This window comes from Pantoea sp. SIMBA_079 (assembly GCF_046940275.1).
GTDB classification, from domain to species: Bacteria; Pseudomonadota; Gammaproteobacteria; order Enterobacterales; family Enterobacteriaceae; genus Pantoea; species Pantoea borealis.
The window spans coordinates 172,118-228,999 of record NZ_JAWRYR010000003.1 but is presented as its reverse complement, the minus strand read 5'-3'; the positions used below and the strand labels follow the sequence as shown (position 1 = coordinate 228,999).

52 protein-coding genes, 1 tRNA gene, 1 pseudogene and 1 riboswitch (1 of these 55 cut by a window edge) are annotated in these 56,882 nt (G+C 55.5%); of the genes and pseudogenes, 26 read left to right on the top strand and 28 right to left on the bottom strand.

Features of this window, described 5'->3' with window-relative positions:
* Window positions 1–636 carry the end of a P-loop NTPase fold protein gene (locus tag SB719_RS06820; protein WP_412159064.1) on the top strand. 1,704 nt of this gene lie to the left of the window's left edge, so 636 of the gene's 2,340 nt are visible here — the last part of the coding sequence; its start codon lies off the left edge, out of view; it ends in the stop codon at window positions 634–636.
* A 137-nt stretch (window positions 637–773) separates the two neighbouring features.
* A protein-coding gene (locus SB719_RS06815; protein WP_412159063.1) for an IS3 family transposase occupies window positions 774–1,894 on the top strand; the annotation gives its coding sequence in 2 pieces (ribosomal slippage) (window positions 774–1,032 and window positions 1,032–1,894; 1,122 coding nt in all).
* Window positions 1,895–2,117: 223 nt separating this feature from the next.
* Here SB719_RS06815 and SB719_RS06810 read toward each other — a convergent pair.
* Window positions 2,118–3,434, bottom strand: a complete 1,317-nt coding sequence (locus tag SB719_RS06810; protein ID WP_412159062.1) for a hypothetical protein — start codon at window positions 3,432–3,434, stop codon at window positions 2,118–2,120.
* Window positions 3,427–4,488, bottom strand: a complete 1,062-nt coding sequence (locus SB719_RS06805; RefSeq protein ID WP_412159061.1) for a hypothetical protein — start codon at window positions 4,486–4,488, stop codon at window positions 3,427–3,429. The genes SB719_RS06810 and SB719_RS06805 overlap by 8 nt, the downstream gene beginning before the upstream one ends.
* 410 nt (window positions 4,489–4,898) lie before the next feature.
* On the opposite strand from SB719_RS06805, the pseudogene SB719_RS06800 reads away from it, so the two are divergent.
* Window positions 4,899–5,104: pseudogene (locus SB719_RS06800) on the top strand (transposase); the annotation flags it as partial.
* 475 nt (window positions 5,105–5,579) lie between these two features.
* On the opposite strand, the gene SB719_RS06795 reads toward SB719_RS06800, so the two are convergent.
* From SB719_RS06795 to SB719_RS06775, 5 genes are all read right to left on the bottom strand, one after another.
* A complete protein-coding gene (locus SB719_RS06795) occupies window positions 5,580–6,287 on the bottom strand; it encodes a hypothetical protein (RefSeq protein ID WP_412159060.1) in 708 nt (235 codons plus the stop codon).
* 22 nt (window positions 6,288–6,309) lie between these two features.
* Window positions 6,310–7,404, bottom strand: a complete 1,095-nt coding sequence (locus tag SB719_RS06790; RefSeq protein WP_412159059.1) for an inovirus-type Gp2 protein — start codon at window positions 7,402–7,404, stop codon at window positions 6,310–6,312.
* A gap of 116 nt (window positions 7,405–7,520) precedes the next feature.
* A complete protein-coding gene (locus SB719_RS06785; protein ID WP_412159058.1) occupies window positions 7,521–7,739 on the bottom strand; it encodes a helix-turn-helix transcriptional regulator in 219 nt (72 codons plus the stop codon).
* A gap of 109 nt (window positions 7,740–7,848) precedes the next feature.
* Window positions 7,849–8,679, bottom strand: a complete 831-nt coding sequence (locus SB719_RS06780; RefSeq protein WP_412159057.1) for a hypothetical protein — start codon at window positions 8,677–8,679, stop codon at window positions 7,849–7,851.
* 241 nt (window positions 8,680–8,920) lie between these two features.
* Window positions 8,921–8,996: transfer RNA gene (locus SB719_RS06775), tRNA-Ile, on the bottom strand.
* A gap of 293 nt (window positions 8,997–9,289) precedes the next feature.
* On the opposite strand from SB719_RS06775, the gene mug reads away from it, so the two are divergent.
* Window positions 9,290–9,817, top strand: coding sequence for a G/U mismatch-specific DNA glycosylase (mug, locus tag SB719_RS06770; protein ID WP_304236221.1), 528 nt, complete (start codon window positions 9,290–9,292; stop codon window positions 9,815–9,817).
* A gap of 41 nt (window positions 9,818–9,858) precedes the next feature.
* On the opposite strand, the gene rpoD is transcribed toward mug, so the two are convergent.
* The 3 genes from rpoD to rpsU all read right to left on the bottom strand — a co-directional run bounded on the left by rpoD (window position 9,859) and on the right by rpsU (window position 14,039).
* The gene (gene rpoD, locus SB719_RS06765; protein WP_065648155.1) at window positions 9,859–11,706 is read right to left on the bottom strand and encodes an RNA polymerase sigma factor RpoD; all 1,848 of its coding nucleotides are present in this window, start codon (window positions 11,704–11,706) and stop codon (window positions 9,859–9,861) included.
* A 251-nt stretch (window positions 11,707–11,957) separates the two neighbouring features.
* On the bottom strand, window positions 11,958–13,703 hold the full coding sequence (gene dnaG / locus SB719_RS06760; protein ID WP_304236219.1) for a DNA primase: 1,746 nt from the start codon (window positions 13,701–13,703) through the stop codon (window positions 11,958–11,960).
* Between the two features lie 120 nt (window positions 13,704–13,823).
* The gene (rpsU, locus tag SB719_RS06755) at window positions 13,824–14,039 is read right to left on the bottom strand and encodes a 30S ribosomal protein S21 (RefSeq protein ID WP_001144069.1); all 216 of its coding nucleotides are present in this window, start codon (window positions 14,037–14,039) and stop codon (window positions 13,824–13,826) included.
* Window positions 14,040–14,319: 280 nt separating this feature from the next.
* Here rpsU and tsaD point away from each other — a divergent pair, with 280 nt between their 5' ends.
* Complete coding sequence (gene tsaD, locus SB719_RS06750; protein WP_065648363.1) at window positions 14,320–15,333, top strand: tRNA (adenosine(37)-N6)-threonylcarbamoyltransferase complex transferase subunit TsaD; 1,014 nt, start codon at window positions 14,320–14,322, stop codon at window positions 15,331–15,333.
* A 31-nt stretch (window positions 15,334–15,364) separates the two neighbouring features.
* On the opposite strand, the gene plsY is transcribed toward tsaD, so the two are convergent.
* Complete coding sequence (plsY, locus tag SB719_RS06745) at window positions 15,365–15,967, bottom strand: glycerol-3-phosphate 1-O-acyltransferase PlsY (RefSeq protein ID WP_065648157.1); 603 nt, start codon at window positions 15,965–15,967, stop codon at window positions 15,365–15,367.
* 107 nt (window positions 15,968–16,074) lie between these two features.
* Between plsY and folB the strand changes: the two genes are divergently transcribed.
* Together folB and bacA are read left to right on the top strand one after the other, a co-directional pair.
* Window positions 16,075–16,434 carry a bifunctional dihydroneopterin aldolase/7,8-dihydroneopterin epimerase gene (gene folB / locus SB719_RS06740; RefSeq protein ID WP_065648158.1) on the top strand — a complete coding sequence of 120 codons (360 nt, stop codon included), beginning with the start codon at window positions 16,075–16,077 and terminating at the stop codon, window positions 16,432–16,434.
* A gap of 190 nt (window positions 16,435–16,624) precedes the next feature.
* Entirely contained in the window at window positions 16,625–17,443 is an 819-nt protein-coding gene (gene bacA / locus SB719_RS06735; RefSeq protein ID WP_292977168.1) for an undecaprenyl-diphosphate phosphatase, read from the top strand.
* An 18-nt stretch (window positions 17,444–17,461) separates the two neighbouring features.
* Here the strand turns inward: bacA and SB719_RS06730 are convergent, their stop codons facing one another.
* Together SB719_RS06730 and SB719_RS06725 are read right to left on the bottom strand one after the other, a co-directional pair.
* Window positions 17,462–18,694 (bottom strand): multifunctional CCA addition/repair protein, encoded by a 1,233-nt coding sequence (locus tag SB719_RS06730; protein ID WP_065648160.1) that lies wholly within the window; start codon window positions 18,692–18,694, stop codon window positions 17,462–17,464.
* 138 nt (window positions 18,695–18,832) lie between these two features.
* Complete coding sequence (locus SB719_RS06725) at window positions 18,833–19,456, bottom strand: TIGR04211 family SH3 domain-containing protein (protein WP_065648161.1); 624 nt, start codon at window positions 19,454–19,456, stop codon at window positions 18,833–18,835.
* Between the two features lie 204 nt (window positions 19,457–19,660).
* Here SB719_RS06725 and SB719_RS06720 point away from each other — a divergent pair, with 204 nt between their 5' ends.
* The 3 genes from SB719_RS06720 (at window position 19,661) to hldE (ending at window position 25,356) form a co-directional block, all read left to right on the top strand.
* A complete protein-coding gene (locus SB719_RS06720) occupies window positions 19,661–20,971 on the top strand; it encodes an inorganic triphosphatase (protein WP_292977166.1) in 1,311 nt (436 codons plus the stop codon).
* 29 nt (window positions 20,972–21,000) lie between these two features.
* Window positions 21,001–23,850, top strand: a complete 2,850-nt coding sequence (glnE, locus tag SB719_RS06715; RefSeq protein ID WP_412159056.1) for a bifunctional [glutamate--ammonia ligase]-adenylyl-L-tyrosine phosphorylase/[glutamate--ammonia-ligase] adenylyltransferase — start codon at window positions 21,001–21,003, stop codon at window positions 23,848–23,850.
* 81 nt (window positions 23,851–23,931) lie between these two features.
* On the top strand, window positions 23,932–25,356 hold the full coding sequence (gene hldE / locus SB719_RS06710) for a bifunctional D-glycero-beta-D-manno-heptose-7-phosphate kinase/D-glycero-beta-D-manno-heptose 1-phosphate adenylyltransferase HldE (protein WP_304235371.1): 1,425 nt from the start codon (window positions 23,932–23,934) through the stop codon (window positions 25,354–25,356).
* A gap of 40 nt (window positions 25,357–25,396) precedes the next feature.
* On the opposite strand, the gene ubiK is transcribed toward hldE, so the two are convergent.
* On the bottom strand, window positions 25,397–25,702 hold the full coding sequence (gene ubiK / locus SB719_RS06705; protein ID WP_034828368.1) for a ubiquinone biosynthesis accessory factor UbiK: 306 nt from the start codon (window positions 25,700–25,702) through the stop codon (window positions 25,397–25,399).
* Window positions 25,703–25,873: 171 nt separating this feature from the next.
* Window positions 25,874–26,023, top strand: a riboswitch (FMN riboswitch).
* A gap of 108 nt (window positions 26,024–26,131) precedes the next feature.
* On the opposite strand from ubiK, the gene ribB reads away from it, so the two are divergent.
* Window positions 26,132–26,788: a 3,4-dihydroxy-2-butanone-4-phosphate synthase gene (gene ribB / locus SB719_RS06700; protein ID WP_065648165.1), complete on the top strand. Its 657-nt coding sequence runs from the start codon at window positions 26,132–26,134 to the stop codon at window positions 26,786–26,788.
* A 39-nt stretch (window positions 26,789–26,827) separates the two neighbouring features.
* On the opposite strand, the gene zupT is transcribed toward ribB, so the two are convergent.
* A complete protein-coding gene (zupT, locus tag SB719_RS06695; RefSeq protein ID WP_065648166.1) occupies window positions 26,828–27,595 on the bottom strand; it encodes a zinc transporter ZupT in 768 nt (255 codons plus the stop codon).
* Between the two features lie 196 nt (window positions 27,596–27,791).
* Here zupT and ygiD point away from each other — a divergent pair, with 196 nt between their 5' ends.
* A complete protein-coding gene (ygiD, locus tag SB719_RS06690; RefSeq protein WP_206099888.1) occupies window positions 27,792–28,571 on the top strand; it encodes a 4,5-DOPA dioxygenase extradiol in 780 nt (259 codons plus the stop codon).
* 53 nt (window positions 28,572–28,624) lie between these two features.
* On the opposite strand, the gene SB719_RS06685 is transcribed toward ygiD, so the two are convergent.
* The 3 genes from SB719_RS06685 to tolC all read right to left on the bottom strand — a co-directional run bounded on the left by SB719_RS06685 (window position 28,625) and on the right by tolC (window position 32,079).
* Window positions 28,625–29,788 (bottom strand): glutathionylspermidine synthase family protein, encoded by a 1,164-nt coding sequence (locus SB719_RS06685; RefSeq protein WP_065648167.1) that lies wholly within the window; start codon window positions 29,786–29,788, stop codon window positions 28,625–28,627.
* A gap of 7 nt (window positions 29,789–29,795) precedes the next feature.
* Window positions 29,796–30,470 (bottom strand): DUF1190 family protein, encoded by a 675-nt coding sequence (locus tag SB719_RS06680; protein ID WP_065648168.1) that lies wholly within the window; start codon window positions 30,468–30,470, stop codon window positions 29,796–29,798.
* A 139-nt stretch (window positions 30,471–30,609) separates the two neighbouring features.
* A complete protein-coding gene (gene tolC, locus SB719_RS06675) occupies window positions 30,610–32,079 on the bottom strand; it encodes an outer membrane channel protein TolC (protein ID WP_065648169.1) in 1,470 nt (489 codons plus the stop codon).
* Window positions 32,080–32,292: 213 nt separating this feature from the next.
* Here tolC and nudF point away from each other — a divergent pair, with 213 nt between their 5' ends.
* Genes nudF through SB719_RS06645 form a run of 6 tightly spaced genes read left to right on the top strand, consistent with a single transcriptional unit; the run spans window position 32,293 to window position 37,675 of the window.
* Window positions 32,293–32,928, top strand: coding sequence for an ADP-ribose diphosphatase (gene nudF, locus SB719_RS06670; RefSeq protein ID WP_314686277.1), 636 nt, complete (start codon window positions 32,293–32,295; stop codon window positions 32,926–32,928).
* Entirely contained in the window at window positions 32,925–33,350 is a 426-nt protein-coding gene (locus SB719_RS06665) for a DUF1249 family protein (protein WP_065648171.1), read from the top strand. Before nudF ends, SB719_RS06665 begins: the two co-directional genes overlap by 4 nt.
* A gap of 42 nt (window positions 33,351–33,392) precedes the next feature.
* Window positions 33,393–34,220, top strand: coding sequence for a 3',5'-cyclic-AMP phosphodiesterase (gene cpdA / locus SB719_RS06660; protein WP_292977149.1), 828 nt, complete (start codon window positions 33,393–33,395; stop codon window positions 34,218–34,220).
* 3 nt (window positions 34,221–34,223) lie between these two features.
* On the top strand, window positions 34,224–34,805 hold the full coding sequence (gene yqiA, locus SB719_RS06655; RefSeq protein ID WP_292977147.1) for an esterase YqiA: 582 nt from the start codon (window positions 34,224–34,226) through the stop codon (window positions 34,803–34,805).
* Between the two features lie 45 nt (window positions 34,806–34,850).
* Window positions 34,851–36,746, top strand: coding sequence for a DNA topoisomerase IV subunit B (gene parE / locus SB719_RS06650; protein ID WP_065648174.1), 1,896 nt, complete (start codon window positions 34,851–34,853; stop codon window positions 36,744–36,746).
* A gap of 29 nt (window positions 36,747–36,775) precedes the next feature.
* Entirely contained in the window at window positions 36,776–37,675 is a 900-nt protein-coding gene (locus SB719_RS06645; RefSeq protein ID WP_065648365.1) for a LysR substrate-binding domain-containing protein, read from the top strand.
* 52 nt (window positions 37,676–37,727) lie between these two features.
* Here SB719_RS06645 and SB719_RS06640 read toward each other — a convergent pair whose 3' ends face one another.
* Window positions 37,728–38,036, bottom strand: a complete 309-nt coding sequence (locus SB719_RS06640) for a putative quinol monooxygenase (RefSeq protein ID WP_039380197.1) — start codon at window positions 38,034–38,036, stop codon at window positions 37,728–37,730.
* A gap of 31 nt (window positions 38,037–38,067) precedes the next feature.
* A complete protein-coding gene (locus SB719_RS06635; protein WP_065648175.1) occupies window positions 38,068–38,649 on the bottom strand; it encodes an NAD(P)H-dependent oxidoreductase in 582 nt (193 codons plus the stop codon).
* A 162-nt stretch (window positions 38,650–38,811) separates the two neighbouring features.
* Between SB719_RS06635 and SB719_RS06630 the strand changes: the two genes are divergently transcribed.
* The 4 genes from SB719_RS06630 to ftsP all read left to right on the top strand — a co-directional run bounded on the left by SB719_RS06630 (window position 38,812) and on the right by ftsP (window position 44,367).
* Entirely contained in the window at window positions 38,812–39,576 is a 765-nt protein-coding gene (locus SB719_RS06630; protein ID WP_065648176.1) for a transporter substrate-binding domain-containing protein, read from the top strand.
* Between the two features lie 211 nt (window positions 39,577–39,787).
* Window positions 39,788–42,058: a DNA topoisomerase IV subunit A gene (gene parC / locus SB719_RS06625; protein ID WP_293006122.1), complete on the top strand. Its 2,271-nt coding sequence runs from the start codon at window positions 39,788–39,790 to the stop codon at window positions 42,056–42,058.
* A gap of 38 nt (window positions 42,059–42,096) precedes the next feature.
* Window positions 42,097–42,834 carry a 1-acylglycerol-3-phosphate O-acyltransferase gene (locus SB719_RS06620; RefSeq protein ID WP_065648178.1) on the top strand — a complete coding sequence of 246 codons (738 nt, stop codon included), beginning with the start codon at window positions 42,097–42,099 and terminating at the stop codon, window positions 42,832–42,834.
* 105 nt (window positions 42,835–42,939) lie between these two features.
* Window positions 42,940–44,367 (top strand): cell division protein FtsP, encoded by a 1,428-nt coding sequence (ftsP, locus tag SB719_RS06615; protein WP_065648179.1) that lies wholly within the window; start codon window positions 42,940–42,942, stop codon window positions 44,365–44,367.
* 52 nt (window positions 44,368–44,419) lie between these two features.
* Here the strand turns inward: ftsP and dkgA are convergent, their stop codons facing one another.
* Complete coding sequence (dkgA, locus tag SB719_RS06610; protein WP_292977137.1) at window positions 44,420–45,247, bottom strand: 2,5-didehydrogluconate reductase DkgA; 828 nt, start codon at window positions 45,245–45,247, stop codon at window positions 44,420–44,422.
* Between the two features lie 193 nt (window positions 45,248–45,440).
* On the opposite strand from dkgA, the gene SB719_RS06605 reads away from it, so the two are divergent.
* Window positions 45,441–46,361, top strand: a complete 921-nt coding sequence (locus tag SB719_RS06605; RefSeq protein ID WP_304235355.1) for an AraC family transcriptional regulator — start codon at window positions 45,441–45,443, stop codon at window positions 46,359–46,361.
* Here the strand turns inward: SB719_RS06605 and SB719_RS06600 are convergent, their stop codons facing one another.
* On the bottom strand, window positions 46,362–47,024 hold the full coding sequence (locus tag SB719_RS06600) for a DedA family protein (protein WP_065648182.1): 663 nt from the start codon (window positions 47,022–47,024) through the stop codon (window positions 46,362–46,364).
* A 97-nt stretch (window positions 47,025–47,121) separates the two neighbouring features.
* Window positions 47,122–48,312: a cystathionine beta-lyase gene (gene metC, locus SB719_RS06595; RefSeq protein ID WP_065648183.1), complete on the bottom strand. Its 1,191-nt coding sequence runs from the start codon at window positions 48,310–48,312 to the stop codon at window positions 47,122–47,124.
* A gap of 248 nt (window positions 48,313–48,560) precedes the next feature.
* Between metC and exbB the strand changes: the two genes are divergently transcribed.
* The 3 genes from exbB to SB719_RS06580 all read left to right on the top strand — a co-directional run bounded on the left by exbB (window position 48,561) and on the right by SB719_RS06580 (window position 51,242).
* Window positions 48,561–49,289 carry a tol-pal system-associated acyl-CoA thioesterase gene (exbB, locus tag SB719_RS06590; protein ID WP_412159095.1) on the top strand — a complete coding sequence of 243 codons (729 nt, stop codon included), beginning with the start codon at window positions 48,561–48,563 and terminating at the stop codon, window positions 49,287–49,289.
* Between the two features lie 5 nt (window positions 49,290–49,294).
* Window positions 49,295–49,717, top strand: coding sequence for a TonB system transport protein ExbD (exbD, locus tag SB719_RS06585; protein WP_065648185.1), 423 nt, complete (start codon window positions 49,295–49,297; stop codon window positions 49,715–49,717).
* Window positions 49,718–49,919: 202 nt separating this feature from the next.
* Entirely contained in the window at window positions 49,920–51,242 is a 1,323-nt protein-coding gene (locus tag SB719_RS06580) for an MFS transporter (RefSeq protein ID WP_304235353.1), read from the top strand.
* Window positions 51,243–51,282: 40 nt separating this feature from the next.
* Here the strand turns inward: SB719_RS06580 and SB719_RS06575 are convergent, their stop codons facing one another.
* The 5 genes from SB719_RS06575 to SB719_RS06555 are packed head-to-tail and all read right to left on the bottom strand — an operon-like array spanning window position 51,283 to window position 56,494.
* Entirely contained in the window at window positions 51,283–52,245 is a 963-nt protein-coding gene (locus SB719_RS06575; protein ID WP_304235351.1) for a spore coat protein U domain-containing protein, read from the bottom strand.
* The gene (locus tag SB719_RS06570; RefSeq protein ID WP_304235349.1) at window positions 52,242–54,671 is read right to left on the bottom strand and encodes a fimbria/pilus outer membrane usher protein; all 2,430 of its coding nucleotides are present in this window, start codon (window positions 54,669–54,671) and stop codon (window positions 52,242–52,244) included. The genes SB719_RS06575 and SB719_RS06570 overlap by 4 nt, the downstream gene beginning before the upstream one ends.
* Window positions 54,671–55,372 carry a molecular chaperone gene (locus SB719_RS06565; protein ID WP_412159055.1) on the bottom strand — a complete coding sequence of 234 codons (702 nt, stop codon included), beginning with the start codon at window positions 55,370–55,372 and terminating at the stop codon, window positions 54,671–54,673. Before SB719_RS06565 ends, SB719_RS06570 begins: the two co-directional genes overlap by 1 nt.
* 23 nt (window positions 55,373–55,395) lie before the next feature.
* A complete protein-coding gene (locus SB719_RS06560) occupies window positions 55,396–55,872 on the bottom strand; it encodes a spore coat U domain-containing protein (protein WP_065648366.1) in 477 nt (158 codons plus the stop codon).
* A gap of 52 nt (window positions 55,873–55,924) precedes the next feature.
* Window positions 55,925–56,494, bottom strand: coding sequence for a spore coat protein U domain-containing protein (locus SB719_RS06555; RefSeq protein ID WP_065648190.1), 570 nt, complete (start codon window positions 56,492–56,494; stop codon window positions 55,925–55,927).
* Between the last annotated feature and the right edge of the window lie 388 nt (window positions 56,495–56,882).

The following is a 56,882-nucleotide window of genomic DNA, read 5'->3' as shown; positions in this document are numbered from 1 at the left end:
GGCTCTTTTGATTCGTCATATGTAGCAGCATGGCGAGCGACAAATTGGTACCTGAAGCGCATTCCTGAGGATGTGCGAGGCGCTTTGGCTTTAGAAGCACTCCGTAAAACTGAAGCTCTATCCGTTGCCTCGCTCCTGATCCATCTCAGTGACCCCACTGATCGAAATGAGGGCGAGAGGGGAGTCTTCGATCCATCCTTAGATTACAATACCGTTGTGGCAATGAAGACTGAATGGCTGCGGCTGATAAGGTTACGAGCAGCAGATGGCGATGCGCTGATTGCTGAACCAGATCTCATATCTCTGCTCTATCGCTGGAAAAACTATACCGATTCAATGGATGAACCACGTGAGTGGATGAACAAAGCGATTCAAACGGATCAGGGCTTCGCAACGATGGTTACACGTTTGATGAGTCGTGGCTCGAGCCACACATACGGTGATTGGGTATCCACACAGCATAACAGTTTTAACAAAGAGACAATTAACGACTTTATTGGCATTAACTTGGCGAAAGCCAAATGTGATGCAATTAATCCTGCACAGTTCCCGGAGCACGAAGAGTCTCTGCGAACGCTGCTTTGGTATCTACAAGGATGGCTTGGGCTGAGAGAAAACGATGCTTTCGATTTTTAGAGCGCCGGAACGGCAGAAGCTCAAGCCAGAAGTTATGCAATAGATCTTTGACCTATGTGGTTCATGTGACCTGCTCCCCGTTGATTAATACACCGCGATGTTAGTAATGTCTTCATAAGCCACATGAGGGCATCCCCATGAAGAAGCGTTTTTCCGACGAACAGATCATCAGTATCCTCCGCGAGGCTGAAGCCGGGGTTTCTGCCCGTGAGCTCTGCCGCAAGCACGCTATTTCAGACGCCACCTTTTACACCTGGCGCAAGAAGTTCGGCGGCATGGAAGTCCCCGAAGTGAAGCGGCTCAAGTCGCTTGAAGAGGAGAACACTCGTCTCAAGAAGCTGCTCGCCGAAGCCATGCTGGATAAGGAGGCGCTTCAGGTGGCTCTGCGCCGAAAGCTCTGACGACAGACCAGAAGCGGGAAGCCGTGGAGGTCATGTTTGAGGCAATGGGTCTGTCGCAACGCCGTGCCTGCAGGCTGGCTGGTCTGTCCCTTTCAACCTGCCGTTATTCGGCTCAGCGTCCGGCTGCTGACGCGCAGCTGTCTTTGCGTATCACAGAGCTGGCACTTGAACGTCGCCGGTTTGGTTACCGGCGCATCTGGCAGTTATTACGTCGGGAGGGCCTTCACGTCAACCACAAGCGGGTTTACCGCATCTATCGCCTTAACGGTCTGGGTGTAAAACGCAGGCGACGCCGTAAGGGGCTGGCGACTGAGCGGCTTCCGCTTCTACGCCCGGATGCGCCGAACCTGACATGGTCGATGGATTTTGTCATGGATGCACTTGCCAGCGGCCGCCGGATTAAGTGCCTGACCTGCGTGGATGATTTCACGAAGGAGTGTCTGACGATCACCGCCGCTTTCGGGATTTCAGGTATCCAGGTCGCGCGTATTCTGGACAGCATTACGCTGTTTCGTGGATATCCTGAGACGATAAGAACCGATCAAGGCCCGGAATTTACCTGCCGCGCGCTGGATCAATGGGCCTTTGAACATGGTGTTGAGTTGCGCTTAATCCAGCCGGGCAAGCCAACGCAGAACGGATTTATTGAGAGTTTCAACGGTCGCTTTCGGCATGAATGCCTGAATGAGCACTGGTTCATCGATATTCTACATGCCCGAGAAATCATTAATGACTGGCGGAAGGACTATAACGAGTCCAGACCTCATTCATCGCTGAATTACCAGACGCCATCTGAATTTGCAGCAGGCTGGCGAAACGGGAAGCATGAAGAAATATCAACCGACATTACTAACTGAAGGTTGTATCTGATACAGGGGGCAGGTCATGGGGATTGGATGATTTTGATAGTGTTCTAGATGTCGTATTTACAGCATTAGAGCAAACTGCGAGAAGGTAAATTTGCTAGAAAGTGGGGGTTAGGCTGGAAGATAATGCGGCCATCTAAACATTTGAAGCAGTAAATAACGCCAACAGACCTTACTTACAGGATTTGTTGGCGATTGATCTTAAAAATAAAATCTAATTTCTCATGTTTGTTAACAAATTATCAGCGATTTTTCTTAAAGCGACTTCATCACCTTTAGCACTGGCTTCGAGTAATTTTACTATGTTCCTATTTTTGGCGGTCTTTGATTCAAGTTCAAAGGATGCGACCAGTTTTATCCAACGATTTCCTGGGCCGTTATACCAAGCTAGTTTTTGTAAAATTAGCTCATCACCAGGCAAGCACTCATTTAAATAATACTCCCATTGATTAACAGTCAGGCGTTCTAATAAGTTATTAGCATCTGACTGTGCTGCGTTTGATACGCCGTATTGATTTCCAAGCTTAACAGCTAATATAGCAGACATACTTATTGGAAATGCTGGCCACGGGATTGTTGTTCCAAGCTTCGAAAGTGCAGATATTGCGGCTGGCTCGTTGTAAAAATTATTCATTTCAGTATGAACATTGATTACATTAGAAGCGGCAGCAGAAAATGTTTGTGAGCGAAGAGATTCAGGAACATAATCAAACCCCTTCATCGATGTTAGTGCTTTTTTTAAGGCTGTAACTGCTGGAGCATGACCGGAATTGACAGCTTCTGCGTATGATTGGCCAATGGACCATTTCTCAGCATCTCGTAAACTGTTCCATAAAAATGGTACAAGCACAACAATATTGCCCAATGTATGTTCAAATTGTGCTCCAGATTTAGTCTTAACTCCTGAGAGTAAAATACTTAATGTGGTTTTTTTGAAAAAATACGGTGCTGCTCGTAGAGTCTCAACTTCGGAATCTGATATTTTGAATGTACGACTTTCTAAGGAGGTACGAAAGTCCATAAACTCTGCAGGGGCGATATTGCCATTTCTTCCCAGAACAGCATTTACACAGGTTCTTAAGAAAGATAAAGCTTCCTCTCTAGACATTTCCTCCGCTTCAGAGTCTTCCAGATTGAGACTATCAAAATGTGCTAATAATTCAAGGTGTTGAGTTAAGCGTTTGGCATCTGTAGAATTTATTAATCCTAATTCTCTTGCAAGAGTAATTGCTTCATAATTTGAAATGCTTACTGTTGGAACCGAGTCCTCTGTGAGATCTGCTCGGCCAAGCATTTCACCAACGAAGGCCATTCCGAGTGATGCTAATGCTCTTTTGAGCTGAGAAAGTGCTTTGTTAAGAACAAAACCAGCCATCATTTCGTAAGAGTCGGATTGGAATGCAGTTACAATTTGTTTTTGGTCACGAGAACTTAGATTATTAGCGACTCCCGCAATATCCGAAGCTGTCGATGCTGTTTTCGGTACAACTGAACCTGTAGGTTCTCTCCAAACCACTACCGAATTATTCATTTTTACTACCCTCACTATTAACATGAAGATCTGTTCGTCCATCTTGAGAACGAAAATAAGCAGCTGACAGATCTGAACCTACAAGCTGTTTCATCGAAGCATAAGCACGACTTCTTGCGCCCCCAGAAATACTTGTGGTTTCCTCACTACGAATAAAAGCTCGATATCCTAAAACACAACCTGCATTATTAAAAACAGTAATGCCATCGCTTCCTATAAATCCTGATACTAATTCAGCTGCAGCTTGTAAGCGACTTACTGAAGTTGCAGTTCTTCCTTCATCCAAATGCAATGTTATTTTCTCAAATAAATCGATAACTGGATTGAGTTGTACAGCGTCGTTAAGTGAAGTTGGTAGCACTTTTGCATCAGATGAAATAACAGCGATTAATGTCCCGTGACTATTATTTACAGCAGATCCAAGTAGTCGGCCAACAAAGCTAGAAAACATTTCCGAATTTTCACCTAGGTTCGAAGAAATAGATTTAGCTAAGCCTTGAATGTGTTCTTCACCGTTCAGTTCAGTTACGTCCGCATCATTATTAAAACGAAACTCAACACCACTTCCTGCGTTCGTTTTAACTTCTACCTTATTAATTGCACTTTGAGATATTTTAATTACCGGGAAACCATCGGGAGTGCCATCTAATATCGCTTCATCGACAGTCAATGAAGATGGGTCACTGCTTCCACAAAATACTCCAAATTTGCACGTTAGATTTGCAGAAGACCTCTCAATATATATCCGCCAGTTATCTCGGCAAAGAGGTGCAGCCGCCTTCAAAATTTTAGAACCGGCATTCTCTAAATTAATCTCATCGGACAGTGGAACATGTTCTCCTACACCTGCTCTCTGAAGCAACTCTGCAATTGAATTACATATAAATACTGATGGTTTTAACGGAACACCTTCTTCAGTATATGCTGCAAGTTGGGATACTATCCCAGCGATGAGTCTTGAGGTCACACTACATTCAAGACCTATCTCTGTCATAAGATCCATCGTGTTAGAGGTTAAGTCTGCTCTGAAAGAAACACTTTTTGAATATGCCATTCAATTACCCTCGAAACAATATAGTATGTATTTTTCGATAAGCACTTGCTGTTCAGTTCCATTGTTACCCATAAATTTTTCCCATTAAGGATGATTTGAGTGCATACCTACAACATCATGCTGCATCATTTCACATGAGTTTCATGATGTAAGTTGTCTTTCGTGTGTGAGCAACCTCACATTTTTTTAGTAAACGAGTCAGTAAGAAGGTTTATTACTTGTAAATCATGTTCTTAACATGAACTTAACCTAAGCGCGGTCTTTAAATTCGATGGCACGTATTAGATACTAAAACTTCATAACGACTAATTCAAAAGATTTATACACATCGATTCAGATAGTTATTGTCAATGCCACGGGTTTAACGGGCACCACAGATTCATTTAAGATGACTTACAAGGGTGGTGCTCATGAGCAGTAAAAGTTATCCCGAAGAGTTTAAAATTGAAGCGGTTAAAGAGGTCATTGATCGTGGACATTCCAATGCAAATGTCGCCACCCGTCTTGATATCACCACGCACAGCCTCTTTGCCTGCACGGCCCTGATTCATCAGCCGCTAAAGTGCAGTCTGATACCCAGTCTAAGATCCGGCGACTTCAGAAAGAACCGAAGCGGTTTTGATCTGCTCACCACAAGTTAATGCAGATAGAATGTTAGCAATGTCCGCTTCTGGCACCAAGCAGACTTTCAACCGGGTACACCTTCTGAGAGCGAATAGTGAAAATTTGCAAGGAATCACTGACACCATAATGTTTTAATCAACGGGCAGTAGGTCTGTAAGCTTCGCCTCAGAGTTTTTCACTACCAGCAGCTTACTGCCTTATGTAGACGCACAGTCGTATGCAAAGCCGGGCATTTCATCATCAAGCGCTTGCAGTGCTAACTGCCGCTGATTTCCAGAGCGGTTCACTAAGTTAAAACACAAGGTGTATCTCTTTCTCACTCTAGTCAAGACATGCTTGTTTTATATACAAATGCTGATTGTAGATTTTCAAATTCTGATCATTGCGTTGTTTACCGTTTGACGGTTTTGATCATTATCCAGTGATCAGAGTTCATGATCATATTCTTCAGCGACTGTCTTGAAAAATCACATCCAGGGTTTAATCAACATTGGGTCAAAAAGTCCAATGGAAAAGTTAAACAGATACTGGCGGGCAGTGGTAACGTTCAAACTATAGAAATCTGCATACTCTCTGACGTTACAATGCCTCAGCCATGCATCGCTGTAATAGTTATCAAAATGCTGAACCCAGATATCACTCATTGGCTGTCGCGACAACTGACGATGTGCTGTACGTTGGGGAAGCTGATACTCACAAATATATTCCTGAACCGTAAGCCGCTGCTGCTGGTGGAACTGCCGACGATGATAAACCCAAAACAGCACACGGATCGCTGCACCTCCGCATTTATGCAGATTGCCGTACATCACACGTTTGGGAAGCTTATGCACTTCTGCATATTGCTGCTGTGTTACGCCATTCAAAATCGCCTCACGACGATAATTTTGTTTGTGGTAAGCCCACTGGATGCGCCACGTATCGCTCCAGAAATTGTAGTCCTTGTAATGCGTGTCGCACTCAATGGCAGGCAGTAGGAAACGCTCAAACAACTCATCCAGCGTTGCAGGCAAAGCATGCAGATGCTGCTTTCTTTGCAGCCGCTGTTCATCAGTCAGCGGCACAATTTCATAACCGGTTAGCCAGTCAATGCCGCCTACATAAGTCTTCATCTTACGATTAAGAGAGTAGGGCATCGCAATTTTTGCATTGTACTCCACTTTTATCTTTTCCATCTTTACCTGTCTTCATAGGTGCTTATAGCCAGCGTGCCAAAAGCCACGGATTAATTAAATTAGCCGGGTAGTTACACAAATAGCGGCTTGCAGTAGACGGATTTAGGTAATACCAGCGGCAATACTGTGAAACGCTGATATTGCATGGCCAGTAATATCGGTAGTAGCGCTCAAAATGACGGTGCCAGTGAGGGCTGAGTTGAGCGCTTGCCAGAATGCTATTACCGTCACGCAGGCGGCCCCTGATTTTACTAAAACGCTGCAGCGCTCGTCTGAGCGCCTTCATTGGCAGTGAGGCAGCCTCATCCAATCGTTGGCTATCTTTCAGGGGCAGTGTCGCAGGCTTACCAGCAGAAGGCTCTGCGGGAGTGAAAAACGAATCCAGCTTTCCGGGAAGAGGGCAATGCGCTTGTGCCCGATCAAAATGGGCAATCTGAGTACGTAATTGCGCAGTTTTAGTGTGTTTGGCTTTTTTTAAAAACGGGTAATGCCGGGTTCCGGAACGCGCAATGTCTTTAGCAATTCCTTCCTTAGAAAGCCGCTTAGCAAAGTAACTCACCCGCAGTAACAATGCGGTCATGGCCTCAATATCATTCTTTCGAATTAAATAGTAACCATGCTTTGGAAACCAGACCGTTCCGCCCGTTGCTATTTTCCAGCAGCTCTCCACCAGCTTATTAATTTTAAGAGGATGACGCACGCAGTTACCATCAACCATCAACAGGTAATGATAATGCTGTGCTGGTGCCTGATTCTGTTCTCTGACCCAAAACACTCGGGCAAAGCTTTCGGGATACTCTTTTCTTAGAGCAGGAATCAATAGCTGATGAAAGCGGGTAATAACGCGGTTGTCAGCCGTGTACTGAGGCAGATGAAAATCATAACGGATTGCCAGAAAGCGAGAGCAACTGACATAGGTTCTATCAACTGCCTTGAACAAAGAATTCATGATCTTCACATCCTGCTGACTCTCTTCAGGCATTACTGGCCAGAGAACATCGTCATACAGAAACTCGCCTTTAGCCCGGATATCCGGATAAACCGTACCGCGCGTAATATTATTAATTACCGGTTCCTGAGGGGTTGAATCCAGACTGCCAGTTTTACTGTTTATCATAGGGTTACGGCTGTATCAGAATCACATATTGATAACGATTTGATGGGCTGATTGTTTCAAATAGTTGCATCTGTATATAAAAAGAAAGGCTGGAAATTCCAGCCCTGTTTAGAGGTTTAGCAGCAGTTATCGAGCCACTGTTCATACTGTGTGACTGTCCAGCCCATAGTTCTGCCTGCACGTTTTTTTGGCGCAGGAAACTCACCGCTGATTACCCAGCGGTAAAGGGTGGTTCGGCTGCAATTCAGGAGGTCAAGCATCTCACAAATACGTATCAGACGTTGAGGGCTTGGAAGGTGGCTGACAGTCGTTGAAAAAGAATTGATGTGTTTCATGTTTAATCTCTCGGTAGCGAATCAATATGAAACGTATCTTAAAAACCGAGAAGGTTTATGTCGTGGTTACCTTGGAAAGATACCTTGGTGACCTTTGCTATCCTACTGATTAAGCAGATTTAATTTTTCTTATTTTTTGCATCTGTCTCTTTTCAGCCCGCAGCTGATGAAGATCAGTCACGTCGCGTTCAAGCAGGCTAATCGCTTCCCGAAGAATTTTCAGGCATTGCTCTTCACTCATTGGAAAACACCCTTCCGCTGGCCAGAATAGCGGGATCTTATTTTCGACCAACCTCAAAAGCTCCGGTGCTTTTGGCATTAAATCCTTTGTATAGGTGAGTCTGTTTTTGTCGTACAAACTGGCTATAACAGCGATGAAAAACTCTTCCCGTTTAGCTGCATAAGTTTCGGCTTTCTCTATAGGGGCAGCAAGACGTTTTTCCAGCGCCTCAATTTTTTCTTTAAGTGACAGATTTTCAGCTTTCAAGTCCAGGTTATCTTGTTCAAACATCGGTGCTTCTGGCCTTGCAGTATCAAGCGGAACTCCAAGCGCGTCAGCAATTTCTGTCCGCAGAAAACCACAATTAGCCAGCTTATCAGTATTCATGACATCATCACTTACCGCCCGCAGTGCCGCCTCGGCATTAGGATAATAGTCAGGAGCACCTATGTTTGGCGCGCCATGTTTATCCAGGAGCTGGTATGGGGCAACGGGTGAAGTGTCATACCAGCTTTCATATCTAAACCAATACAGCGAAGGCTGATGCTCTGAACGTCGATACTTTTTCAACGCTAAAAGGCACAGGGCGTTATAGCTCTGATCGGGATAACGCTGTTTGAGCTGTTCAAAAAGAGATTTAACACTAATGAAGTGTTCGGTAGCGGACTGACGCGCGAGTTGCTCATTACGCAGTTGCTGAATGGAATCGTCGAAACTCATGGCTTGTTTATGTCCTGCAATTCTGGGACGGTTCAGATAAGGCTGTCTTAATGATTGAATCTGGATGGCTGTCAGGCTTTTGAAGATAGGAAATCAGGTTTCTGGCAACCGGCCAGCCAGACATTTAAACTCACACTACTTACATCACCCAGCCATTCACTTACGTCACCCACTACATCACCTGAATCGCATCCAAAGAAAAAGGAGTCAGACGATTTCTCATCTAACTCCTTGTTTTATTTGGTGGCCCCTGCTGGGTTTGAACCAGCGACCAAGCGATTATGAGTCGCCTGCTCTAACCACTGAGCTAAGGGGCCAGTAGTGCGGGGATTATAAAGTATCTGGCAGAGGCGATCCAGCGTTCACCGATCGGTTGATGAAAATTAGCACAATGGTGAGTGATTGATATTAATGAAAAAATCGGTGTGCTGCTGTGACAGGAGTGATTGCCACAACAGTTTGAGCGTTTTTTTGCTGACCAGGCAGTAAAAGAAATCGTTAACTGGCCGGGTTGCTGGCGCTGGCTTTTCACTTATCATAATTACCACGCTTTCCCCATCCCGCTGAATACTCTACCCTTTAAGCACGTTTATCAGGCATTCAAAGGCGTATGCAACCCGAACATGACATTCGCGATATCATCGCACACGATCTGCAGGTGCTGTTCTGCGGCATTAACCCCGGCAAGTCATCTGCGCATACCGGTTACCATTTTGCGCATCCTGGCAACCGTTTCTGGAAAGTGATCTATCTGGCCGGCTTCACGCGCGAGCTGCTGAAGCCGGAGCAGGAGCGGCGGCTGCTGGAGACTGGCTGCGGCATCACCGCGCTGGTTGAGCGTCCCACCACGCAGGCGAGCGAGCTGAGCGGCGATGAGCTGCGCGACGGCGGGCTGCGGCTGCAGGATAAAATTTTGCGTTATCAGCCGCGGGCGCTGGCGGTGCTGGGCAAGGATGCGTATCAGCGTGCGTTCCGGCAGCGTAAAGTGGAGTGGGGCGAGCAGCCGCAGCCGCTGATGGAGACGCGCATCTGGGTGCTGCCAAACCCCAGCGGGCTCAACCGCGCTTCGCTGGAGGAGATGGTGGCAGCGTATCGCCAGCTGGCGGAGGCGCTGGGTCTGCCGGAGCGCGGGCAATAAAAAACCCCGGCGTGCCGGGGTTTGTGTTTTCCTGCAGACGATTAATCGTCGAGGAAGCTGCGCAGCACTTCCGAGCGGCTCGGGTGGCGCAGTTTACGCAGCGCTTTGGCTTCAATCTGACGGATACGCTCACGCGTGACGTCAAACTGCTTGCCCACTTCTTCCAGCGTGTGGTCGGTGTTCATATCGATACCAAAACGCATACGCAGGACTTTCGCTTCGCGCGCGGTCAGGCCCGCCAGTACGTCGTGGGTTGCAGAACGCAGGCTCTCAGAGGTGGCTGAGTCCAGCGGCAGCTCCAGCGTGGTATCTTCGATGAAATCACCCAGATGCGAATCTTCGTCATCACCAATCGGCGTCTCCATAGAGATAGGCTCTTTGGCGATCTTCAGCACCTTGCGGATCTTATCTTCCGGCATCAGCATACGCTCAGCCAGCTCTTCCGGGGTCGGCTCGCGGCCCATCTCCTGCAGCATCTGGCGCGAAATACGGTTGAGCTTGTTAATGGTCTCAATCATATGCACCGGAATACGGATGGTACGCGCCTGATCGGCGATAGAGCGGGTGATCGCCTGACGGATCCACCAGGTGGCGTAGGTTGAGAACTTATAGCCACGGCGATATTCAAACTTATCAACCGCTTTCATCAGGCCGATGTTGCCTTCCTGAATCAGATCGAGGAACTGCAGGCCGCGGTTGGTATATTTTTTCGCGATAGAGATAACCAGACGCAGGTTAGCTTCAACCATCTCTTTCTTCGCGCGGCGCGCTTTCGCTTCGCCGATCGACATACGACGGTTAATGTCTTTAACCTGTTCGATGGTCAGGCCGGTCTCTTCCTCGATCTGCAGCAGCTTCTGCAGCGAGCGCATCACATCGTCTTCAACATCTTTCAGCTTTTCAGACCACGGCTTGTTCATCGCCAGGGCTGCTTTGAACCAGCTCTCACTGGTTTCGTTACCGGTGAACAGCGTGATGAAGTTCTTCTTCGGCATTTTGCACAGTTCAACACACAGCTTCATGATCAGGCGCTCTTGCGTACGCACGCGCTCCATCATTTCACGCATGTTGTTTACCAGGTAGTCGAACTGCTTCGGCACCAGGCGGAACTGCTTGAAGACTTCAGAAAGGTTGTTGATTTCGGCAACGGCATCAGCGTGGCTGCGGCCTTTCGCTTTAATAACGGTACGGGTTGCTTCGTACTGAGTGCGCAGCTCGAGGAATTTCTCGCGCGCCAGCTCCGGATCGATAGAGTTGTCGTCGTCGCTGCTGTCGTCGTCGTCGCTCTCTTCATCTTCCTCTTCGTCGTCATTGCGGTCTTCTTCAGACAGCTCAGAACCAACGTGCGTGGCGGTAGGGGCGAGATCTTCTTCAGCGTTAGGATCGACAAAACCGGTGATGAGATCGGACAGGCGTGATTCGCCCGCTTCCACACGATCGTACTGATCGAGCAGGTAGGTGATAGCTTCCGGATATTCGGCAACAGAGCACTGCACCTGGTTGATACCGTCTTCGATACGCTTGGCGATGTCGATTTCGCCTTCACGCGTCAGCAGCTCCACGGTACCCATTTCACGCATGTACATGCGCACCGGATCGGTTGTGCGTCCGATTTCAGATTCAACGCTGGATAAGACCTGCGCGGCAGCTTCTGCGGCATCTTCATCTGTATCGGTGCTGTTCTCATTCAGCATCAGATCATCGGCATCAGGGGCTTCTTCCACCACCTGGATACCCATATCGTTGATCATCTGGATGATGTCTTCAATCTGATCGGAGTCGACGATATCTTCCGGCAGATGGTCATTGACCTCAGCATAGGTCAGATAGCCCTGCTCCTTACCACGGGTGACAAGCAGCTTAAGCTGTGACTGCGGGTTTTGCTCCATAAGACGGTATCCACACTTCTGTTAATTAGATTGGTGTCGGTCGGCAGCGAGCCAACTATAACAGTGAAGGCATTATGTTTTTGCCGCTGCCTTCAACGCGGCCAGGGCTGCAGCCCCTTTTAGTTCGGCACTTAAGCCGCTTGATATTCGGTCTGAAATCGTTGTGCTTTACGGTTACGCTTAATGTGCGTGTAAACCGAAAGCGGCAGGCCGGAACGGGAAATACTCCACCATTCCGACCCGGCTGAATCTTATTTTTTCGCTAATGCCTGGCTTAATGCCCAGAATTCGCGCCGCTCAGCGGCACTGAGCCCTTCGGTGCGCTCACGCGCAATCAGCGCTTCCAGGCGCTGCTCCAGCGCAGCGTCATAAATGCTTGCCAGTGAATCCTGAAACACCGCTTCGGCTTCCTCATCCACTATCATGTGGTTCCAGGTAGCCAGTGTTTCAAGGGGCTGGCTAAAATTTGTCCCGCGATATAACTCTAGTAGCTGTCCGGTCGTCAGGCCAGGATTCTCTGTACAGCGGCTGACCAGATCGACAAACAGCGACAGACCGGCAAGTTTTGACTGCGCCAGCCCGTCAAGCGTGGGCACAATCGTCGCAAACTGTGGATTCTGCACCAGCAGCGCAATCAGTACGCGCATTGTGGTGCGCTTCAGCGGTGGCGCAACGGGCGGCGTACCGTTTTCTGCCGCCTTTGGCATCAGCCGGTCTAACTGGTTATCGTCCAGAATGCCGAGTTTATTACCCAGCGTCTGGCGCATATAGATCCGCAGCGTTTCGCCCGGGATCTGGCTGATCAAAGGCAAAGCCAGCGTCGCCAGCTTGGTACGGCCATCGCGGGTGCTCAAATCCACCTGTGGCATCAGGCTGTCAAACAGAAACACCGAGAGCGGCATCGCCTGCTCCATGCGTGCTTCAAACGCTTCTTTTCCCTCTTTACGCACCAGCGTGTCGGGATCTTCGCCATCAGGCAGAAACATAAAGCGTAGCTGACGCCCGTCATTCATATAGGGCAGGGCGGTTTCCAGCGCGCGCCAGGCGGCTTCGCGACCGGCCCGGTCACCGTCATAACAGCAGATAACCGTGTCAGTCGAGCGGAACAACAGCTGAATATGTTCAGCCGTAGTGGAGGTTCCCAGCGACGCCACGGCATAATCGATGCCGAACTGTGCCAGGGCGACCACATCCATATAGCCCTCCACCACCAGCAGGCGTGCCGGCTGAGGATGGTTCTTCTGTGCTTCGTAAAGGCCATAGAGCTGGCGGCCTTTATGGAAAATCGGTGTTTCCGGCGAGTTCAGATACTTAGGCGTATCATTACCCAGCACGCGTCCGCCAAAGCCGATAACGCGTCCGCGCTTATCGCGGATCGGGAACATCACGCGATCGCGGAAGCGATCGTAGCTGCGGCCTTTATCATTGGTGACCAGCATGCCCGCTTCCATCAGCGATTCGCGGTCTTCCTGCTGCTGTCCAAAACGCTTCAGCACGTTATCCCAGCCCGCAGGCGCATAGCCAATCGCAAAGTGATCGATCACCTGCTGGCTGAGCCCGCGTGAGCCTAAATAGCGCTGGGCATTCTCCGCTTCCGGACTGCGCAGGCTCTGCTGATAGAAACTATCCAGTTTCTCCAGCAGCTGGTAAAGACTCTGACGCTGATGACGCTCAATCGGGCTGGGGCCGCTGCCTGTTTCGTACGGCACTTCAAGGCCGTGCTGGGTGGCGAGTTCTTCAACGCTCTCTACAAATTCCAGACGATCGTGATTCATCAGGAAGTCGATAGCGTTGCCTTTGGCACCACAGCCAAAGCAGTAGTAAAACTGCTTTTCACCGCTGACGGTAAAAGAGGGGGTTTTTTCGTTATGGAATGGACAGCACGCGTGATAGTTCTTACCCTGCTTTTTCAGCTTAACGCGGGCATCGATGAGATCCACGATATCCGTGCGGGCAAGTAAATCATTGATAAAAACGCGTGGAATTCGTCCAGCCATAAGCCCCGATTTTTTTCAGCTCTTAAACGGCAACAAGCCGCGCTTCCTTTCGGAAAGCACGGCCTCTTACTTGACTCTGTCTGCGTTTAACACGCGGCGGAAGCGAACTTCCGAAAGAAATTAGTACAGACGAGTGCGGCGTGCGTTTTCGCGAGCCAGTTTCTTGGCGTGACGCTTAACTGCTGACGCTTTAGCGCGCTTACGCTCGGTCGTTGGTTTTTCATAAAACTCACGACGACGAACTTCAGCCAGAACGCCTGCTTTCTCGCAGGAACGCTTGAAGCGACGCAGTGCTACGTCGAATGGCTCGTTTTCACGTACTTTAATTACCGGCATGTAACTCTCACCTCGATAAAATTCGGTTTTTGCTGCTGACTGCGGCGCCAGCACATTTCAAAATGGTGCAGCATTTTACTCCAGCCGGGGCTGGCTTGTAAAGCACCATGGATAATTTAGAACCAACAGGAGCGTTTGCCTGTGCGGCTGCCGGTTTTTTCAGGCCGTGGAGTATAGCGCACTCTTTGTGCGGCAGAAAAACACTTTTTCCCGTCAAAGTAGTCCGGCGGCAGTTTTGCCTGTGCTACACTGCGCGCCGCAAGAAGAGGGTAATAAAGCTATGCGAGTTCTGGGTATTGAAACGTCCTGCGATGAAACCGGCATCGCGATTTATGACGATGCGTCCGGTCTGCTGGCGAATCAGCTGTATAGCCAGGTGAAGCTGCATGCCGACTACGGCGGCGTGGTGCCGGAACTGGCATCGCGCGACCACGTGCGCAAAACGGTGCCGCTGATACAGGCGGCGCTGAAAGAAGCACACCTGCAGGCCAGTGATATCGATGCGGTTGCCTATACCGCCGGTCCGGGTCTGGTGGGGGCGCTGCTGGTCGGGGCCACGATTGGCCGCGCGCTGGCCTTCGCCTGGAATGTGCCGGCGGTGCCGGTGCATCATATGGAAGGCCATCTGCTGGCCCCGATGCTGGAAGAGCATCCGCCGGCGTTCCCGTTTGTCGCGCTGCTGGTCTCCGGCGGCCATACCCAGCTTATCAGCGTCACCGGTATCGGGGAGTATACGCTGCTGGGTGAGTCAATCGACGATGCGGCGGGTGAAGCATTTGATAAAACAGCCAAGCTGCTGGGGCTCGACTATCCGGGCGGCCCCATGCTGTCACGCATGGCACAGCAGGGCACAGCCAACCGCTTCCGCTTCCCGCGTCCGATGACCGATCGCCCGGGCCTCGACTTCAGCTTCTCCGGACTGAAAACCTTCGCGGCAAATACCATTCGCGAGCATGACGGTGATGAGCAGGCGCGTGCGGACATTGCCCGTGCATTTGAAGATGCGGTTGTGGATACGCTGATGATCAAGTGCAAACGCGCGCTGGAGCAGACCGGCTTTACGCGGCTGGTGATCGCCGGCGGCGTCAGCGCCAACCGCACGCTGCGCACGCGCATGGCAGAAATGATGAGTGCGCGCGGCGGCGAGGTGTTTTATGCCCGGCCTGAATTCTGCACCGATAACGGCGCGATGATCGCCTATGCCGGCATGGTGCGCCTGAAGGGCGGAACGCGGGGTGAGCTGGGCGTCAGCGTCCGTCCGCGCTGGCCGCTGGCGGAACTGCCCGCTATCTGAAAACAAAAAACCGGCGTGCAGCCGGTTTTTTTTACGCTTTCTTTTTTTTCCGTTTCCAGACGCGATTTTCCTGTCCGCGCCACAGCCGCTGAATATTGTCATGATGCCGCAGCAGGATCAGGCAGGAGAGCATCGACACCGGAAACGTAAACTGCGGTTTGAACCACCAGACGTAGAACGGTGCGATCAGCGCGCTGACGATGGCGCCCAGCGAGGAGTAGCCGCTCAGCAGCACGGTCAGCAGCCAGGTGCCGGTCATCAGGCCGGTGAGATCCCAGCCAATCGGCGCAATCGCACCCAATGCCGTCGCCACGCCTTTGCCCCCGCGAAAGCGGAAAAACACCGGATAGATATGTCCGAGACAGGCGGCTATTGCAGTCAGGCCAAGGTACATGGGCGTCACGTGCAACATCCAGGCGATCCAGACCGGAATCATTCCTTTAGCCACATCAAATATCAGTACCGCCGCGGCCGACGCTTTGCCACCGATGCGCAGCACATTCGTGGCGCCGGGATTGCCGGAGCCTGAGGTACGCGGATCGGGCAAACCTGCGAGTTTACAAACCAGTATCGCACTGGAAATCGAGCCGCAAAGATACGCGAAAATAATCATACCAAGCGCGATAGCACTCATAGCGTCGTACCGTTCCTTTTGGGTCGTTTTGTTGCCGGTAAGCGTGGATAATACGCATAATCCGCCGGAAGTGGTATCCGGCCTGGCCAAAAACAGAGAGTGACATCATGGATATCGTATTTATAGAACAACTCACCGTGTTCACCACCATTGGCGTATACGACTGGGAACAGGGTATGCAGCAGAAGCTGGTGCTCGATGTCGAAATGGCGTGGGATAACCGGCGTGCCGCTGCCAGCGACGATGTCAGCGACTGTCTGAGCTATGCCGATGTCACCGATGCCATTCTCTCGCATCTGCAGGGAAACCGGTTTGCGCTGGTCGAGCGCGTCGCGGAAGAAATCTGCGATCTGTTGATGAAGCGTTTCAAAACGCCCGGCGTGCGTATCCGGGTCGGTAAGCCGGGTGCAGTGGCTCAGGCGGCAAGCGTTGGCGTGCGTATCGAGCGCGGGACAATTCCTAAATAAACCCCCTGTGATTGCCATCACAATGAAACCAAATCAAATTATGGTGTGTCTTAGCTGAGGCCGTTGCGTTAAGCGAAGCGAAGTGGCAGAAAACCCTAAGGTTTTCTTCAGATCAACGCCGGCATAATTTCAGGCGGTAGCAGTTTGCGACCGCCTTTTTACTGTTTAAAACGGATAGGGGAAAATTTTGATGGCAGATATGCATCAGCTGTGGGTCGCTGCGATCCTCGGGGTTGTCGAGGGGCTGACCGAGTTTCTGCCGGTCTCATCCACAGGCCATATGATTATTGTCGGGCACCTGCTGGGATTTGAGGGTGATAAAGCAGAGACGTTTGAAGTAGTGATCCAGCTCGGATCAATTCTGGCAGTGGTCGTGATGTTCTGGCGACGCCTGTTTGGCCTGATTGGCATCCATTTTGGTCAGGAGCGCCATGAAGGTACCGGTACCGGTAAGCTGACGCTGATCCACATTCTGCTCGGGATGATCCCGGCGGTGGCGATCGGTTTACTGCTGCACGATCAGATCAAAACGCTGTTTAATCCGATTAACGTCATGTATGCCCTGGTCGTGGGCGGCGTGCTGCTGCTTGCCGCGGAATTCCTGAAGCCGAAACAGCCAAAAGCGGTGGGCGTGGATGATATCACCTATCGTCAGGCGTTTATGATTGGCTGCTTCCAGTGTCTGGCGCTGTGGCCGGGCTTTTCCCGCTCGGGTGCGACGATTTCGGGCGGGATGCTGATGGGCGTCAGCCGCTACGCAGCGTCGGAGTTCTCGTTCATTCTTGCCGTGCCGATGATGATGGGCGCGACCGTGCTGGATCTCTATAAAAGCATGGGCTTCCTGACGATGCAGGATTTCCCGATGTTCGCGGTGGGCTTTATTACCGCATTCATCGTGGCGCTGCTGGCGATCAAGGTCTTCCTTGAGCTGATCAAGCGTATCTCGTTTGTGTCGTTCGCGATCTATCGCTTTATCGTTGCAGCAGCGGTCTACGCCGTGTTTATGTAATAGCGGTCGCGCGGCGGGCTATGCCGGCCGCGCACCGATCAGTCCTTCTTCAATAGCCGCAATCCGGCGCCTGCTCAGCTCTTCCCGCACGTCTGCCCCTTTAAAGCCCGCAGCGATCACCTGCTGCACCGGTACCGCCTGTGCCAGCGCAAACGCCTGACGCAAATAGTTACCCTGCGGATAGGGCATACTCTCCAGCGTGGCACGCCCGCGCGCGTCTGCCTCACTGGTCAGCGCCATTTTTTCGACCCGCTCCGGCTTACGCCAGGCGTCGATGCGATCAAACAGCGCCACCAGCGCCGCGGCTGACTGTCGCTCAATGGTGTGTACGATGTCATGAAACTCGGTCACGATCAGCGCCAGATCGCGCACGTAATTAGGGACGCGCAGCCGCTGGCACAGGGCGGCGACAAGCGGTACACCGGCCAGACCATGACCGTGATGCGACGGCCACTTTTCCGGCGGGGTCAGCGCCTTGCCGACATCGTGAAACAGCGTAGCGAAGCGCACGTCCAGCTCATCAGAGAGGGCGGCTGCCAGCGTCAGCGTCATCAGCGTATGCACACCGGTATCAATCTCAGGATGCCATTTCGGCGGAGCTGGAATGCCGTACAGATTGTCAATCTCCGGGAAAAGTACCTGCAGTGCGCCACAGTCTCGCAGTACCTGAAAATAGACCTGCGGGTTGCGCGTGAGCAGCGCGTTTTCCGTCTCTTTCCAGACGCGCTCTGCCGTCAGGTGCGCCAGTTCGCCGCTGGCGGCCATCTCTGCCATCAGCGTCTGCGTTTCAGCGGCAATGCGAAAACCGAGGTGGGCATAGCGGGCGGCAAACCGTGCCACGCGCAGCACGCGCAGCGGATCTTCGCTAAACGCTGCCGAAACGTGACGCAGCGTGCGGCTGGCAAGATCGCGCTGGCCGTGGCAGGGATCGATCAGGCTGCCATCCTCCGCCTGCGCGATGGCGTTGATGGTCAGATCGCGCCGCTGCAGATCCTGCTCCAGCGTGACATCGGGTGCAAAATGCGTGATAAAGCCGGTGTAGCCGCTGCCCTGTTTGCGCTCGGTGCGCGCCAGCGCATACTCTTCCCGACTGTGCGGATGTAAAAAGACCGGAAAATCGCGGCCTACCTGCTGATAATTTTGCGCCAGCATCTCATCAGGCGTGGCGCCAACCACCACCCAGTCACGATCTTTTACCGGCAGCTGCAGTAAAGCATCACGCACTGCACCACCGACCAGAAAGGTTTTCACTCAACAACTCCAGAGGTATTCAGATAACTGCGCGTCAGGCGCGTGTTTCATAATTGTTGCATACTTTGGCGGAAAAGCGGGCATGGGAAAGGGGGCATCTGGCGATCCCCCCTGAAAAAACGGCTGGCGTACGGCGGATCAATTCATCCAGCGATCTTTCTTTTTACGGCGCGGCACCATATGCGGCAGCAGCAGACCCAGCAGCAGGCCAACGCCCAGCACGCCGCCACCGTACATAAACCACTGCATAATAATGGTGCGCTGCTTGTCATCCAGCTGTACGTTGGCTGCGCTCACTTTTTTCTGCGCCACAATCAGCTCATTTTTAAGCTTCTGGTTTTCCTGTTTCAGACCATCGATTGTGCCGTCGCTGTTAGCGACTTTGTTCTGCATTTCTGACGTGCGCTGATTCCAGCTGTTATCAATGTTAGCCAGCTTGTCGGTCAGATCTTTAACCTGCTGCTCCAGCTGCGGCACGCGGGTACGCAGGCTCGGGGTGGCGCTTAGCTGCGACAGCGGGATCCAGTTGGTTTTGCCTTCTGCATCGCGAATTTGCGCGTATTGCGCATCGCTGTTGGTCTGCACCACGGTAACTTCTTCCCCGGCGTTCAGCTTACCGACCAGGCGATACTGATCGCCCGGACCGCTGCGTACCCAGGTCGATAATTCATCGGAGATATAACGCTTTTCATCGGCAGCGTGAGCGGGGGTGATGGCGCTGAAAGCCAGCAAAGAAAGGGCGGCAAGTGTAATTTTTTTCATTCGATGTCGTGTTTTCTTGATGGGCGTAAATTTACCGGCACAGTCTGGAGTTGCCTCGCATAAATCTGAATGAGAACTATCCTGGTCTCAATCCGGCGGGAAAAGGGGCGTAAAAGCACAAGAAAGCCGAGACAGCGTGCTTGTGGTGCATTACTCTCGCCAGATTAACCGTATAAGTGCCAGCAGCGTAGTAAATAAAAAATTATGACCACTGAAATCGAATTAAAGTTCATTGCCACCCCGCAGGCTGCCGCCACTCTGGCAGAGACGCTGGCCGCCTGGCCACATCAGCATGAAGCCGCTCGCGAGCTGACGAATATCTACTATGAAACAGACGACAACCAGCTGCGCCGCTGGGATATGGGGCTGCGCATCCGGGGGGTAGACAAGCGTTATGAGATGACGCTTAAGACCGCGGGTCAGACGCTGGGCGGTCTGCACCAGCGCCCGGAGTACAACGTGGAGATGACGGCACCACAGCTTGATATCGCCCGCCTGCCCGCAGAAATCTGGCCGCAGGGTACCGACATTGCCCGCCTGCAGCAGCGACTGCAGCCGCTATTCAGCACCCATTTCCGGCGCGAAACCTGGACGGTACAGGCAGGTGACAGCATTATTGAAATTGCCTTCGATCAGGGCAGCGTGGCGGCCGGGGAGCTTAGCGAACCGCTGCGGGAAGTTGAGCTGGAGCTTAAACAGGGTACACCGGCCGATCTGCTCAGACTTGCGCAGACGCTGGCAGCGGGCGGCGGACTGCGTCCCGGCAGCCTGAGCAAAGCTGCGCGCGGCTATCAGCTGGCGCAGGGCGACGCACTGCGTCCGGTTCGGGCACTGCCGCTGCTGAAAGTGACACCAAAAGCAACAGTAGAGCAGGGGATGGTCGCTGCGCTCAGCGCCGCGCTGGATCACTGGCAGTATCATGAAGAGGTCTGGCTGCGCGGTAACCCGGCAGCGCGGCAGGCTGTGCTGGAGGCGCTGGAAACGCTGCGACAGGCATTTTCGCTGTTTGGTGCGCTGGTGCCGCGTAAGGCTAACAGCGATCTGCGCCAGAAACTGACCCGGCTGGAGGAACTGCTGCAGGATGAAGCTATCAGCGCGGAAACCCTCTGTTTCTCTGCCACCTCCGTAGAAGCGCAGATGGCGCTGACATGCTGGCTGGCAGAAGCACAGTGGCAGCCGTGGATCGACAGCAAAAATCAGATCAAGCTGCAGGGCTCTTATAAACGCTTTTGCGACATCATGCTGAGCCGCGTGGCAGCGGATCTGCGGGAAACCTTTACGGATGTAAAACTGATCGGCGAGTTTCAGGATAAGGCCACGCGTCTGCAGCGACAGCTGCTGGCTGTTTGCCTGCTGGCGGCGGCCTATCCCGCTGAAGAGGTGTGCCAGTGGATGGCAGGCTGGCAGGAACTGCAGCTCGCCATCCGGGAAAAACAGCAGCACGGCCTGATCCAGCTCGCTACGATGGCCATACGCCAGCCGCCATTCTGGCTGAGCAGCGGCGTCAGGCGTTAACAACCTCATGTAAAATTCAGGGAGAGAGGATGCAGTTACCGTTACCTTCGCTGATGCAGGCGCAGCTGGCCGGCATCGCAGAACGCCTGCAGCTGCCGCTGTCGGCGCTGACGTCTGAGCAGGCTGGCGCGCTGGCCTTCAGTGACTTTATCGTGGATAACCTGCAGCAGCAGCCAGCATGGTGGCTGCAACTGCAGGAGCAGCCTCCTCAGCCTGATGAATGGCAGCACTATGGTCTGTGGCTGCAGCAGGCGCTGCAGCAGGCGGATAGCGAGGCCGCGCTGATGCGTGAGCTGCGCCTGTTTCGCCGGCATATGCTGGTACGTATTGCCTGGATGCAGACGCTGCAGCACGCCACAACCGAACAGAGCCTGACGCAACTCAGCGTTCTGGCAGAAAGCCTGATCGCGGCCGCCCGCGATCGGGTGTGGCAGGATTGCTGTCGCGACTTTGGCACGCCCTGCAACGAGGCGGGTGAGCCGCAGCCGCTGCTGATCCTCGGCATGGGCAAGCTGGGTGGCGGAGAACTCAATTTTTCCTCTGATATCGATCTGATTTTTGCCTGGCCGGAGAATGGCGTCACGCGTGGCGGGCGACGCGAGCTGGACAACGCACAGTTTTTTACCCGCATGGGGCAGCGCCTGATAAAAGTACTGGATCAGCCTGGCGTCGATGGTTTTGTTTACCGCGTGGATATGCGGCTGCGCCCGTTCGGCGACAGCGGTCCGCTGGTGATGAGCTTTGCGGCACTGGAGGACTATTACCAGGAGCAGGGGCGTGACTGGGAGCGCTACGCCATGGTTAAAGCGCGTCTGATGGGCGACGATCGCGGCGAATGGAGCCAGGCGCTGCAGCAGATGCTGCGGCCGTTTGTCTATCGCCGCTATATCGACTTCAGCGTGATTCAGTCGCTGCGCAATATGAAAGGGATGATCGCGCGTGAAGTGCGCCGCCGTGGCCTGAAAGATAACATTAAGCTGGGCGCAGGCGGCATCCGCGAAACTGAATTTATTGTGCAGGTATTTCAGCTGATACGTGGCGGACGCGAGCGCTCACTTCAGGGGCGCTCATTGCTGCCGGTGCTGCAGGCCATTGGTGAGCTGGAGCTGCTGCGTCCGCAGCAGGTCGGTCAGCTGCATGACGCCTACCTTTTTTTACGCCGGCTGGAGAACCTGCTGCAGAGCATCAATGATGAGCAGACGCAGACGCTGCCGCAGGATGCGCTCAACCGGCAGCGTCTGGCATGGGCGATGAACTGCGCCGACTGGGAGGCGCTGACGGCACAGCTGACGGCGCATATGGCTGATGTACGCAGGGTGTTTGATGAGCTGATTGGCGACGATGCCCCGGACGTTGACGACCAGCCTGAGCTGGCGGAGTTTGCTGCTCTCTGGCAGGACACGCTGGAGGAACATGAGCTGGCGCCGGTGGTGCCACAGTTGTCTGACACGCAGCGGCAGCGCTTTTTTTACGTCCTTAATGACTTCCGGCAGGATGCCAGCCGGCGCACCATCGGGCCGCGGGGGCGGCTGGCCCTCGACCAGCTGATGCCGCGCCTGCTGGGTGAAATCTCCCCGCGGGAGGATGCTGACAGCGTGCTGGAACGTCTGACGCCGCTGCTGCTGGGGGTGCTGACGCGCAGCACCTATCTGGAGCTGCTGACCGAGTATCATGGCGCACTGCGCCATCTGATCCGCCTGTGTGCCGCCTCGCCGATGGTGGCCAGCCAGCTGGCCCGCTATCCGCTGCTGCTGGATGAGCTGCTTGATCCCGCCACGCTGTATCAGCCCACCGCTACTGACGCCTACCGGGACGAGCTGCGGCAATATCTGCTGCGTATTCCGGCAGAGGATGAAGAGCAGCAGCTGGAGGCGGTGCGCCAGTTTAAGCAGGCACAGCTATTGCGTATTGCCGCAGCCGATATCGCCGGGACGCTGCCGGTAATGAAAGTAAGCGATCACTTAACCTGGCTGGCAGAGGCGATCATTGAATCCGTCGTGCAGCAGGCCTGGCAGATGATGGTACAGCGCTATGGCCGGCCTTCGCATCTGACGCACGATGACGAGCGCGGCTTTGCCGTGATCGGCTATGGCAAGCTGGGAGGCTGGGAGCTGGGTTACAGTTCCGATCTCGATCTGGTATTTCTGCATGATTGTCCGGAGAGCGCAGAGACTGACGGTGAACGCGTTATCGACGGACGGCAGTTTTATCTGCGCCTGGCGCAGCGCATCATGCATCTCTTCAGCACCCGTACCGCTTCCGGTATTTTGTATGAGGTGGATGCCCGCCTGCGTCCTTCTGGTTCCGCTGGGATGCTGGTCAGCACCTTTGACGCTTTTGAAGCGTATCAGCGCAATGATGCCTGGACCTGGGAGCATCAGGCGCTGGTGCGCGCGCGGATTGTCTTTGGTGAACCGGCACTGATGGCGCGTTTTACGCAGGTCCGTCACGCTATCCTCAGTCTGCCGCGTACAACCGCAGCGCTGCGGGCTGACGTACGCGAAATGCGTGAAAAGATGCGGGCGCATCTGAGCAACAAACATAAAGGACGCTGGGAGATAAAAACAGATGCAGGGGGTATCACTGACATTGAATTCATTGCCCAGTATCTGGTCTTAGCGTCAGCTGCGCATCAGCCAGCCCTGACGCGCTGGTCAGATAACGTGCGCATTTTTGCTCTGATGGCGCAGCACGATATCATGCCCGCGCAGGAGGCCCAGGCGCTGACGGATGCGTATGTCACACTGCGTGATGCGCTGCATCATCTGGCTTTGCAGGCGCTGCCGGGTCACGTTGCACCGGAGCGTTTTGCCCGCGAGCGCGGGATTGTCAACGTCAGCTGGCAGCGCTGGCTGGGCACGGTTGAGCCTGACAGCTGAGGCGTGCGGCAGCATCTTACCCTGCGGCGGGTATATGGTATTATCCGCGCAATATTTTGAGCGTAGTCTGGAGTCTCTGAAATGAAAGTAACACTGCCCGCGTTTGGCAAGGCCACCGTACTGGTTGTTGGCGATGTGATGTTAGACCGCTACTGGTATGGCCCGACCAGCCGCATTTCACCCGAGGCGCCGGTGCCGGTAGTCAAAGTCGATACCATTGAAGAGCGTCCGGGCGGCGCGGCCAACGTGGCAATGAACATTGCCGCGCTGGGCGCCGCATCGCGTCTGATTGGGCTGACCGGTGAGGATGATGCCGCGCAGGTACTGAGCCGCACGCTGGAGCAGGTTAACGTCAGCTGTGACTTTGTCGCGCTGAAAACGCATCCCACCATCACCAAGCTGCGCGTGCTGTCGCGCAATCAGCAGCTGATCCGGCTGGATTTCGAAGAGGGCTTTGAGCAGGTCGATCCGCAGCCCATCCACGATCGTATGCGTCAGTCGCTGTCGCAGGCTGGTGCACTGGTGCTGTCAGACTACGCTAAAGGAGCGCTCAGCAGCGTACAGACCATGATCGGGCTGGCCCGCGAAGCGGGCGTACCGGTACTGATCGACCCGAAGGGCACCGATTTTGAGCGCTATCGTGGCGCGACCCTGCTGACGCCAAACCTGTCTGAATTTGAAGCCGTAGCCGGCAAATGTAAAACCGAAGCGGACATTGTCAGCCGGGGTATGCAGTTGATCGCTGATTATGCGCTCTCAGCGCTGCTGGTGACCCGTTCAGAAAATGGCATGACGCTGCTGCAGCCGGGCAAAGCGCCTCTGCATATGCCGACGCAGGCGCAGGAAGTGTATGACGTGACCGGTGCCGGCGACACGGTTATTGGTGTGCTGGCTGCGGTCCTTGCGGCGGGTGATACGCTGGAAAACGCCTGTTTCCTTGCCAATGCGGCGGCAGGCGTTGTGGTGGGCAAGCTGGGGACGTCAACCGTCAGTACGGTGGAACTGGAAAACGCTATCCATGCGCGGCCGGAAAGCGGCTTTGGCGTGATGACGGAGATCGAGCTGAAAACCGCTGTTGCCCAGGCACGTCAGCGCGGCGAGAAAGTGGTAATGACCAACGGCGTGTTTGACATTCTGCACGCAGGGCACGTCTCTTATCTCGCCAATGCCCGCAAGCTGGGCGATCGGCTGATTGTTGCGGTGAATAGCGATGCGTCAACCAGACGCCTTAAAGGTGAAACCCGGCCGGTTAATCCACAGGAAAACCGGATGATCGTGCTAAGCGCTCTGGAAGCAGTAGACTGGGTCGTTCTGTTTGAAGAAGATACGCCGCAGCGTCTGATTGCCGATGTGCTGCCGGATTTGCTGGTGAAAGGCGGAGATTACAAGCCGGAAGATATCGCAGGCAGTAAAGAAGTGTGGGCGAACGGCGGTGACGTACGCGTGCTTAACTTTGAAGATGGCATCTCCACCACCAATATTATTAAAACAATCCGCAGTCACTAAGCAGACAGCCGGGGGGCAGCAGCCACCCGGCTGATAATATTTACTGTGGCGTATCGATTTTACCGGCCGGATCGGGCGTTACGACTGCTGGCGCCGGTGCCGCAGGGCTTTCACTCTCCAGTTTTGCCAGACGCTGCTCCAGGGCTGCCAGCTTTTCGCGGGTGCGCAGCAGGACCTGAGTCTGCACATCAAACTCTTCACGGTTAACCAGATCCATACGGGTCAGCTGCGCCTGCAGAACCTGCCGGATTTTCTTTTCCACGTCGTCGCCAAAGTCGCGGATACCTTTCGGCATCGCTTCATGGACCTGGCGCGCCAGTTGTTCAATTTTTTTTGTGTCGATCATGGTTATTTCCTGATTGCGGTGGCTGTGAGCAGCACGTTTTCCGACGGTACAAGAAGTAAGTGTAATGCCAGAACCAAAAAGGTTAAACCCGAAATCCGCAACGCATGATGTGCAAAAGCAATTGCCGTTTTGTCGATTGCCCGTCCCGGTGAATAACGCTATAGTGATTTTGCTTATTCTCAGGGCGGGGCGAAATTCCCCACCGGCGGTAAATCAGCTTCTGCTGAAAGCCCGCGAGCGCTTTTGCCTCCGTGTAAAAGGACAGCAGATCCGGTGTGATTCCGGGGCCGACGGTTAAAGTCCGGATGGGAGAGGGTAACGACATCAGCCGGGTTCAGGCCCGCGTCACGTTTTTGCCATGTGTATTTTTCACGCACTCCTAAGCTCGCCCTGGTTCTGGTAACTCATAATATTTTAAGGTTAATTACCATGAATCAGACGCTTCTTTCTGAATTTGGCACGCCGGAACAGCGTGTAGAACGTGCACTTGACGCACTGCGTAACGGTCGCGGTGTGATGGTTCTTGACGATGAAGATCGCGAGAACGAAGGCGATATGATTTTTGCCGCCGAAACCATGACCACAGAGCAGATGGCGCTGACTATCCGCCACGGCAGCGGGATTGTCTGCCTCTGCATTAATGAGGCCCGCCGTCAGCAGCTCGATCTGCCGATGATGGTCGAGAACAACACCAGCTCTTACGGCACCGGGTTTACCGTAACGATTGAAGCCGCTGCGGGTGTGACCACCGGCGTCTCTGCGGCTGACCGCATCACCACTATCCGCGCCGCAATTGCCGATAACGCTAAACCAGCTGACCTGCACCGTCCGGGACACGTTTTCCCGCTGCGCGCGCGCGAAGGTGGCGTACTGACGCGCGGCGGTCATACCGAAGCCACGCTCGATTTGGTTACGCTTGCGGGCTTTAAACCGGCAGGCGTGCTGTGCGAACTGACCAATGACGATGGCAGCATGGCGCGCGCGCCTGAAGCGATCGCCTTTGCGCAGCAGCATGATATGCCGGTAGTGACTATCGAAGATCTGGTGGCTTATCGCCGCCAGCGCGAAACCCGCCAGGCCAGCTAACGCCGGTAGAGAAAAGCAGACCAGCCGGAGCCCGGAAAATCAGCCAGCGCCGGCGGTCTGCAGCAGTGTCAGACTCAGCCCCATCACCGTCATTCCACACAGTACGCCATAGCTCGGGTTGTTGTGCGGATCGATCTCGCGCGCCAGCGGCATCAGTTCATCCACCGAGAGCGCAACCATAATTCCTGCAACGGCGGCCATAATGGCGGCAATCACGACCGGCGACAGCGCCGGACCCAGCAGCAGAAAGGCGATGACGCCGCCCAGAATCTCCGCCATACCGGAAATACAGGCCCAGAACAGCGCTTTGGCTTTGGAGCCGGTCGCCGCATACATCGGCCCGGCAACCGCCAGTCCTTCAGGAATGTTGTGAATCGCCACGGCTAAAGCGATGCCCAGCCCCAGCTCCATATCACTGCTGGCGGTAACAAAGGTGGCCACCCCCTCAGGAAAATTGTGCAGGCTGATACCCAGCGTCAGCAGCACGGCGGTTCGCTTCAGGTTAACCGGACGCCCGTGAGTGGCCATCAGATCCTGCGGATGCTGATGCGGCAGCAGGCGATCCATGGCGAAATACCCGATCAGACCAAGCATAAACATACCGTACCCCAGCATCGGCGACATGCCTGCGGTATGCAGCGCCGCGGGCAGCATCTCCATTAGCGAGATCAGCAACATAATGCCGGCTGCGAAGCCAAGCGCAAAAGCAAGCAGGCGGTTTGAAGGCTTTTGACCGAGGATGCCGAACAGGGCGCCAATAAAGGTAGCACCACCGGCCAGAACAGTGAGCAGTAAAGGCACCGACATAGCACGCTCCACGATGATAATGATTACCAGTTACATTATAATTAACCTTATAAAATATCGAGTTATTAAGCGTAAAGTTATGTCGTTTGCGCTTGTTCAAATTTGCTGACAGACATGCTCACGCATCTCCGCGTTCACAGGCTCATGTAAGCGCGTATCGTATTGCGCATGAAAGCAACAGCGATGAGGTATGAAAATGCGTGACGGTCGTATGCCTGCTCTGTTTCTGGGTCATGGCAGCCCGATGAATGTGCTGGAAGAAAATCGCTATACCCGGGTATGGCAGCAGCTGGGCAGAGATCTGCCGCGGCCGCGCGCTATCCTTGCTATCTCGGCGCACTGGTACACGCGCGGGACGCGGGTAACGGCCATGGAACAGCCGCGCACCATTCACGATTTTGGCGGATTCCCGCAGGCGCTGTTTGACGTGCGCTACCCGGCGCCCGGATCGCCTGCGCTGGCGCAGCGTGTGACAGAGCTGCTGCCGCTGACAGAAAAAGATGAGAGCTGGGGGTTCGATCACGGCTCGTGGGGCCTGCTGGCCAGAATGTATCCTGAGGCGGATATTCCGCTGGTGCAGCTCAGCGTGGACAGTACCCGTTCTGCTGAGTGGCATTTTGAGGCAGGACGTAAACTGGCTGCGCTGCGCGATGAAGGGATCCTGCTGGTGGCGAGCGGCAACGTGGTGCATAACCTGCGCAAGCTGCAGTGGCAGGGGGCTGCGCCGGTGTATCCGTGGGCCGACGGGTTTAACCAGTATGTGCGTGATAATCTGCGCAGCGACGCTGCGGCGGGCGATCATCCGCTGGTTAACTATCAGCAACATCCGGGCGCGGCGCTTTCGCATCCGACGGCTGAACACTATCTGCCGCTGCTCTATATTCTGGGCGCACGCGCAGCGGGTGAGGCGGTCAGCGTGCCGGTTGAAGGCATGGAGATGGGCGCGATCAGTATGCTGTCAGCGCAGGTGGGGTAGCGGCCTGCGTCAGCCGCAGGCATAAACATGGCGCACCGGAATGCGCCACCGGACTAACCGATAAAGGTATGGGGATAGAAGCGAGACAGATCCTGGGTAATCAGCGCCCGATCCTCACGTAAGCCGATACCCGCCGGCTGATCGTCTATCAGCCAGCTGCCAATCAGCGTATAGCTGTCACCGAATTTGGGCAGCGCGCAGAACTGCTGAATAATCATGCCCTCTTCGCCATAGGGACCGTCAGCACGCGCGATTTCATTGCCGTTTTCGATAATGCGAATGTTCGCACCCTCACGGGAGAACAGCGGCTTCACCACATATTTATCCATCTGCGGCGCCTGACTGTCATCCGCAAACCAGGCGGGCAGCAGATTGGGATGATCCGGAAACATCTCCCACAGCAGCGGCAGCAGCGCTTTATTGGAGAGGATGCTTTTCCAGGCGGGTTCCAGCCAGCGTACGCCGGCATCGGCCAGCTTGGTCGAAAACACCTCCCGCAGCATGAACTCCCAGGGGTAAAGCTTGAACAGATTGCTGATGACGCGATCGTGCTGGTCGGTAAACTGGCCTTTTTCGCCCAGTCCAATCTCATCGATATAGAGAAACTCGCCGGGAAGCCCCGCTTCTGTGGCGCAATCCTGCAGATACTGTACCGTCGCGCGATCCTCTTCCGTATCACGGCAGCAGGCAAAGTGCAGCAAGTTAAAGCCGTGCTGCTGCTGCAGAACCGCAAACCGCTCAATCAGCTTCTCCTGCAGGCTGTTGAACTGATCGCTGCCCGCCGGCAGGTTGCCCGCTTTAAGCTGATCTTCGAGCCAGATCCACTGAAAAAACGCGGCTTCATAGAGTGACGTCGGCGTGTCGGCGTTATTTTCCAGCAGCTTGATGTCGCCGCTGCCATCCCACACTAAATCAAGGCGGGAGTAGAGCGAGGGCTGACGCTGCGCCCAGGATTCGCGGACAAAATCCCAGGTGTGTTTCGGAATGCAGAAGCGGGTCAGCAGCGCATCGCTGTTAACCACTTTTTCCACCGCCTGCAGGCACATCTGATGCAGCTCTGCCGTAACGGTTTCCAGCGTCTCCACCTGCGCCAGCGTAAACTGATAATAGGCCTCTTCACACCAGTAGGGCTCGCCATACATGGTGTGAAACTGAAAGCCATATTCAGTGGCTTTTGCGCGCCAGTCCGGGCGCTCGCTGATAGCAATACGTTGCATACGGCGCTTAGCCCCCCAGCGAGCGACTGCTGGTGCCGCTGGCGCTGCTGCGCTGCATACTGTTTTGCTTCGCGACCGTCTCACCAAAGCCACCGCGGGTAATGGTGGAGGTGGTGGCCGGTTTAGGTGCCATAGCGGTTTTAGGCACGTTCATGGTGCGGCCAGAGGTGGCTGAGCCATAGTTTTTACCGGTGGCGTCCACAAACTGTCCGTTAGCCGGACTGGCTGGCGTTTTCGGGGAGAACAGCGGCTGTTGCGCAAAACCGGCGCCGCCACCCATCATGCGTCCCATCATGTAGCCAGCCATCAGCGGCATCCAGAAGCCGCCGCTGTGCTGGGCTTCGGCATTGTTTGCGGTGGTGCCCGCGCCCGCCTGAGCCGGTGCCTGCTGACACTGGTTTTCGCCAAATTCCGCCACGCAATCTTCGCGTGAGGCATATTTAGGCGCGGTACGTTCCGCTTCTTTCAGCGCATTGTTATAAGCAGCTTTACATTGACTGCTCTGATCCGGATTGGCTTTCGCACAGTCGTCAGCGTTCTGATAGAGCGAAACCGTTTCATCGCTCTGTTCGCAGCCTGCCAGCATAAATACGGCGGTTACTGCCAGCGCGACGGGCGTAAGATGACGTGCCTGCCAGCCTTTACGAAAAGCGGCATGACGGATATTTTTGGTCCGTTTCATAGTGATTATCCTGTACCCAGAGTTGACGTCAGGATAGGTGATGCAAGGGGGGATTTAAAGCGAGAAGCCTGACAGGCTGCGGATCTTTACGTACCTATACGTTCAAATGCGAAAGGGGCCGCAGGGGCCCCTTTGCGTATCAGCGGCTGAATGGATTGCCACTGTTGCGTGCTGCCGGCTGAGCAGGTGCCGCCGGTGCGGAGGCTGCCGCCTGCGGTGCACTGTCGGCCTGTGCGGTCTGCTGGCTGTTTTCCGGCGCGACCACTTCAGGTGAGGTCGTTACCTCTTTACCCAGCGCGCTGTTCAGCTGCTGCAGGTCCTGTTCATTGAGGGTACCCAGCGCATATTTGATATTCAGCTGGTTAATCAGATAGCTGTAACGGGCGTTAGAGAGCTGCTGTTTAGCATTAAACAGCGTGGTGGTCGCGTCCAGGACATCAACAATCGTACGGGTACCCACCTGATAGCCTGCTTCAGAGGCGTCCAGTGAGCTTTGCGCAGAGATCACCGCCTGTTTGTACGCGTCAATGCTGCTGATTGACGCATTCACGTTGTTAAACGAGGAGCGTACGGTCTGCACCGCGCTGCGATGCGCACCTTCCAGCTGTTCGCTGGCGGCAACAAAATTGTACTGCGCCTGTTTCACCTGCGAGGTCACTGAACCGCCGCTGTAGAGCGGTAAGGAGAAACTCAGGCCAACCTGATTTGAACCCGATATGGAGTCGTTGTTGGTGATGCTCTGATTCGCCCGGCTGCCGCTATATTTATTGTTAGACAGACCGGTGGATGCGGTCAGATCCAGCGTAGGCATATGGCCCGATTCAGCATAGCGGATCTGTTCACGCGCCAGATCCTGGCTCAGACGCGCAGAGAGCAGGTTGAGGTTACGACTCTCAGCCTGTTTCAGCAGGCTGGCGACCGCATCAGGGCGTGCAGTTTTAAAACGGTCAATGCTCAGCGATGCCAGGGAGAGGTAATCCATCCCGGTGATCTGGCGCAGTGATTCAACCGCATTATCCAGCGTGTTTCGGGCCGTCACTTCATTTGCCAGCACGCTGTCATACTGTGCACGGGCGTTCTGCACATCAGTAATCGCCACCAGGCCGACATTAAAGCGCTGCGTGGTTTGGTCCAGCTCGCGATAGATAGACTGTTTCTGCGCTTCGGTATAAGAGAGCGTATCAATCGCATTCAGCACGTTGAAATAAGCGGTCGCGGTATTAAGGATGAGATCCTGCTGCGCAACCTGGTAGGTGACATCCTGGATGCCAGCGGTTTTTTCCTGCAGCGTCAGGCTACGCCACTTTGACATATCAAAAATCGTCTGCGTTAATTGCAGCGAGGCACTTTTAGTGGTGGTGTTCAGACCGCTGCTATCGCGATAGCCATTATTGTAGGTGTAATCTGCACCCAGACCCAGCTGCGGCAGCAACGGGCTGCGCGCTTCGTTGATCTTTTCAAACGCGGCGTCGCGATCGGCGGCAGAGGCGCGCAGATCGGGATTGCTCAGGCGCGCCTGCTGATAAACCTGCAGCAGGTTTTCTGCCTGGCTGGCAAGGCTGAATCCGCCCAGGCTCAGTCCAATAAAAAATGGGAGCAGTTTTTTCATTTGCATTCCTTTTGTTGCAGCCTGTGACGCGAAAAGTGCTGCTGCTAAGCCAAAAAAATAATCGCCGATTTTACAGAGGCGCTGTCAGAGATAGGTTGGCTGAACGTGCCTTCTTTCCCTAATTTACGTAAATAATTCAGAAAGAACCACTCGGACAGAGCACCAGGGTTGGCTTTTCGATGTTCTATCCCAATCTGCATAAGGAACCAGACGATGGCGGGCGAAAAAAAATCCCCTGTGACTTTCACAAAAAACGATGTAGAAATTATTGCACGCGATACCCGTTATGACGGTTTTTTTTCCATCGTCAGCTATCGCTTTCGCCACCGTCTTTTTAATGGCGGAATGAGTGGTGAAGTGGTGCGTGAAGTTTTCGAGCGCGGACACGCTGCCGTGCTGCTACCCTATGATCCCCTGCGTGACGAAGTCGTCTTAATCGAACAGATCCGCATTCCGGCTTTTGATTCCAGCGCCACACCCTGGCTGCTGGAGATGGTGGCAGGTATCATTGAGCCCGGAGAAACGCCGGAAGCCGTGGTGCGACGCGAAGCACAGGAAGAAGCGGGCCTGAACGTCGGGCGCGTTAAACCCGTTATCAGTTATTTAGCCAGCCCTGGCGGCACCTCTGAGCGGTTATCAGTGCTGGTGGGTGAAGTGGATGCCAGCCTGGCAGAAGGGAACCATGGGCTGGAGGAAGAGAATGAGGATATTCTCGTGCATGTGGTCAGCCGCGAACAGGCTTACCGCTGGGTGGAAGAGGGGATTATTGATAACGCAGCTTCTGTCATTGCGCTGCAATGGCTGGCGTTGCACCATGAAAGACTACGACGTGAGTGGACGGTAAAATGAAACAGCGCTATACCCCTGATTTTCCCGAAATGATGCGCCTGTGCGAAACGAACTTCGCGCAGCTGCGTCGCCTGCTGCCGCGCAGTGATGAAGCAGGCGCCTCGGTGATCTATCAGGTCAACGGCGCCCGTTATCAGCTGACGATAGAGGAATCAACGCGTTACACTACGCTGGTTGAAATCCGTCAGATTGCGCCTGCGGTAAGCTACTGGAGCCTGCCCGCAATGTCAGTACGGCTCTATCACGATGCGATGGTCGCCGAAGTGTGTTCCACACAGCAGATCTATCGCTTTAAAGCACGTTATGATTATCCTAATAAAAAACTACATCAGCGTGATGAAAAACATCAGATTAACCAGTTTCTGGCTGACTGGCTGCGCTACTGCCTGGCGCACGGCGCACTGGCCGTGCCTGTTTGCTAAACGCGTCTGACGCATTGATGGCGTGGAGATTAAGGAAACGCTTTGGATAGCCTGCTCACTCTTCCTGCGGCACCAGGATCCGCCATCCGGATCCTGCAGATCACTGATACCCATCTCTTCGCAGGGAAGCACCAATCTTTGCTGGGGGTGAATACCTGGGCAAGCTTCGATGCAGTGCTTGATGCTATCGCGTCACAGCAGCACGAATACGATCTGATTATCGCGACCGGCGATCTGGCGCAGGATCATACCGTGGAAGCGTACCAGCATTTTATTACCGGCATTTCCCGCCTGCAAAAGCCCTGCGTCTGGCTGCCTGGCAATCATGACTTCCAGCCAGCCATGGTGAACACCCTTGCGGAAGCAGGGATTGCGGCAGATAAACATGTTTTGCTGGGCGAGCAGTGGCAGCTGCTGCTGCTGGATAGCCAGGTATCTGGCGTGCCGCACGGCATGCTGAGCGACTATCAGCTGGAGTGGCTGGCAGAGTCCCTCGCGCGGTTTCCTGAGCGGCACTCGCTGATACTGCTGCACCATCATCCGGTGCCCTCCGGCTGTACCTGGCTCGACCAGCATAGCCTGCGCAATCCGCATCAGCTGGAAGCGGTATTACAGGCTTTTCCGCAGGCGCAACATCTGGTGTGTGGCCATATTCATCAGGAACTCGATCTTCGCTGGCAGGGGCGTCGGGTGCTGGCCTCGCCTTCTACCTGCGTTCAGTTCAAACCCCACTGCACCAGTTTTACCATTGACACGCTGGCCCCAGGCTGGCGCTGGCTGACGTTAGAGGCGGATGGCTCACTGCATACAGAAGTGAATCGTCTGCAAAGCGATATGTTCCGGCCTGACCTCGACTCGGATGGGTATTGATTGATGGCAACGCTTCTTTACCTGCACGGATTTAACAGTTCGCCGCAATCAGCCAAAGCGACGCAGCTGCAGGCGTGGTGTGCCGCAGAACAGCCGCACATTAATGTTCTGGTGCCTCAGCTGCCCGCTTTTCCGGAAGAGGCCGCCAGCCTGCTGGAAGAGCTCGTGATGCAGCATACCGGGGAGCCGCTGGGGCTGGTTGGCTCGTCGCTGGGCGGCTATTTTGCGACCTGGCTGTCGCAATGTTTCATGCTGCCGGCGGTGGTGGTGAATCCGGCCGTTCGCCCGTTTGAGCTGCTGACGGATTATCTGGGCGAGAACCGTAATCCCTACACCGGCCAGCAATATGTGTTAGAGTCACGCCATATTTACGATCTGAAAGTGATGCAGATTGACCCGCTTGACGCGCCCGATCTGCTCTGGTTATTGCAGCAGACCGGCGATGAGATCCTCGACTATCGCCAGGCGCTGAATTACTACAGCGCATGCCGGCAGACGGTTGAAGAGGGCGGCAATCACGCCTTTATCGGATTTGAACGCCATTTTACGCAGATAGTAGATTTTCTGGGGCTATCCCTTTCCTAAGCTGCGTCATGGGCTCCTTTTCCTCTTGTTCATCAGACAAATACAATGAGCCAATCAAACTATAATGCTGACGCGATTGAGGTCTTAACCGGCCTCGAGCCTGTGCGTCGTCGTCCGGGAATGTATACCGATACCACCCGGCCAAACCATCTGGGCCAGGAAGTCATCGATAACAGCGTGGATGAAGCGCTGGCGGGTCATGCCAGCCGGGTCGAGGTGATCCTGCACGCCGATCAGTCGCTGGAAGTGATCGACGACGGACGCGGTATGCCGGTGGACATTCACCCGGAAGAGGGCGTGCCAGCCGTTGAACTGATCCTGTGCCGGCTGCACGCAGGCGGTAAATTCTCCGGTAAAAACTACCAGTTTTCCGGCGGCCTGCACGGTGTGGGCATCTCGGTTGTCAACGCGCTATCCACGCGGGTTGAAGTCACCGTTCGGCGTAATGGCGAGGTGTATCGTATCGCTTTTGAGCATGGCGAAAAGGTTGAAGACCTCAAAGTGATAGGTACGGTCGCCAAACGTAACACGGGCACCAGCGTCCATTTCTGGCCTGATGTCAGCTTCTTCGACAGCCCGCGCTTTTCCGTATCACGTCTGAAACATCTGCTCAAAGCGAAAGCGGTACTCTGTCCCGGCGTTGAGATTGTCTTTAAAGATAAGGTGAATAACAGCGAGCAGACCTGGCTGTATCAGGATGGTCTGACCGATTATCTGAGTGAGGCGGTCAACGGGCTGCCCACGCTGCCGGAAACGCCGTTTACAGGCAGCTTTGCCGGCGACGTGGAGGCGGTAGACTGGGCACTGCTGTGGTTACCGGAAGGGGGCGAGCTGCTGACGGAAAGCTACGTTAACCTGATCCCGACCATGCAGGGCGGAACGCACGTGAACGGCCTGCGTCAGGGACTGCTGGATGCCATGCGCGAATTCTGTGAATACCGCAATATCTTACCGCGTGGCGTTAAGCTGTCAGCGGAAGATATCTGGGATCGCTGCGCCTATGTGTTATCGGTAAAAATGCAGGATCCGCAGTTTGCCGGTCAGACTAAAGAACGTCTCTCGTCGCGTCAGTGTGCGGCCTTTGTTTCGGCGGTGGTGAAAGATGCGTTCAGCCTGTGGCTGAATCAGAACGTGCAGGCGGCAGAAATGCTGGCTGAGCTGGCGATCTCCAGCGCGCAGCGCCGTATGCGCGCGGCGAAAAAAGTGGTGCGTAAAAAGCTCACCAGCGGACCGGCGCTGCCGGGCAAACTGGCAGACTGCACCGCCCAGGATCTGAACAAAACCGAGCTGTTCCTGGTTGAGGGTGACTCAGCGGGCGGATCGGCCAAACAGGCGCGCGATCGCGAATACCAGGCGATTATGCCGCTGAAAGGTAAGATCCTGAATACCTGGGAGGTCTCTTCTGATGAAGTGCTGGCGTCGCAGGAGGTGCATGACATCTCCGTGGCGATTGGCATCGACCCGGATAGCGAAGATCTGAGCCAGCTGCGCTACGGCAAAATCTGTATCCTGGCGGATGCGGACTCCGATGGCCTGCACATCGCCACGCTGCTGTGCGCGCTGTTTGTGAAGCACTTCCGTTCACTGGTGCAGCACGGGCACGTCTATGTCGCGATGCCGCCGCTCTACCGTATCGATCTTGGTAAAGAGGTTTACTATGCGCTGGATGAAGATGAAAAAGAGGGCGTGCTGGAGCAGCTGAAGCGGAAAAAAGGCAAGCCTAACGTGCAGCGTTTTAAAGGCCTGGGTGAAATGAACCCGCTCCAGCTGCGCGAAACCACACTCGATCCGAACACCCGGCGTCTGGTACAGCTGACGATTGCAGATGAAGATATTGAACAGACTCTGCGCATAATGGATATGCTGCTGGCGAAGAAACGGTCTGAAGATCGCCGCAACTGGTTGCAGGAGAAAGGCGATCTCGCCGATCTCGACGTTTAATCGTGGCGACGCGCGCTGAGGATAACACGGTGAAGATTACGCTCGAAGAGCTGCGCGCATGGGTGGCGGTGGTTGATAGCGGTTCAATTACCGCCGCTGCAGAACAGCTGGAGCAGACCACTTCCGGCATCAGCCGCGCGCTCAGCCGGCTGGAGAGTAAGCTACAGACCACGCTGATGCATCGCACCACGCGCCGTCTGGCGCTGACCGATGAAGGCGTTATTTTTCTTGAGCACGCCCGCCAGATCCTGACATCCGTTGAGCGGGCCGAAGAGCAGATTGCCCGCCGGCGTGAGACGCCCGCCGGTCGACTGCGCATTAACGCCAATACGCCCTTTATGCTGCACGTGATTGTGCCGCTGCTGGCGGAGTTCCGGCAACAGTATCCGCAAATTGAGCTTGAACTGAACACAGACGATATCGTTATTGATCTGCTGGAGCAGCAAACCGATATCGCGATTCGCATCGGTGAACTGCGTGACTCGACGCTGCGCGCCAGAGTATTAGGCAGCAGCGCTACACGGCTGGTCGCCAGCCCGGACTATCTGGCAAAACATGGCGTACCCGGCAGCGTGGCCGCGCTGAGCCAGCATCAGCTGATTGGCTTTAGCCAGCTGGATACCCATAATATCTGGCCCGTCTGGCAGCAGGAGGGCGAATTCCTGCGTATTAAGCCGACTCTGACCGCCTCCAGCGGCGAAACGCTGCGTCAGCTGGCCCTGCAGGGGCTGGGCATTGTCAGACTCTCTGATTTTGTCAGCCGGGAAGATCGTGAACAGGGGCGGCTGATGGATGTGCTGGCCAGCGAAACCCGGGAGTTACGCCTGCCGGTGCATGCCGTCTACTATCGCAATCAGACGCTGAGCTCGCGCGTCACCTGCTTTCTTGATTTCCTGCAGGAGAAAATCCAGCGTCAGCAGCTGATTTAGGCATCAGGGTGACAGACGCTCCGGCTTAGCCAGAGCGTTGTCTCAGGAAAAGTCAGCTGGCCGGTTCCAGCACCAGAATTTTCACATCCACTACATCATCTTTGATTCGGGCGCGGTGTGCATCCATATGCGGCATCTGCTGATGCTGCTCCAGCGCCCGCAGCGACGCCCACTGCTCCAGCATAAAAATGGAGTCGGGTGAATTTTGCTTCCACGGCACCTGTGCCTGATGGTCGAGCAGTGCATCATACTGATGGCAACCCTCTTCCTGCAGTACCGCCGGAATCAGCTCATTAATTGCATCCAGCACCGCCTGACGACGACCCGGTTTAACACAAATTTCAGCAACGACCGTTAACATAGCGCTTCCTCTTTTCCCGTTGTGCTTACAGTTAAGCAAAGATTGCGCTGAGATGAGTCCGATAACGTGCAATATCGCGCGGCACATCGGGCTGTTTGATAACGTCATTGCAGATAAAGGTGGGCAGCGCCTCCATTCCGAGGAACTGATTCGCCTTATGGAAGTGCAGATAGAGGCCATCCACGCCCACGCCTTCAAAGAACTGATCGGCTTCGGTAAAGGCTTCCAGCGGCGCGTTCCACGTCAGCGACAGCATATATTTTTTACCCTGAATCAGGCCGCCGGACCCATACTTTTTGCCGGCGTCGCTGCGTGAGCGGCCATCGCTGGCGTAGAGTTTACCGTGCCCTTCGGTAAAGACCTCATCAATATATTTTTTTACCGTCCACGGCTCGCCCATCCACCAGCCCGGCATCTGATAGATCACCACATCGCTGTCCAGATACTTCCGGATCTCCTCTGCGACGTCGTAGTTACTGTCAGCCAGCGTGACAGAGACCTGATGACCCAGATCGCGCAGCTGGCTGGCCGCAACGTCAGTCAGCGTATGATTGAGCTCGCCTTTTGAGTGAGCAAAGGTTTTGCCGCCGTCAATGATCAGAATGTTGCTCATAATGTTTTGCACCTGAATGTTAGTTTGATGCGGCCCACTTTACGCGTGAAAGCCGCACAGAAAAATGTGCCACGGGTCACAATACTGTTGCTTATAAAGCAATAATGCTCCGGCCTGTGAAACACTCTGTGCGCAACCCACCATTAAAAATAAGAAGAGACCATGAAAAAACAGGTAACTGTCGCGCTGCTGCTGGTAGCAGGCGCGGCTCAGGCACAGTCACGTCTCGATCTCATTCAGCAACAGCAGACGCTGCGCGTCTGTACCACCGGCGACTATAAGCCCTACAGCTTTCTGCGCAGTGACGGTAACTACGAAGGGCTGGATATCAGCATGGCGCAGTCGCTGGCCGCCAGCCTGGGGGCCAAAGTAGCCTGGGTGCCGACGACCTGGAAAACGCTGAGTGCCGATTTTGTTGCCCGCCAGTGTGATATCGCGCTGGGTGGCGTATCGGTCACGCTGAAACGCCAGAAAATCGCCTGGTTTGCCCGACCGCTGGGAACAGATGGCAAAATTCCGCTGGTGCGCTGTGAGGACAAAGCGCGCTATCAGACCATTGAGCAGATCAACCGGCGCGAGGTGCGGGTGATTGAGCCTGCCGGGGGCACCAACGAAGCCTTTGTGCACAGCCATTTGCCGCAGGCTACGCTGCAGCTGGCAGAAAATACGATCATCTTTCAGCAGCTGGCAGATAAAAAAGCGGATGTGATGATCACCGACGCGTCTGAAGCACAGTTTCAGCAGCAGCACTACCCGTCGCTTTGCGCCATTAATCCGGATAAGCCGATGCAGTATGGCGAAAAAGCCTACATGCTGCCGCGCGATGATATGAGCTGGAAACTCTATGTGGATCAGTGGCTGCATCTGGCAACGGCGACGGGCGAATATGCGGCGATCCAGAAAGAATGGCTCGGTACAGCGCCCTGATGCGGTACAGAGTAACGGCATTTTTGCTGCGGGAAACCCGCGTTTTCTCAACGGTTTAAAACAGCCAGATTCGTTTACTGTACTGTTGTTTTTTAACGCAAACCTTTCTGCCGCAGAGACACGGCTTCTCTGTGACTAACTCGCGTGAATAAGGTACTATCCTCGCCAAATGACCCGCCGGTGCGGGCCACGAAGTGAGGATGCAAACGTAATGAGCGAAATGACGCAGGATGGTGCAGAGCGTCTTGCCCTGCACAAGTTTACCGAAAAAGCGTACCTGGATTACTCCATGTATGTGATTATGGATCGCGCGCTGCCCTATATCGGTGACGGTCTGAAGCCGGTGCAGCGCCGTATCGTCTACGCCATGTCAGAGCTGGGCCTGAGCGCCAGCGCCAAATTTAAGAAGTCAGCGCGCACCGTTGGTGACGTGCTGGGTAAATATCATCCGCATGGCGATAGCGCCTGTTATGAAGCGATGGTATTGATGGCGCAGCCGTTCTCCTATCGTTATCCGCTGGTTGATGGTCAGGGTAACTGGGGCGCACCGGACGATCCCAAATCCTTTGCCGCGATGCGCTATACCGAATCGCGCCTCTCTAAATATGCTGAAGTGCTGCTCAGCGAGCTGGGTCAGGGCACGGTTGATTACATCCCGAATTTTGACGGCACGCTGCAGGAACCCAAAATGCTGCCGGCGCGGCTGCCCAACATTCTGCTTAACGGCACCACCGGTATCGCCGTCGGCATGGCAACGGACATTCCGCCGCACAACCTGCGTGAAGTAGCAGAAGCTGCAGTACGGCTGATCGACAAACCCAAAACCACGCTGGATGAGCTGCTGGATATCGTGCAGGGGCCCGACTATCCGACGGAAGCCGAGATCATTACGCCGCGTGAAGAGATCCGCAAGATCTACCAGAGCGGGCGCGGATCGGTCCGCCAGCGTGCTGTCTGGAAAAAAGAAGAGGGTGAGGCAGTGATCACCGCGCTGCCGCATCAGGTTTCCGGCGCGCGCGTGCTGGAGCAGATTGCTGCCCAGATGCGTAACAAAAAACTGCCGATGATTGAGGATCTGCGTGACGAATCCGATCACGAAAACCCGACGCGGCTGGTGATTGTACCGCGCTCAAACCGTGTCGATCTCGATCAGGTCATGCATCATCTCTTTGCCACCACCGATCTGGAAAAGAGCTACCGCGTTAACCTGAACATGATTGGTCTGGATAACCGTCCGGCAGTGAAAAACCTGCTGGAAATCCTCTCTGAATGGCTGATTTACCGGCGCGATACGGTCACGCGCCGCCTGAATTACCGGCTTGAGCGCGTGCTGCGCCGCCTGCATATCCTTGAGGGGCTGCTGGTTGCGTTTCTGAACATTGATGATGTGATCCACATCATCCGCAGTGAAGATGAACCCAAAGCGGTCCTGATGTCGCGCTTTGCAATCAGCGAAACGCAGGCAGAAGCGATTCTGGAACTGAAGCTGCGCCATCTTGCGAAACTCGAAGAGATGAAAATCCGCGGCGAGCAGGCCGAACTGGAGAAAGAGCGCGATCAGCTGCAGGCTACGCTCGCGTCTGAACGCAAAATGAACAGCCTGCTGAAGAAAGAGCTGCAGGCTGACAGTCAGGCGTACGGCGATGAGCGTCGCTCACCGCTTCATGAGCGCGAAGAAGCCAAAGCGCTGAGCGAAAATGAGCTGGTGAGCGCCGAGCCGGTGACCATCGTGCTGTCGCAGATGGGCTGGGTGCGCAGCGCCAAAGGGCACGATATCGACCCCACCGGCCTGAGCTACAAAGCGGGAGACAGCTATCGCGCGGCCGCGCGCGGCAAGAGCAATCAGCCGGTGGCGTTTATTGACTCCACCGGACGCAGCTATACGCTCGATCCCACCTCCCTGCCATCGGCGCGCGGGCAGGGCGAACCGCTGACCGGCAAGCTGACGCTTCCGCCGGGCGCGGTCATGGAACAGGTGCTGATGGAAGCGGACGATCAGAAGCTGCTGATGGCCTCGGATGCCGGCTACGGCTTTATCTGCACCTTTGCCGATCTGGTATCGCGCAACCGGGCCGGTAAAGCGCTGCTGACGCTGCCGGAAAATGCCCGCGTCATGACGCCGCTGGCGGTCAACTCCGGTGATGACATGCTGCTGGCCATTACCCAGGCGGGCAGAATGCTGATGTTCCCGGTGGCTGACCTGCCGCAAATGTCAAAAGGCAAAGGCAATAAGATTATCTCTATTCCTGCCGCAGACGCCGCCTCCGGCGCCGACCGGCTGCAGTGGCTACTGATTCTGACGCCGGGCAGCACCCTTACTCTCTATGTGGGTAAACGTAAGCTGATCCTGCGCGATGAAGATCTGCAAAAAGTGCGGGCCGATCGCGGCCGTCGTGGCAGCGTATCACGCGGCCTGCAGCGTATTGACAGCGTTGAAGTCAATGCGCCGGCACGCCCTAAGCGTGACGCAGCTGCAGAGTAATCGGGTTATCTGCAAAGGAGTACTTTTTTGAGGACGCTATGCTACTAATTTTACGCGCAATAATTATTATCATTTATTCCATACTGGTCTGTGTATTCGGCAGCATCTGGTGCCTGTTTTCACCGCGCAACCCGCGCCATGTGGCGACGTTTGGCCATCTTTTTGGCCGGCTCTCCGGGGTGCTGGGCGTTAAAGTTGAACTGCGCAGGCCCGCAGAAGCAGCGAATTACGGTAATGCTATCTACATCGCAAACCATCAGAACAATTATGACATGATCACGGCAGCGAAAATCGTACAGCCGACCACCGTGACCGTAGGCAAAAAGAGCCTGTTGTGGATCCCGTTTTTCGGGCAGCTCTACTGGCTGACAGGCAACCTGCTGATCGATCGCGATAACCGTGCCAAAGCACACGGCACGATTGGAGAGATTGTCGGGCAGTTTAAAAAGAAGCGTATCTCGTTCTGGATGTTCCCGGAAGGTACGCGCAGCCGTGGTCGCGGACTGCTGCCGTTTAAGACCGGCGCGTTTCACGCGGCTGTTGCTGCCGGCGTACCGATTATCCCGATCGTGGTCTCTAATACCCACGGCAAAATTAATATGAATCGCTGGAAGAATGGCCTGGTGATTGTAGAGATGCTGCCACCGGTCGATACCGCCCAGTTTGAGACCGCCTCTGTGCGTAAGCTGGCGACCCACTGCCGTGAAATAATGTCTGCTAAGCTGGAAGAGTTAAACGCAGAAGTCGCTGAACGCGAAAAAAACGGTAAAATCTGAGCCTTATCCGGGGGCGGTGAATACTGCCCCTGCGCACCACAGCAAAATTAACAACAACAACATGGACACGGCGTTTTACGCCACGCTCAAAAGGTCTGAAGTTTTATGTCTTGCAGCAGACGTCACTTTATTCAGCTTTCTGCCGGCGTTGCGCTGGCTTCATCGGCATTGCCTTTTTCAGCCCGCGCCGCTGCTCCGGCAGGCGATGTCCCGCTGCCGGTCCCGCCGCTGATTGAATCCCGTCGCGGACAGCCACTGTTTCTGACGCTGCAGCGCAGCCACTGGTCGTTTACGGGCAGCGGCAGCAAAGTACCGGTCTGGGGCATTAACGGCCTCTATCTGGGGCCGACCGTACGGGTTTACAGCGGTGATGACGTCAAACTTATCTACAGCAACCGGCTTAATGAGCCGGTGGCGATGACGGTCAGCGGTCTGCAGGTGCCGGGCGCGCTGATGGGCGGGGCACCCCGCCTGATGTCAGCGGGTGCTGACTGGTCGCCGGTGCTGCCTATCCGGCAGGGAGCGGCGACGCTGTGGTATCACGCCAGCACGCCGAATCATATGGCACCGCACGTCTACAATGGTCTGGCTGGAATGTGGCTGATTGAAGATGAGGTGAGCAAATCTCTGCCGCTGCCTAAACACTATGGCGTGGATGATTTTCCGCTGGTGATTCAGGATAAGCGCCTCGATAACTTTGCCACGCCGGTGTATAACCCGCCGTCAGAAGGCGGATTTCTCGGGGATACGCTGCTGGTTAACGGCGTGCAGAATCCCTATGTTGATGTTTCCCGCGGCTGGGTGCGCCTGCGCCTGCTGAACGCCGCCAATGCCCGACGCTTTGACCTGCGTTTCTCCGACAACCGTCCTTTTACCGTGATTGCCAGCGACCAGGGTTTTCTGCCTTCGCCGGTCGCGGTGCAGACGCTCTCTCTGGCACCTGGCGAGCGACGTGAGGTGCTGGTGGATATGTCGCAGGGTGATGAAGTCTCGATTACAGCGGGCACGGCGGCAGGCATTATGGATCGCCTGCGCGGCCTGTTTGAACCCTCATCCATTCTGACCAACACGCTGGTGCTGACGCTGCGCCCGACCGGGCTGTTGCCGCTGGTCACGGATAACCTGCCGATGCGTCTGCTGGCCGATCAGATCCTGGATGGCGCTGCAGTACGGACGCGCGAGTTTCGTATTGGCGACAGCGTACCGGGCATCAATGGCGCGCTATGGGATATGAGCCGCATTGATACCACTGCGCAGCAGGGGACGTTTGAACGCTGGATTATTCACGCCGATCGCCCGCAGTCGCTACATATTCAGGGCGTGATGTTTCTCATTAAGAGCGTCAACGGCGCGCAGTCAATGGGCGAAGATCGCGGCTGGAAAGATACCGTCTGGGTCGACGGCAGTGTTGAACTGCTGGTGAGTTTTCCGCAAAGCGCCAGCGATCACTTCCCGTTTGTTTACTACAGCCAGACGCTGGAACTGGCCGATCGCGGTACGGCAGGGCAGATGGTCGTCAATCCGCTTTCCTGAAGCTGAGTGTGAAAGGGCCGCCGCTGAGGGCGGCCGCAAACATCATACTGCTTTAGCCGTTAAATGCTTCCGGATCGGGTCCCAGACGCTGGCCCTTATCCAGTTTGGTGATTTCACTGATCTCACTTTTCTCCAGCCGGAAATCAAAGACTTTAAAGTTCTCTTCAATGCGTGCCGGGGTGACTGATTTCGGGATCACCACCAGGCCGCTGTCCAGATGCCAGCGGATCACAATCTGCGCGGCGCTCTTGCCATATTTCTTCGCCAGCGTGCGGATAATCTCCTGATCGAAAACACCTTCGCCACCCTGTGCCAGCGGGCTCCAGGACTCTGTCTGGATCTGATGCAGCGCGTTCCAGGCGTGCAGCGTACGCTGCTGCAGCATCGGGTGCAGTTCAATCTGATTCACCACCGGCGTCACGCCGGTTTCATCAATCAGGCGTTTCAGATGGGCTTCATGAAAGTTACAGACGCCGATGCTTTTGGTCAGGCCCTGCTGCTGCAGCTCAACCATCTTTTTCCATGCCTCAACGTAGGTATCTTTCGCCGGACATGGCCAGTGCATCAGGTAGAGATCCACGCTATCGAGCTGCAGTTTCTCCAGGCTGGTCTCCATCGCCTGCTGTACATTCTGCTGATCGTCATTCCACAGCTTGGTGGTCACGAAAATATCGTCGCGCGCTACGGAGGTGTCCTTCAGCGCCCGGCCAATCGCCTCTTCATTTTTATAGGCGGCAGCGGTATCGATAGAGCGATAACCCACTTCCAGCGCTTTCAGTACGGCGGTATGCGCCTCTTCCTGACTTGCCTGCCAGACACCGAGGCCAAGCTGCGGCATCATGTTGCCGTCACGCAGTTTGATAATAGGTTGATCTGTCATAGGGGCTCCTTTTTCATTGCGGTCGCTGAATGATCAAACAGTGTGCTTAAGTCTAGACAACAAACGCGCAGTGCGGATCGCTCCGCCAGCGCGCTCTCTGACCCTTTTCTGCAAAAATCTTGCCTGATCCTCCAGAGGAGTAGAGCTTTATGCAGCGTTGCGGCACACTGGTTTTTTTACCCGGAAAGCCGCCATGTCTCATGACGCTCTGTGTCGCCAGCTTGCCCGCCGGGTCGTCGCGCTCATGTGCGACCCGCATAAACCGCACTGTGCGGTGAAAAATGTCCGGCTTATCTATGCCAGCGAAACGCTGCCGCGTACGCCAATGATGTATCAGCCTGGTATCGTGATCCTGTTTCAGGGACGTAAAACCGGTTATCTCGGCAGCACGGTATTTCACTATGACGCCAGTAAATATCTGATGCTGACGGTGCCGCTGCCGGTTGAGTGCGAAACGGAAGCCACCCCCGATGCGCCGCTGGCGGGTATGTGCCTGAGCGTTGATACCGCCTCGCTGCAGGACCTGCTGCTGGATATCGGTGATGATGAGCAGTTTCAGCCCGCCGTGCAGACCTCGGGTATCCATTCTGCTTTTCTGAGCGAAGAGATGCTGTGTGCCGCAGAGCGGCTGCTGGATGTGATGAGCCATCCGCGCGATGCGCGCGTGCTTGGGCCGCAGCTGGTACGTGAAATCCTTTATTATGTGCTGACCGGCCCGATTGGCGGGGCGCTGCTGTCGCTGGTTAACCGGCAGACGCAGTTCAGTCTGATTGCGCGCGCGCTGCGGCGGATTGAAACGCATTTTGCCGGGAGCCTGAGCGTTGAGACGCTGGCGGCCGAGGTCAACATGAGCGTGTCTGCGTTTCATCACAACTTTAAAGCGGTAACCCAGACGTCACCGCTGCAGTACCTTAAACGCTATCGTCTGCATCAGGCGCGGCTGATGATGCTGCAGGATAGTGTGAAGGCAAGCACAGCGGCATTGCGCGTCGGGTATGAGAGTCCGTCACAGTTTTCCCGCGAGTTCAAACGGCTGTTTGGCACCACGCCGGGTGAAGAGGTTAACCGTGCGCGTCAAACAGTGCGGGCGCTGCCGTTTGACGCGGCGTCTTAATCAGGAAGGTTTCTGGCGGCGTTTTTTCCAGATCACCACAATGCTGCCGGCCAGCCCGGTAAACAGCAGCACCAGCGGCAGGATCATCAGAATAGCCATCACCTGATCTTCATGCCGTTTGATAAACGGCACCTGGCTGATGCCGTAGCCCATGGTGACCACAATACCGACCCACAATACGCCGCTCAGCCAGTTAAACAGCTGAAAGCGGCTGTTGCGCAGCCCGGAGATGCCCGCCATGGTAGGCAGCAGGGTACGGACAAACGCCAGGAAACGGCCTACCAGCAGCGCCATCAGTCCGTGGCGGTTAAACAGATGCCAGGCGCGCTGATGGTATTGTGCGGGCAGATGCATCAGCCAGCTTTTTACCAGCTTTGTATTGCCCAGCCAGCGCCCCTGCAGATAGCTCAGCCAGCAGCCGAGGCTGGCGGCGGTGGTCAGGATCACCATGGTCGGCACAAAGTCCATGACGCCTTTGGCAATCATTGCGCCCGCCAGCAGCAGCAGACTGTCACCCGGCAGAAACGACGCCGGTAATAAACCATTTTCCAGAAACAACGTCAGAAACATCACGCCGTAGACAATCCATACGACATCCGGATTGGCCAGCGCAGCAAAATCCTGATGCCAGAGCGCCTGGACAATCTCATGTAAAACACCCATCTGCTATCCCGTCGAGTTACAAGGCTTTTATAATAGCCCCCCGCAGCCGCCTGCGCGTTGATCTGACACGGGCGGCTGCCGAGGGTTGAAGGTTGGTTTAACTTGTTAAGCGGTCAAAACCCGCCTGCAGATCGGCCAGCAGGTCGCTGACGTGCTCCAGACCGATATGCAGACGTATCAGGGTGCCATCAAAGTCGATACCGCCTGCCGGACGAATCGCCGCCAGCTCTTCTGGCTGGCTGGCCAGAATCAGGGATTCATAACCGCCCCACGAATAGGCCATGCTGAAATGATGGAAGCGATCGAGATAATTTGCCAGCTGCTGCGCATTCAGGCGCTCATGCAGCACAAATGAAAACAGGCCGCTGCTGCCGCTGAAGTCGCGCTGCCAGAAACGGTGTCCCGGACTCTGCGCCAGCGCCGGATGGTTGACCCGCGCCACTTCAGGCCGGCCACTCAGCCACTCAGCCACCTGCAGCGCGCTCTCTTCATGCTGGCGCAGGCGGGTGCCCAGAGTACGCAGGCCGCGGCTCGCCATATAGGCGGTATCCGCATCGACCATCTGCCCCATCAGGTAGGAGTTCTCACGCAGCTGCGGCCAGCAGCGGGCGTTTGCCACCGCGGTGCCGATCATGGCATCACTGTGGCCAATGATATACTTCGTGCCAGCCTGAATAGAGATATCCACTCCGAACGCCAGCGCGTTAAACAGCACGCCCGCCGCCCAGGTGTTATCCAGCATGATAATTGCTTCGGGCGCTTTGGCGCGCACGGCCGCCACAATGGCCGGGATATCCTGCACTTCCATCGTTACAGACGCCGGCGATTCCAGAAACACCACGCGGGTATTAGGCTGCACCAGTTCACCGATCTCACTGCCGATGCAGTGATCAAACCAGGTGGTGGTGACCTGCATTTTGGTGAGGATTTTGGTACAGAAATCCTGCGTGGGTTCGTAAACCGCTCCGCTCATCAGTACGTGATCGCCCGTTTCAACAAACGCCAGAATGGCGTTGGCAACGGCGGCTGCGCCGCAGGGATAGAGTGCACAGCCCGCGCCCCCTTCCAGTTCGGTCATGGCATCCTGCAGCGAAAAGTGCGTGAGCGTGCCGCGACGGCCATAAAAGAGTTCGCCTTCGGCACGCCCGGCGGTGGCGCGTTGTTTATCCGCGACGGTGTCAAAAACCAGGGATGAGGCGCGCTGTATAACGCTGTTCACTGCGCCCTGCGTATAACGTTTATTACGTCCTGCGCTCACCAGCGCGGTATCCAGTTTTTTCGTAGCCATCACTGCCTGTCCTGACCCATCTTACAAAGCGTTCACGTTACCACGAATCAGGGGCAGGGGTTGAGCCTGTTTACCGATTATCAGAGTCGCGCCAGCCCGGCGGCCGCGGCACAAGAACAGCAGGAGGACGCTTTGTAAATAGTAATGAGAACGACTATCACTTAGATCCTTTTTTTTGCTATGATCGTCTTTTCAGTCGTGAACTCTACAACAGAATCTGGAGATGCAGCGTGGTAGCCAGTGATTTAATGCAGACAGACCTCTCCGTCTGGGGGATGTACCAGCATGCCGACATCGTGGTGAAAATTGTCATGATTGGCCTGTTACTGGCATCCGTCGTAACCTGGGCTATCTTTTTTGGCAAATATGCTGAACTGAGCGCCGCGAAACGTCGTCTGAAAAAAGAGCATCAGGCGCTGGGCGAAGCACGCTCACTGGCTGACGCTTACCGTACAGCAGAGGCCTTTAAAGCCAGCAGCCACAGCGCCCTGCTGCTGGCCGATGCGCGCGAGGAGCTGGCGCTGTCGGCCGGTACGGAAGATCTGGCGGGTATTAAAGAGCGCACCAGCTTTCGCCTCGAGCGTCGCGTGGGGGCCTTCGGCCGTCATGCCGGACGCGGCAACGGTTTTCTGGCAACCATTGGTTCTGTGGCGCCTTTTATCGGTCTGTTCGGCACCGTCTGGGGCATCATGAACAGCTTTATCGGCATCGCTAAAACGCAGACCACCAACCTTGCCGTGGTCGCACCCGGTATCGCCGAAGCGCTGCTGGCGACTGCGGTTGGCCTGGTTGCCGCTATTCCTGCCGTGGTCATCTACAACGTCTTTGCGCGCATGATTGCCAATTACAAAGCGTCGCTGGGGGATGTCGCGGCCCAGGTGCTGCTGCTGCAGAGTCGCGATCTGGATCTCGGTACGGCGCACGTCGCAGCGGAAAACAGCCGTCCGGCCGCGGCGCATAAGCTGCGAGCAGGGTAACGATTATGGCGATGCGTTTAAACGACGATGCCGCTGGCGACAGCGAAATGCATGAGATCAACGTTACGCCGTTTATCGACGTTATGCTGGTGCTGCTGATTATCTTTATGGTGGCGGCACCGCTGGCAACGGTGGATGTGCGCGTTAATCTGCCAGCGTCCACCAGCGCACCACAGCCCCGCCCGGATAAGCCGGTTTACCTTTCAATTAAAGCGGATAAGCAGATCTATATCGGCAATGATGCGGTGACCAAAGAGACGCTGGTGAAGGCGCTGACTACGCAGACTGCGGGAGATAAGCAGACGACTATTTTCTTCCAGGCCGATAAGTCAGTGGATTATGAAACACTGATGGCGGTTATGGACCAGCTGCGTGAGGCAGGCTATCTGAAGATTGGCCTGATGGGAATGGAAGCCGCCAGCAAATAGCCACGCTGTTCCTGCAGAAAAAAGCCGCTGATAACAGCGGCTTTTTTTGTATGTACTTCTCCACAGGGCGGCTGTCAGAACAGTGCCGTATTGTTAATTTCCTGTTACCTTTTGTCAGTCTTTGTAAAGCGCAAGGGTGATTAAGATCACATTTATTCCTGGCTGAGCAGGCTACAACGGGTAAAAAACCAGGAAGGACAGTATGAGCAGCCAGTCATCTTTACAAAAACCTGCGCGCAGCGGGGCGAGAACCATCTTTAGCGTTACCAGCGGTAACTTCCTTGAGATGTATGATTTTATGGTCTTTGGCTACTACGCCACCGCCATCGCTAAAACCTTTTTCCCTGGCGACGATCCCTTTGCCTCGCTGATGCTGACGCTGATGACTTTTGGCGCCGGCTTTCTTATGCGCCCGCTGGGCGCGATCGTGCTGGGTGCTTATATCGATCATCACGGCCGGCGGAAAGGCCTGCTGCTGACGCTGGGGCTGATGGCGATCGGCACGCTGACCATTGCGCTGGTACCGGGTTACGCCACGCTTGGCGCAGCGGCACCGATTTTGATCCTGATCGGACGTCTGCTGCAGGGCTTTTCCGCAGGCGTAGAACTCGGCGGCGTCTCGGTTTACCTCGCAGAAGCGGCGCCCGAAGGGCGTAAGGGGTTCTGGGTCAGCTGGCAGTCAGGAAGTCAGCAGGTCGCGGTGATTTTCGCCGCGCTGCTGGGACTCGCTCTGAACCACCTGCTGGCGAAAGAAGCCGTCACTGAATGGGGCTGGCGTATTCCGTTTGTGGTGGGCTGTATGATTGTGCCGTTTCTGTTCTGGATCCGCCGCATGCTGCAAGAGACCGAAGCGTTCAGCCAGCGCAAAACGCATCCCACCATGCGTCAGATTGTGCGGTCTGTCGGACAGAACTGGGCGCTGGTGCTGGCGGGCATGCTGATGGTGGTCACCACCACCGTTATGTTCTATATGATCACCGCTTTCACGCCGACCTTTGGCAAAACAGTGCTGATGATGAGCGATAAACAGAGCTTCCTGGTCACGCTGTTTGTCGGTCTATCCAATCTGTTCTGGCTGCCAGTGATGGGATCGGTTTCCGATCGGGTCGGCCGGCGGCCGCTGCTGATTATCTTTACCGTGCTGATGCTCCTGACGGCCTGGCCGGTGCTGCACTGGCTGACCGGTTCCGCAAGCTTTGCACATCTGGTCGAAGCGGAGCTGTGGCTCTCTTTTCTCTATGCCAGCTACAACGGCGCTATGGTGGTTTACCTGGCGGAGATTATGCCGGCAGAGGTGCGCGCGTCCGGCTTTTCACTGGCCTACAGCCTCGCTACTGCGCTGTTTGGCGGCTTTACGCCAGCCATCTCCAGCTACCTTATTCATGCCACCGGCGATAAAGCGATGCCCGGCGTCTGGCTCTCTTTTGCTGCCGTCTGCGGGCTGGCAGGCACGCTGCTGATTGGCCGGATGGTCAGACAGTACCAGCAGCGCCACGCGGTAACACCCGCCAGCGCCTCACTCTGACGCTTTTCCGGCCGCATCCTGCGGCCGGCTCTTTTCCCCGCTAAAACGCCACGTCCACCACCACATTATCCGTGTAGTTTCCGGCCGCCGGCGTCGCCTGCGTCGTCAGTATCCGGGCCGTATAGGTAAAGTTGCGCGTTACCGTATCGGGATTAAGCGAGGTTGAGGTGCTGCTGCTCCAGCGATCGCTGCCGGATGGCCCCCAGCGGGAGGTCGTGGTTGTCCCTTTATAAATGTCATAGGCCAGCCGGCTGGCACCGTTTGCCATCTGCCGTGCGCTGCCGCTGAAATTATTGCCGTTGCTCAGGCCGACGCTATAGGTGCTCTCTTTAGAGCAGACCACGCTGATGGTCTGCTGAACAGCAGAGAAGCTGCCCGCCAGCGGCGCGCTGCCAAAGTTGAGGTTGGGCGCAGTAATGGTGGTGCAGTCGTTAGTGGCCACCAGGGTCAGAGTCAGCGGCAGGGCGGTGCCGCTGCTGCTCTGTACGGTTCCGACACAGGCTCCCGCCACGTTTAGCCCGGTACAAATGCTGTAGCTGACCGTCAGCGTCAGGGTGGTGGTGTACGTGCCTGCCGCGATAACCTGTCCCGGAACGGTGCGGAAATAGAGCGGAATAGTAAAGTTAAGGCTGTTGCCCAGCGTCAGCAGCGCCGAGGCGTTCCAGCGGTAGCTGTTGCCCTGACGCAGTTCGGTGGCGCAGGCGCTGTCGATACAGAGCTGGATCGGGACATTGTCGCTGCCGCCGGCGCTCGCTTTCAGCGTGGCGCGGGTGCCGTTCAGATAGCTGGCAGTGGTAAACGCATAGGTAATGTAGTCGTTGCCCAGCAGGGTAAGCGTGGCGGAGCCGCAGTTGACATTTGTATTGCCGGACGTGGGGATAACCTGTGATTGCACAGAAAAGGTGGTCTGGCTGCCAAAGCTGGCCGGCGAAGCGGAGAGCGGGCAGAGCGCATAGCTGACGCCAGGCAGCAGCAGCGACAGCATCAACAATAACTTTATCATGGGTGTACTCCTGCTGAGGGCGTCTGAGCCAGCGCACCGTCACCCGCCTGCGGGGCGGGTAGCGCGCAGACCAGCGGGCCATAGGTTTTCAGCGCTTCCGGTTCGCCGCGCGCAACGCTGAATGTGGTTTCGCACCGCCGGCCATCGGGCGTGACAACCTGCAGCGTATTGCGGGCCTGCAAGTTCTCCAGCCAGACGATGCCATCCCAGCCCACATAACTGCTCTCCTTCCCTGCGCGTAATACCTGGCTGGCAAGTGGCAGCGGCTGGCCGCGTGTGTCCTGCAAAATAACGCTGGCAGCGCGCAGCGGCTCAACCGGAAAATCGAGCAGAAAACCGCTTTTACGCTTCACGGCAATGCGCTGCTCAACCCGGGACGCGGCCACACTGGCAGGCAGATCCAGCGTATCGATATCATATTTTGCACCGTAGTAGCTGCTGACCGCAGGTACCAGCAGATAGCCCTGGCCGTCGGTTTTCCCCATCGCCTGGTTCTCATAGCGTACGGTCACGCCGGGATAGCGGGTTTTCACCAGCACAAAGGCATCGTTGATATCATTAGCAGCAAAGAGGCGGTTATCCATCAGCACCAGCGCACCGGAGAGATCCGCCCATTGCGTGGTGTTGTCATCATCGCCCCAGAAGCCTGCTGACGTATCAATCCTGTTATTGCGATAGCGCAGGCTGCCCTGACGGTAATCGCCGCTGTCGCCCCCCTGACGCGCCCAGGAGGCGTCCCAGGCGATACCGCCATCGGTTGGCATCGCGCGTGAGGCATACAGCCGCTGGTTGCTGCGTCCCTGGCGATCGCGCTCCACGCTGACTGATGCGCTGCTCTGCTCGCCAAACGGGATCACCAGTGAAATCGCCCCGTCCCAGCTACCGAGATCGCGATCGCGGCTGGCAGAAATATAGAGACTGCTGTTGCCCCACAGGTTTTTGCTCCAGGTCAGGTTCCACAGGCGCGTCCGCTCCCCGTAGCCGCCATTGATATCGAGATAAGCGAGTCCCAGGCTGCCGTAGTCGCTGAGCGAAAGGCTTGCCGTATACTGCGCGCTGCGGCGCGCGAGTGAATAGCGACTGTCAGCGCTTTCACTGCGGCTGCCGACCAGCGCCAGATTACTGAAAGTTGTATCGCGCAGGATATGCTGAGTGCCGAGACTGAACCAGCTGTTGTTATACTGATATCCCCAGCTGTACTGCGTGCCGCCCTGGCCCTGCGCGTTGCTCTGCGCCACTGCCGCGTTGATCACGCCCAGGCTGCCTGCTTTCAGCAGGCCACCCGCGCCACCCATGACAACCTCATTACTGCCCTCGGCGTGCGACTCCAGCGTCAGCCAGTCGCTGAGACCGTAGCGATAGGAGCCACTCGCCGCGGCGGCACCGTAGTCAGCACTTTTCACACCATAATTTTGCCGGACAGCTCCGGCGGAAAAGGCGTAATCAGCCAGACCGCGTTTGAGCAGGCTGGCCGACACGTAAAAGGGCAGTGTCGTGGTAACCTGGCGTCCCAGCGCATCGGTGGTGGTGATCACCGCATCCCCGGCACCATTGACAAACGGCACGTTGGTCAGCGACCACGGACCGGGCTGCACTGCTGTTTGCGCACTGCGATAACCGTTGATAAACAGATCGACCGAGGAGGGCACCGCCGCCTGGCCGCTGAAGGCGGGCAGCGGATAGGTTACTAAATCGGGACGCACGCTGAAGTCGCGTGCTATCTGAATCCCGCCCAGCCGCACGCTGTTGCTCCAGCTCAGGGCGTCAGTGATAACGTCGCCCAGCCGCCAGCTGATCGCTGCGTCTTCATTCTCATTACTGAACCAGGTGTCGTAACGCAGATAGCCTTCCTGCTGGCCGCTGAGCGATCCATTCAGCTGCTGCGTATAGACGCCGTTAGAGGAGAACTGTCCCGCCGGGCCGAACAGCCGCAACTCATTCCATGAGGAGAGGCGTGAGCCGGCACGGGCAGTGTGGGTCAGATAAAAGTCGTAATTCAGCAGCGCCCCGTTGCTGGCACGTCCCGGAAAACGGGGACGCTGCTCAGACTGCCCGAGCCGCTGCGCCGGCAGCCAGTCCGGCGGCACCGTCAGCAGCAGCCGCTGCCGGGTTTCATCATAGGTGACATCAGCGCCGGGCAGCTGACGGAGATCGACCCGCTCATCCGGCAGCTTTTCTGCCGCTACTCCTGCCTGCAGCAAATCGCTGCGGCGCAGCCAGAAATGATCCTGCTGATGTTCCACGGCGACAATATCACCCCGCGCACGCTGATTGATAATCAGCTCCAGCATCAGCTGCTGTCCCTGTGCGCTGCTCTCCAGCGCGGGCGGGGGCGGCAGCGCAGACCAGCTCTCTGCACGCCCGGTCGCTGGCAGGATAATCAGTACGCTGCTCAGCAGCAGATAACGCGAGGGCGCAGGCGTCATCAGCGTGCGGCGGTGCTGCGCCAGGCGCGATTGTTGACATCGGCTGCCAGCTCACCGCGTAAAGGCTGACTGACGGGCCAGCGCTGGCTGCTGTGTGCCAGCACGTAGCCAAACAGGCCGCTGCCCAGGGCTGTTCCGCCGGCGCGAACATTGCTCAGGCGCGCATGACCGCTGCCGCTGTTAGTCAGCTCGAGCCAGCGCCTGCCGCCGCTGCTGACTTCGCGCCAGCTCAGCACCGCTTTTGCGCTGTCGCGCGTCAGGCCGCTGCCGTAGATGAACAGCGGAACGGAGTAGCGCATCTGAAAATTAAGCCCGGCCTGATTCTCACCAGGTTTACGCGGCGCCGGGATCTCATCCAGAACCACGCGATAGGCGCTCTCCTCACCGGCAGGCGGAGGGGTCTGCTTGATCAGGCGCACCAGCTGTTTTTGACCCGGCTCCAGCCGTACCATTGGCGGACTGGCGGCCACCTGCTGCTGCGTCTGATACTGCTCCTGATACTGCTCCTGACCCTCACGCTGCTGCCAGGCAAAAATGCGCACCTGCATAATCGTACTGCTACTGCCGCGGTTCTCCAGCCAGAGCTCGCTGGCTTTATCTTCAGAGGCTATGGCGGGATCAATGGGCCAGATCATCAGCGAATTGGCTGCCTGGCCTGCAGGAGCCATTAACAGCAAAAACAGCGCACACAGATTTCTCATGGTTCATCCTTTTTTTTTCAGCATCACCAGCTCAGGGTGACGGTCAGCGTGTCGGTATAGGTTCCGGCTCGCGCAGCGCCAGGCAGCGTCAGCTGACCATAGACAGGCAGCGTAATCGTGTTCGCATTGCTGTAGTTCAGGGCTATAGCGCTGTTGACAGGTATAGGTGCAGTCAGGGCGGCATTGCTGTAGAGCCGATAGGCGACGGTATTGGTGCTGCTGGTATGTTTGAGATTGCGGGTTGAGGTGTAGTTAGCGCCTCCATTAATACTCATGCTGACGGCGGTGCCTGGCGTGCAGGCCAGGTTTAACGTCGTGCTCTGCAGGTAGCTTGCGCTGAGATTTCCCGTAGCCACACCTGATTGCGTGCCGAAATTGAGCGTGCCAAACACGCCGGTGTTACTGCCAGACACCACACAGCCCGCCACAATGGATGCAGCGACCTGAAAGCTTGCCGTGGACAGCGCATGCACCGGCAGGCAGGCGGGCAGCGCTATCAGCCCCGCTACCCGCCAGAAGTGGGTCGTGACCCTCACTGCGCGTACACCGTACTCAGTAATTCACCGCCACGTTTATGGTATCGGTATAGGTACCTGCCGGGATAAGCGGATTAAAGCCGCCGCCAACTACCCGACCATAAATGGCATAGTTGGTGCCCAGAGTTGGATCGGTAGTACCGCTGGCGGCGATGTTGGTGTTGTTCGCTATCGCAGTGGTAAAGGCGGCGTCACTGTAAAGGGTATAGGCGATGCCCTGGGTATTATCAGAACCCAGAATGAGATAGCGTGGCTGGCCGCTGACGGTGCCGTAAACCGTGCCCGGCGCGCCGCTGCTGCTGGTGACCTGTACATTAAAGGTCTGTCCGGTTGTGCAGCGCACATAGATACCGCTACCGGCTGCGCCCACCAGCGTGGCATTCAGCGTATCAAAGGTGGCTGCGCTGCTGCCAAAGTTCAGGGTACCGAAATTTACGCCGGTTGTGGCCGACTGACCATTGACCAGACATCCGGTGGTCAGCGTGAGCGTGGCGTTGATCGCCCCGGTGGTGGTGGCTGCCAGTGCCGCCACGGACGTTAATCCTGCATACAGGCCGGCGGCCATAAGAAAAAGCTTGGTTTTCATAATCATTCCTTACTGATTATCCGGAGTCGATGCTTTTTCACCTGGCCTGTCAATAAGAAGCGAACCCGTAAGATACCGTAGAAAAAGAAAATTCAGGCAATCCTTTGTGCTGCCTCAATACTAATCCTGAGGCTGCTTTATGATTTACATCAGTTTTATTTACTATAGTTCAGGCTGGTAGTACGTCTAATATCTGATACGCTTTTTTTACTCATTCTTTTCTCCGGCATGCCGATAATGCAGTCATAACAGTGGCTGGCGCTGGTGCCTGTTAGCCTGCTGTCATCTGGCGCGGGAAGAGGGCTGGATTGCTGCCTCGTTCAGGAAGGACGATAGCGGTTCAAAAGCTGCAGGGATGCCGTTTGCACGACTTTATAGCTGGAAACAG

Excerpts from the sequence above, each read along its gene's own strand:
- SB719_RS06810 (WP_412159062.1), bottom strand. The coding sequence starts at position 3,434 with ATGAATAATTCGGTAGTGGTTTGGAGAGAACCTACAGGTTCAGTTGTA.
- SB719_RS06805 (WP_412159061.1), bottom strand. The coding sequence starts at position 4,488 with ATGGCATATTCAAAAAGTGTTTCTTTCAGAGCAGACTTAACCTCTAAC.
- SB719_RS06795 (WP_412159060.1), bottom strand. The coding sequence starts at position 6,287 with ATGGAAAAGATAAAAGTGGAGTACAATGCAAAAATTGCGATGCCCTAC.
- SB719_RS06790 (WP_412159059.1), bottom strand. The coding sequence starts at position 7,404 with ATGATAAACAGTAAAACTGGCAGTCTGGATTCAACCCCTCAGGAACCG.
- SB719_RS06785 (WP_412159058.1), bottom strand. The coding sequence starts at position 7,739 with ATGAAACACATCAATTCTTTTTCAACGACTGTCAGCCACCTTCCAAGC.
- SB719_RS06780 (WP_412159057.1), bottom strand. The coding sequence starts at position 8,679 with ATGAGTTTCGACGATTCCATTCAGCAACTGCGTAATGAGCAACTCGCG.
- mug (WP_304236221.1), top strand. The coding sequence starts at position 9,290 with ATGCAACCCGAACATGACATTCGCGATATCATCGCACACGATCTGCAG.
- rpoD (WP_065648155.1), bottom strand. The coding sequence starts at position 11,706 with ATGGAGCAAAACCCGCAGTCACAGCTTAAGCTGCTTGTCACCCGTGGT.
- dnaG (WP_304236219.1), bottom strand. The coding sequence starts at position 13,703 with ATGGCTGGACGAATTCCACGCGTTTTTATCAATGATTTACTTGCCCGC.
- rpsU (WP_001144069.1), bottom strand. The coding sequence starts at position 14,039 with ATGCCGGTAATTAAAGTACGTGAAAACGAGCCATTCGACGTAGCACTG.
- tsaD (WP_065648363.1), top strand. The coding sequence starts at position 14,320 with ATGCGAGTTCTGGGTATTGAAACGTCCTGCGATGAAACCGGCATCGCG.
- plsY (WP_065648157.1), bottom strand. The coding sequence starts at position 15,967 with ATGAGTGCTATCGCGCTTGGTATGATTATTTTCGCGTATCTTTGCGGC.
- folB (WP_065648158.1), top strand. The coding sequence starts at position 16,075 with ATGGATATCGTATTTATAGAACAACTCACCGTGTTCACCACCATTGGC.
- bacA (WP_292977168.1), top strand. The coding sequence starts at position 16,625 with ATGGCAGATATGCATCAGCTGTGGGTCGCTGCGATCCTCGGGGTTGTC.
- SB719_RS06725 (WP_065648161.1), bottom strand. The coding sequence starts at position 19,456 with ATGAAAAAAATTACACTTGCCGCCCTTTCTTTGCTGGCTTTCAGCGCC.
- SB719_RS06720 (WP_292977166.1), top strand. The coding sequence starts at position 19,661 with ATGACCACTGAAATCGAATTAAAGTTCATTGCCACCCCGCAGGCTGCC.
- glnE (WP_412159056.1), top strand. The coding sequence starts at position 21,001 with ATGCAGTTACCGTTACCTTCGCTGATGCAGGCGCAGCTGGCCGGCATC.
- hldE (WP_304235371.1), top strand. The coding sequence starts at position 23,932 with ATGAAAGTAACACTGCCCGCGTTTGGCAAGGCCACCGTACTGGTTGTT.
- ubiK (WP_034828368.1), bottom strand. The coding sequence starts at position 25,702 with ATGATCGACACAAAAAAAATTGAACAACTGGCGCGCCAGGTCCATGAA.
- ribB (WP_065648165.1), top strand. The coding sequence starts at position 26,132 with ATGAATCAGACGCTTCTTTCTGAATTTGGCACGCCGGAACAGCGTGTA.
- zupT (WP_065648166.1), bottom strand. The coding sequence starts at position 27,595 with ATGTCGGTGCCTTTACTGCTCACTGTTCTGGCCGGTGGTGCTACCTTT.
- ygiD (WP_206099888.1), top strand. The coding sequence starts at position 27,792 with ATGCGTGACGGTCGTATGCCTGCTCTGTTTCTGGGTCATGGCAGCCCG.
- SB719_RS06685 (WP_065648167.1), bottom strand. The coding sequence starts at position 29,788 with ATGCAACGTATTGCTATCAGCGAGCGCCCGGACTGGCGCGCAAAAGCC.
- SB719_RS06680 (WP_065648168.1), bottom strand. The coding sequence starts at position 30,470 with ATGAAACGGACCAAAAATATCCGTCATGCCGCTTTTCGTAAAGGCTGG.
- tolC (WP_065648169.1), bottom strand. The coding sequence starts at position 32,079 with ATGAAAAAACTGCTCCCATTTTTTATTGGACTGAGCCTGGGCGGATTC.
- nudF (WP_314686277.1), top strand. The coding sequence starts at position 32,293 with ATGGCGGGCGAAAAAAAATCCCCTGTGACTTTCACAAAAAACGATGTA.
- SB719_RS06665 (WP_065648171.1), top strand. The coding sequence starts at position 32,925 with ATGAAACAGCGCTATACCCCTGATTTTCCCGAAATGATGCGCCTGTGC.
- yqiA (WP_292977147.1), top strand. The coding sequence starts at position 34,224 with ATGGCAACGCTTCTTTACCTGCACGGATTTAACAGTTCGCCGCAATCA.
- parE (WP_065648174.1), top strand. The coding sequence starts at position 34,851 with ATGAGCCAATCAAACTATAATGCTGACGCGATTGAGGTCTTAACCGGC.
- SB719_RS06640 (WP_039380197.1), bottom strand. The coding sequence starts at position 38,036 with ATGTTAACGGTCGTTGCTGAAATTTGTGTTAAACCGGGTCGTCGTCAG.
- SB719_RS06635 (WP_065648175.1), bottom strand. The coding sequence starts at position 38,649 with ATGAGCAACATTCTGATCATTGACGGCGGCAAAACCTTTGCTCACTCA.
- SB719_RS06630 (WP_065648176.1), top strand. The coding sequence starts at position 38,812 with ATGAAAAAACAGGTAACTGTCGCGCTGCTGCTGGTAGCAGGCGCGGCT.
- parC (WP_293006122.1), top strand. The coding sequence starts at position 39,788 with ATGAGCGAAATGACGCAGGATGGTGCAGAGCGTCTTGCCCTGCACAAG.
- SB719_RS06620 (WP_065648178.1), top strand. The coding sequence starts at position 42,097 with ATGCTACTAATTTTACGCGCAATAATTATTATCATTTATTCCATACTG.
- ftsP (WP_065648179.1), top strand. The coding sequence starts at position 42,940 with ATGTCTTGCAGCAGACGTCACTTTATTCAGCTTTCTGCCGGCGTTGCG.
- dkgA (WP_292977137.1), bottom strand. The coding sequence starts at position 45,247 with ATGACAGATCAACCTATTATCAAACTGCGTGACGGCAACATGATGCCG.
- SB719_RS06605 (WP_304235355.1), top strand. The coding sequence starts at position 45,441 with ATGTCTCATGACGCTCTGTGTCGCCAGCTTGCCCGCCGGGTCGTCGCG.
- SB719_RS06600 (WP_065648182.1), bottom strand. The coding sequence starts at position 47,024 with ATGGGTGTTTTACATGAGATTGTCCAGGCGCTCTGGCATCAGGATTTT.
- metC (WP_065648183.1), bottom strand. The coding sequence starts at position 48,312 with ATGGCTACGAAAAAACTGGATACCGCGCTGGTGAGCGCAGGACGTAAT.
- exbB (WP_412159095.1), top strand. The coding sequence starts at position 48,561 with ATGCAGACAGACCTCTCCGTCTGGGGGATGTACCAGCATGCCGACATC.
- exbD (WP_065648185.1), top strand. The coding sequence starts at position 49,295 with ATGGCGATGCGTTTAAACGACGATGCCGCTGGCGACAGCGAAATGCAT.
- SB719_RS06580 (WP_304235353.1), top strand. The coding sequence starts at position 49,920 with ATGAGCAGCCAGTCATCTTTACAAAAACCTGCGCGCAGCGGGGCGAGA.
- SB719_RS06575 (WP_304235351.1), bottom strand. The coding sequence starts at position 52,245 with ATGATAAAGTTATTGTTGATGCTGTCGCTGCTGCTGCCTGGCGTCAGC.
- SB719_RS06570 (WP_304235349.1), bottom strand. The coding sequence starts at position 54,671 with ATGACGCCTGCGCCCTCGCGTTATCTGCTGCTGAGCAGCGTACTGATT.
- SB719_RS06565 (WP_412159055.1), bottom strand. The coding sequence starts at position 55,372 with ATGAGAAATCTGTGTGCGCTGTTTTTGCTGTTAATGGCTCCTGCAGGC.
- SB719_RS06555 (WP_065648190.1), bottom strand. The coding sequence starts at position 56,494 with ATGAAAACCAAGCTTTTTCTTATGGCCGCCGGCCTGTATGCAGGATTA.